The organism is Mesorhizobium sp. M7A.F.Ca.US.006.01.1.1, from assembly GCF_003997935.1.
Classification (GTDB): Bacteria; Pseudomonadota; Alphaproteobacteria; order Rhizobiales; family Rhizobiaceae; genus Mesorhizobium.
The window spans coordinates 1-40,561 of the sequence record NZ_RZQL01000029.1 but is presented as its reverse complement, the minus strand read 5'-3'; the positions used below and the strand labels follow the sequence as shown (position 1 = coordinate 40,561).

General features: G+C 62.9%; 39 protein-coding genes and 1 tRNA gene. 12 read left to right on the top strand and 28 right to left on the bottom strand.

Translation table 11 applies throughout. The annotated features are described in order from the left end of the window. Positions 1 to 1,129: reverse transcriptase domain-containing protein (locus EN943_RS08070; RefSeq protein WP_164778118.1), on the top strand; the 1,129-nt coding region annotated here is incomplete at its 5' end. 53 nt (positions 1,130 to 1,182) lie between these two features. Here the strand turns inward: EN943_RS08070 and EN943_RS08065 are convergent. Both EN943_RS08065 and EN943_RS08060 read right to left on the bottom strand, forming a co-directional pair. Continuing rightward, positions 1,183 to 1,258: transfer RNA gene (locus tag EN943_RS08065), tRNA-Lys, on the bottom strand. Between the two features lie 107 nt (positions 1,259 to 1,365). Further along, positions 1,366 to 2,274, bottom strand: a complete 909-nt coding sequence (locus tag EN943_RS08060; RefSeq protein WP_127412199.1) for a PhzF family phenazine biosynthesis protein — start codon at positions 2,272 to 2,274, stop codon at positions 1,366 to 1,368. A 101-nt stretch (positions 2,275 to 2,375) separates the two neighbouring features. Between EN943_RS08060 and EN943_RS08055 the strand changes: the two genes are divergently transcribed. The 4 genes from EN943_RS08055 to EN943_RS08040 all read left to right on the top strand — a co-directional run bounded on the left by EN943_RS08055 (position 2,376) and on the right by EN943_RS08040 (position 5,974). Continuing rightward, on the top strand, positions 2,376 to 3,668 hold the full coding sequence (locus tag EN943_RS08055; RefSeq protein WP_127412198.1) for an efflux RND transporter periplasmic adaptor subunit: 1,293 nt from the start codon (positions 2,376 to 2,378) through the stop codon (positions 3,666 to 3,668). A 4-nt stretch (positions 3,669 to 3,672) separates the two neighbouring features. After that, a complete protein-coding gene (locus EN943_RS08050; protein ID WP_013531071.1) occupies positions 3,673 to 4,386 on the top strand; it encodes an ABC transporter ATP-binding protein in 714 nt (237 codons plus the stop codon). Continuing rightward, positions 4,383 to 5,600, top strand: coding sequence for an ABC transporter permease (locus EN943_RS08045; protein WP_127412197.1), 1,218 nt, complete (start codon positions 4,383 to 4,385; stop codon positions 5,598 to 5,600). Before EN943_RS08050 ends, EN943_RS08045 begins: the two co-directional genes overlap by 4 nt. Positions 5,601 to 5,731: 131 nt before the next feature. Further along, positions 5,732 to 5,974, top strand: a complete 243-nt coding sequence (locus EN943_RS08040) for a hypothetical protein (RefSeq protein WP_127412196.1) — start codon at positions 5,732 to 5,734, stop codon at positions 5,972 to 5,974. On the opposite strand, the gene EN943_RS08035 is transcribed toward EN943_RS08040, so the two are convergent. Together EN943_RS08035 and EN943_RS08030 are read right to left on the bottom strand one after the other, a co-directional pair. Then, positions 5,971 to 6,687 (bottom strand): hypothetical protein, encoded by a 717-nt coding sequence (locus tag EN943_RS08035; protein WP_127412195.1) that lies wholly within the window; start codon positions 6,685 to 6,687, stop codon positions 5,971 to 5,973. The two genes, EN943_RS08040 and EN943_RS08035, sit on opposite strands and share 4 nt — an antisense overlap. Positions 6,688 to 6,692: 5 nt before the next feature. After that, entirely contained in the window at positions 6,693 to 7,826 is a 1,134-nt protein-coding gene (locus tag EN943_RS08030; protein WP_127412194.1) for an endonuclease/exonuclease/phosphatase family protein, read from the bottom strand. A gap of 189 nt (positions 7,827 to 8,015) precedes the next feature. Between EN943_RS08030 and EN943_RS08025 the strand changes: the two genes are divergently transcribed. Beyond that, entirely contained in the window at positions 8,016 to 8,579 is a 564-nt protein-coding gene (locus tag EN943_RS08025) for a BA14K family protein (protein WP_127412193.1), read from the top strand. A gap of 106 nt (positions 8,580 to 8,685) precedes the next feature. Here the strand turns inward: EN943_RS08025 and ilvC are convergent, their stop codons facing one another. From ilvC to EN943_RS08010, 3 genes are all read right to left on the bottom strand, one after another. Further along, a complete protein-coding gene (gene ilvC / locus EN943_RS08020; RefSeq protein WP_127412192.1) occupies positions 8,686 to 9,705 on the bottom strand; it encodes a ketol-acid reductoisomerase in 1,020 nt (339 codons plus the stop codon). A 24-nt stretch (positions 9,706 to 9,729) separates the two neighbouring features. Further along, complete coding sequence (locus EN943_RS08015) at positions 9,730 to 10,383, bottom strand: TetR/AcrR family transcriptional regulator (RefSeq protein ID WP_127412191.1); 654 nt, start codon at positions 10,381 to 10,383, stop codon at positions 9,730 to 9,732. Between the two features lie 148 nt (positions 10,384 to 10,531). Then, positions 10,532 to 10,990, bottom strand: a complete 459-nt coding sequence (locus EN943_RS08010; RefSeq protein ID WP_127412190.1) for a MarR family winged helix-turn-helix transcriptional regulator — start codon at positions 10,988 to 10,990, stop codon at positions 10,532 to 10,534. A 95-nt stretch (positions 10,991 to 11,085) separates the two neighbouring features. Here EN943_RS08010 and EN943_RS08005 point away from each other — a divergent pair, with 95 nt between their 5' ends. Then, complete coding sequence (locus tag EN943_RS08005) at positions 11,086 to 11,811, top strand: glutathione S-transferase family protein (RefSeq protein ID WP_127412189.1); 726 nt, start codon at positions 11,086 to 11,088, stop codon at positions 11,809 to 11,811. On the opposite strand, the gene EN943_RS08000 is transcribed toward EN943_RS08005, so the two are convergent. Both EN943_RS08000 and EN943_RS07995 read right to left on the bottom strand, forming a co-directional pair. Further along, positions 11,759 to 13,054 (bottom strand): NAD(P)/FAD-dependent oxidoreductase, encoded by a 1,296-nt coding sequence (locus tag EN943_RS08000; protein WP_127412188.1) that lies wholly within the window; start codon positions 13,052 to 13,054, stop codon positions 11,759 to 11,761. The genes EN943_RS08005 and EN943_RS08000 overlap by 53 nt on opposite strands. A gap of 44 nt (positions 13,055 to 13,098) precedes the next feature. Next, positions 13,099 to 13,509: a helix-turn-helix domain-containing protein gene (locus EN943_RS07995; RefSeq protein ID WP_127412187.1), complete on the bottom strand. Its 411-nt coding sequence runs from the start codon at positions 13,507 to 13,509 to the stop codon at positions 13,099 to 13,101. A 135-nt stretch (positions 13,510 to 13,644) separates the two neighbouring features. Between EN943_RS07995 and EN943_RS07990 the strand changes: the two genes are divergently transcribed. Further along, positions 13,645 to 14,538, top strand: coding sequence for an SDR family oxidoreductase (locus EN943_RS07990; protein ID WP_127412186.1), 894 nt, complete (start codon positions 13,645 to 13,647; stop codon positions 14,536 to 14,538). Between the two features lie 220 nt (positions 14,539 to 14,758). Here EN943_RS07990 and EN943_RS07985 read toward each other — a convergent pair whose 3' ends face one another. Both EN943_RS07985 and EN943_RS07980 read right to left on the bottom strand, forming a co-directional pair. Next, entirely contained in the window at positions 14,759 to 16,678 is a 1,920-nt protein-coding gene (locus EN943_RS07985) for a potassium transporter Kup (protein WP_127412185.1), read from the bottom strand. A 103-nt stretch (positions 16,679 to 16,781) separates the two neighbouring features. Continuing rightward, the gene (locus EN943_RS07980) at positions 16,782 to 17,522 is read right to left on the bottom strand and encodes a pyridoxine 5'-phosphate synthase (protein ID WP_127412201.1); all 741 of its coding nucleotides are present in this window, start codon (positions 17,520 to 17,522) and stop codon (positions 16,782 to 16,784) included. A 134-nt stretch (positions 17,523 to 17,656) separates the two neighbouring features. Between EN943_RS07980 and EN943_RS07975 the strand changes: the two genes are divergently transcribed. Then, positions 17,657 to 18,079, top strand: a complete 423-nt coding sequence (locus EN943_RS07975) for an STAS/SEC14 domain-containing protein (protein WP_127412184.1) — start codon at positions 17,657 to 17,659, stop codon at positions 18,077 to 18,079. Here the strand turns inward: EN943_RS07975 and EN943_RS07970 are convergent. The 10 genes from EN943_RS07970 to EN943_RS07925 all read right to left on the bottom strand — a co-directional run bounded on the left by EN943_RS07970 (position 18,072) and on the right by EN943_RS07925 (position 30,275). Continuing rightward, positions 18,072 to 19,199: an ATP-dependent RecD-like DNA helicase gene (locus tag EN943_RS07970; RefSeq protein WP_127260782.1), complete on the bottom strand. Its 1,128-nt coding sequence runs from the start codon at positions 19,197 to 19,199 to the stop codon at positions 18,072 to 18,074. The two genes, EN943_RS07975 and EN943_RS07970, sit on opposite strands and share 8 nt — an antisense overlap. Positions 19,200 to 19,345: 146 nt before the next feature. After that, the gene (locus EN943_RS07965) at positions 19,346 to 19,705 is read right to left on the bottom strand and encodes a nitrile hydratase accessory protein (RefSeq protein ID WP_127412183.1); all 360 of its coding nucleotides are present in this window, start codon (positions 19,703 to 19,705) and stop codon (positions 19,346 to 19,348) included. Then, a complete protein-coding gene (gene nthB / locus EN943_RS07960; protein WP_127412182.1) occupies positions 19,692 to 20,351 on the bottom strand; it encodes a nitrile hydratase subunit beta in 660 nt (219 codons plus the stop codon). Before nthB ends, EN943_RS07965 begins: the two co-directional genes overlap by 14 nt. Next, positions 20,348 to 20,953: a nitrile hydratase subunit alpha gene (gene nthA, locus EN943_RS07955; RefSeq protein WP_127412181.1), complete on the bottom strand. Its 606-nt coding sequence runs from the start codon at positions 20,951 to 20,953 to the stop codon at positions 20,348 to 20,350. Before nthA ends, nthB begins: the two co-directional genes overlap by 4 nt. Positions 20,954 to 21,028: 75 nt before the next feature. Next, the gene (locus EN943_RS07950; protein ID WP_127412180.1) at positions 21,029 to 24,190 is read right to left on the bottom strand and encodes an efflux RND transporter permease subunit; all 3,162 of its coding nucleotides are present in this window, start codon (positions 24,188 to 24,190) and stop codon (positions 21,029 to 21,031) included. Then, positions 24,187 to 25,443 (bottom strand): efflux RND transporter periplasmic adaptor subunit, encoded by a 1,257-nt coding sequence (locus EN943_RS07945; RefSeq protein ID WP_127412179.1) that lies wholly within the window; start codon positions 25,441 to 25,443, stop codon positions 24,187 to 24,189. Before EN943_RS07945 ends, EN943_RS07950 begins: the two co-directional genes overlap by 4 nt. Before the next feature lie 249 nt (positions 25,444 to 25,692). Further along, entirely contained in the window at positions 25,693 to 26,289 is a 597-nt protein-coding gene (locus tag EN943_RS07940; RefSeq protein WP_024501399.1) for a LysE family translocator, read from the bottom strand. A 133-nt stretch (positions 26,290 to 26,422) separates the two neighbouring features. Then, on the bottom strand, positions 26,423 to 26,995 hold the full coding sequence (gene ilvN / locus EN943_RS07935) for an acetolactate synthase small subunit (protein WP_023757090.1): 573 nt from the start codon (positions 26,993 to 26,995) through the stop codon (positions 26,423 to 26,425). Between the two features lie 86 nt (positions 26,996 to 27,081). Then, on the bottom strand, positions 27,082 to 28,863 hold the full coding sequence (locus EN943_RS07930) for an acetolactate synthase 3 large subunit (RefSeq protein WP_127412178.1): 1,782 nt from the start codon (positions 28,861 to 28,863) through the stop codon (positions 27,082 to 27,084). Between the two features lie 257 nt (positions 28,864 to 29,120). Beyond that, positions 29,121 to 30,275, bottom strand: coding sequence for a DUF6600 domain-containing protein (locus EN943_RS07925; protein ID WP_127412177.1), 1,155 nt, complete (start codon positions 30,273 to 30,275; stop codon positions 29,121 to 29,123). Positions 30,276 to 30,695: 420 nt separating this feature from the next. Between EN943_RS07925 and EN943_RS07920 the strand changes: the two genes are divergently transcribed. Then, positions 30,696 to 32,513: an NAD(P)/FAD-dependent oxidoreductase gene (locus tag EN943_RS07920; protein ID WP_127412176.1), complete on the top strand. Its 1,818-nt coding sequence runs from the start codon at positions 30,696 to 30,698 to the stop codon at positions 32,511 to 32,513. 69 nt (positions 32,514 to 32,582) lie between these two features. Here EN943_RS07920 and EN943_RS07915 read toward each other — a convergent pair whose 3' ends face one another. Next, positions 32,583 to 33,173 (bottom strand): HD domain-containing protein, encoded by a 591-nt coding sequence (locus EN943_RS07915; RefSeq protein ID WP_127412175.1) that lies wholly within the window; start codon positions 33,171 to 33,173, stop codon positions 32,583 to 32,585. Then, on the bottom strand, positions 33,170 to 34,321 hold the full coding sequence (locus tag EN943_RS07910; RefSeq protein ID WP_127412174.1) for a gamma-butyrobetaine dioxygenase: 1,152 nt from the start codon (positions 34,319 to 34,321) through the stop codon (positions 33,170 to 33,172). The genes EN943_RS07915 and EN943_RS07910 overlap by 4 nt, the downstream gene beginning before the upstream one ends. A 120-nt stretch (positions 34,322 to 34,441) precedes the next feature. Here EN943_RS07910 and EN943_RS07905 point away from each other — a divergent pair, with 120 nt between their 5' ends. Then, positions 34,442 to 35,320, top strand: a complete 879-nt coding sequence (locus EN943_RS07905; protein WP_127412173.1) for a LysR family transcriptional regulator — start codon at positions 34,442 to 34,444, stop codon at positions 35,318 to 35,320. A 4-nt stretch (positions 35,321 to 35,324) separates the two neighbouring features. Here the strand turns inward: EN943_RS07905 and EN943_RS07900 are convergent, their stop codons facing one another. From EN943_RS07900 to EN943_RS07890, 3 genes are read right to left on the bottom strand one after another with little or no spacing between them, the layout of a single operon-like run. Next, complete coding sequence (locus EN943_RS07900) at positions 35,325 to 35,852, bottom strand: N-acetyltransferase (RefSeq protein WP_127412200.1); 528 nt, start codon at positions 35,850 to 35,852, stop codon at positions 35,325 to 35,327. 44 nt (positions 35,853 to 35,896) lie between these two features. Next, the gene (locus tag EN943_RS07895; RefSeq protein ID WP_127412172.1) at positions 35,897 to 36,205 is read right to left on the bottom strand and encodes a hypothetical protein; all 309 of its coding nucleotides are present in this window, start codon (positions 36,203 to 36,205) and stop codon (positions 35,897 to 35,899) included. A gap of 4 nt (positions 36,206 to 36,209) precedes the next feature. Beyond that, a complete protein-coding gene (locus EN943_RS07890) occupies positions 36,210 to 36,773 on the bottom strand; it encodes an XRE family transcriptional regulator (RefSeq protein WP_127412171.1) in 564 nt (187 codons plus the stop codon). Positions 36,774 to 36,927: 154 nt separating this feature from the next. Between EN943_RS07890 and EN943_RS07885 the strand changes: the two genes are divergently transcribed. Beyond that, positions 36,928 to 38,760 (top strand): ATP-binding protein, encoded by a 1,833-nt coding sequence (locus EN943_RS07885; protein ID WP_127412170.1) that lies wholly within the window; start codon positions 36,928 to 36,930, stop codon positions 38,758 to 38,760. 214 nt (positions 38,761 to 38,974) lie between these two features. On the opposite strand, the gene EN943_RS07880 is transcribed toward EN943_RS07885, so the two are convergent. Both EN943_RS07880 and miaA read right to left on the bottom strand, forming a co-directional pair. Continuing rightward, positions 38,975 to 39,766, bottom strand: a complete 792-nt coding sequence (locus EN943_RS07880; protein ID WP_027034868.1) for a GGDEF domain-containing protein — start codon at positions 39,764 to 39,766, stop codon at positions 38,975 to 38,977. Between the two features lie 129 nt (positions 39,767 to 39,895). Next, a partial coding sequence (miaA, locus tag EN943_RS07875; protein ID WP_127412169.1) for a tRNA (adenosine(37)-N6)-dimethylallyltransferase MiaA occupies positions 39,896 to 40,561 on the bottom strand: 666 nt, incomplete at its 5' end.

Sequence of the window (40,561 nt, the reverse complement as noted above, 5' to 3'; positions counted from 1 at the left end):
GAAAAATGTCTTCGATGCCATTCTGGCTCTTCGAGAATTTGAAACGGACGGAAAACTTTTTGCCGTACAAATTGATTTTGAGAAGTATTTCGATAATATCCCATCTTGGTATCTGAAGAAAAAAATTAATGACGCCGAAAAGATAAGCTTAACCCCACATGAGCGTTATATTTTTGAGAAATTTCTACACCATCGCTATTCCCCGTATGATACCTATCAGATGGGAAATCACACGCGTCGAATTCACGGAACTCCGCAAGGGTCTTCAGTTTCTCTTATTTTAGCAAACCTAGCGAATCACGATTTGGATACAGCCCTATCCGCGTCTTCTGGCAGATTTGTGCGTTTCGCCGATGATGTTGTGGCCCTCTGCAGCGACTACTCTCAGGCGCAAGAATTAGAGCGTTGCTTTGTCGAACATTGCAGAATTAGCGGATTGAAATTGAACGCGGATAAGTCACCAGGGATTGCGGTAATTTCAAACTATAGTCAGGAAATGAGAACGTACCCTCATTTTGATTATTTAGGATACCGATTCACAGTTAGCGGCCTTACGGTTCCCGAAAAAACTGTCAAACGATTAAAGACTAGGGTGTCACGCCTAGTGAATATATACCTGAGCTACTACCTAAAAGATGGATACAATAAATCTAGATCGTCTACCGCAAAACCGAATTACGATTGGGATCTTTTGGGGCTTATATACGAACTTAGAAATTCACTTTATGGAGGACTTGCCGAGGGAGACCTGGCGGATTTCATAAATTTGGGACGCAGGCTTAAGGCAATGAAGGGGCTGATGGGCTTCTATTGCTTAATTGACGATCCCGCACCCCTTCGTAATCTAGATGGCTGGATGCTCAGCATTGTTCGTAGGGCTATGGTGAACCGTAATGCAATACTGAGCGCAAACTACGGCCACAGCTGCATAACTCCGACGAATGCTGAATTGGCAACGGGCAAGTGGCTGGATCCTGCAGCTTGGAAAGGGGGTGTCTTACCGGACGCCCGTATGCCGAGTCTGGTCAGAGGTTGGCGAGCCGCAAGGAAACACTTCTTTACCTTCGGATTAGAGCAGGTCGAAGCGCCCGGATACGATGTTTATGCCGACATCACCAAACTGTTCTAGGCTCGCTGCGGGAGGCGACCAAGTCAAAGTACCACCATCTCTTGGGAAAGATTTGGTGGGTGCGCACAGGATTGAACTGTGGACCCGCTGATTAAGAGTCAGCTGCTCTACCAACTGAGCTACGCACCCACTCGGCCGGCAAAAACCGGCGTTGGCGGGCATATAGCCGCCACCATCGGTCCTGTCCAGCCCTGCCGGAATCATTTCCCGACAAATCGCTTAAGTGCCGCACATGGTCAGACGAACAGTCTGCCTTCCGCAACCTTGACCGCGTTGCCGCCAATGCGCGCCGAGGCCAGTTTTCCGCCTTGCACGGTCAGTTCGAGGCGGATGCGCGAAGGCCGGCCCATCTCCAGCCCCTGCTCGATCCACAGCTGCGAAATGCCGTCGGTCGGTGCGTCGAAATGCATGATGGCACCGGCAAAGGCCGCAGCCGCCGAGCCGGTCGCCGGATCCTCGTAGGAAGGCGTGCCGGGCACGATCATGCGCACATGGAAGCCGCTCTCGTGGTTCACCGTCTCGCGGCAATAGACATAGGGACTGGCGAAGGCCCACTCGCTCTTGCGCGGCGCCAGTTCCGACCAGGCCTGGTTGTCCAGCCGGATCCGGCCCGCCGCCTCGAGATTGGCAACCGGGATCGTCACATAGGGCACGCCGGCCGACCAGAACGCGACACGGTGATTCTCGAAGCCGATCTCGTGCGGCGTCAGCCCAAGGGCGGCACCGATCGCCTCCGGATCGGCCTCGAGCTTCAGCGCCGCCGGCAGCTTCGCCAGGTCGAACTCGGCAAAAGTGTTGCCGTCATGCTTGCTGACGGCGCACCGCACCGGGCCGATGTTTTCCTCCAGCACGAAGATGCCGGCGCCGCCCTCCTCCGCAAGTTCGGCCAGCGCGATCGCGGCGCCGACCGTCGGATGGCCGGCGAACGGCATTTCATAGTCGGGGGTGAAGATGCGGATGCGGTTTTTGTGCTTGGGATTGTCCGGCGGCAGGACGAACACCGATTCGGACAGGTTGAATTCGCGCGCGATGGCCTGCATCGCGGCCGTGTCCAATCCCTTGCTATCGAGCACGACGGCCAAAGGATTGCCGGCCAGTCGCTCGGTCGTAAACACATCGTAAAGCAAGTAATTCCGGGTTTTCATTCCTGCCTCAATCCCAACATGGGCGAAATTTAATTTGATATTTGAACCAGTAAGCCTGATCTGTGCACAGATAGGGACATTGCGCATTATAGGGGTCCAGCGTGGACCAGATTGTCAATCTGCCAAAGACGGAATCGGATTCCGCCATCGAGACGGCGCTCGGGCTCGACATGACGGGTCGGCGCAAGTCGCGCCGTCGCGGCTGGCTCTATGCGCTGCTGGCGCTGATCGTGCTCGTCGCCGGGCTTGGCGTCTATCAGTGGTATGCCGGCTCACCGGCCAGGATTGACTACACCACCGTGCCTGCCGCCAAGGCCGACCTCACCGTCGCGGTGTCGGCGACCGGCACGCTGCAGCCCCTCACCCAGGTCGACATTTCAAGCGAACTGTCCGGCATCATCCGCTCGGTCTCAGCCGAGGAGAACCAGCAGGTCAAGAAGGGTGACGTGCTGGCGACACTCGACACGGTGAAACTCGAAGTCCAGATCGAGCGCGCCGAAGCTTCGGCCAAGGCCGCCGCCGCCAATGTCGAGGACGCCACGGTTACGCTGGCCGAAAACGAGAAGGCGCTTGTCCGCGCAGCAGCGCTGACCAAGCGCGGCATGGCGACAGACCAGTCGCTTGAAGCAGCAACCGCCACGCGCGACCGTTCCAAGGCAGCGCTCGACAGTGCGCAGGCCAACCTCGCCATCGCCCAGGCCGACCTCAAGGCGCAGCAGACCGACCTTGCCAAGAGCACCATCTATGCGCCGATCGACGGCATCGTGCTGACGCGATCGGTCGATCCCGGCCAGACGGTTGCCTCCTCGCTGCAGGCGCCGGTGCTGTTCATCATCGCCGCCGATCTCAGGAACATGGAACTGGTGGCGGCGGTCGACGAAGCCGACATCGGCGCGGTCAAGTCAGGCCAGCATGCCCGCTTCACCGTCGATGCCTTCCCCGAGCGGCCGTTCGATGCCGAGATCCGAGACATCTCCTATGCCTCGGTCACCACTGACGGCGTCGTCACCTACAATGCGCGACTCGAGGTCGACAACAACGAGCTGCTGCTGCGGCCCGGCATGACCGCCACCGTTTCGGTCGTCACCAAACAGGCCAAGGACGTGCTCACCGTACCGGCCACCGCCTTCCGCTATCGTCCTGCCCAGCAGGCCGCCCGCGGCTGGAGCCTCAGCGACCTGTTCACCGGCCGCATGGGCCGCCCCGGCGGCAACCGCCAGCGCCAGGCCGCCACAGTGCCCACCGACGGCTCGCGCACGCTCTATGTGCTGGAGAACGGGCGTCCGCACCCGGTCAACGTCAAGATCGGCTCCACCGACGGCGAACTGACCGAGATCATTTCTGGCCTCGACGAAGGCGCACAGGTCATCACCGCGTCGCAGCAGCGGAGCTGATGTCGTGGCCGCCGGTGCTGCCCTCATCACCTTCGACAAGGTCTGGAAGAGCTATGGCCAGGGCGAGGCCAAGGTGCATGCGCTGGCCGGCGTCGATCTTGCCATCCGGCGTGGCGAATTCGTCGCCATCATGGGGCCGTCCGGTTCCGGCAAATCGACGGCGATGAACATCATCGGCTGCCTCGACACGCCGACGGCCGGAACCTATTCCTTCATGGGCATCGACGCCGGCCGCCTCGACCGCAACCGCCGCGCCATGCTGCGCAACCTCTATGTCGGCTTCGTCTTCCAGGGCTACAATCTGCTGGCCCGCACCACGGCGGCCGAAAATGTCGAACTGCCGCTGATCTATCGCGGCGTGGCCGCCCGCGAGCGCCGCGACCTTGCCATGCAGGCCCTGGCGGAGGTCGGCCTTGTCGGCCGCGAGCACCACACGCCGGCCGAACTGTCCGGCGGCCAGCAGCAGCGCGTGGCGATCGCGCGCGCCATCGTCACGCGGCCGACGCTGCTCGTCGCCGACGAGCCGACCGGCAACCTCGACACCGCCCGCACGCACGAGATCATGGAGTTGCTGACGCGGCTCAACAAGGAGCTTGGCCTAACCATCGCCATGGTCACCCACGAGGCCGATGTCGCCGACTATGCCGAACGCACCATCCGCTTCCTCGACGGCCATGTCGCTTCGGATTCCAGGAAGCTGGAGATCGCACAGCCATGATCTGGGAAACCGTCCGCCTGTCGCTGCGCTCGATCCGCCGCAACGTGCTGCGCTCGTTCCTGACCTTGCTCGGCATCGTCATCGGCGTTGCCGCCGTCATTGCCATGCTCACCATCGGCTCGGGCACCACGCAGAAGGTCAAGGCCGACATCTCCAAGCTCGGCAGCAATCTTTTGGTCGTCCGCTCCGGTCGCCCGGCCGGTCCCGGCGGCCCGGGCGGGCTCGACCAGGTGGTGCGTCCGCTGGCCGAAAAGGACCTGGCGGCGCTGGTTGCGCATCTGACTGGCGCCCGCGCCATTTCGCCGGCTTCGCAAAAGCAGGTCCGGGTCATCTTCGGCACCGAGAGCCTGACCTCGGGCGTCACCGGCACCGACAGCGCCTATCTCGATGCGCGCGACTGGAAACTGGTGTCGGGCCGCCCGTTCAGCGATTCCGAAACCCGCTCGGGCACCGGCGTGTGCCTGATCGGCGAGACGGTGCGCCAACAATTCTTCGGCGCTGGCGATCCCGAGGGCGAGATCATCCGCGTCAACCGCACCTCCTGCAAGATCATCGGCCTGCTCGAGCCCAAGGGCTATACCGGCTTCGGTCAGGACCAGGACAATGTCGTGCTGATGCCGCTGCACGCCTACCAGCGCCGTATCGCCGGCAACCGCGACATCGACAACATCTACATCGCCGCCGACGACCGCACGCCGACCAGCGAGTTGCAGCCGCGCGTCGAGGACATTCTGCGCGACGCCAGACGCATCACGCCCGATCGTGAAAGCGATTTCGCCATTCGCGACATGACGCAGATCGCCGACGCCATGGCCAGCGCCACCACCACCATGACCGGCATGCTGGGCGCGGTCGCCGGCGTCAGCCTTTTGGTCGGCGGCATCGGCATCATGAACATCATGCTGGTGTCGGTCACCGAACGCACCCGCGAGATCGGCATCAGGCTCGCCATCGGCGCGCATGAAAAGCACATCCTCATCCAGTTCCTGGTCGAAGCGACGGTGCTGTCACTGCTCGGCGGCATCATAGGCATCCTGATCGGCCTGGCGCTGGCCGGCCTCGCCGCGGTGACGCTGACCATTCCCTTCGCGCCGAGCCCGGCGGTCATCCTGCTCGCCGTCGGCTTTTCCGCGCTCATCGGCATGGTGTTCGGCTTCTTCCCGGCGCTGCGCGGCGCCAGGCTCGACCCGATCGACGCGCTTAGGCACGAATAGGGCAACCCGGCCGGAACGCGGCCAGCGCTCCAACCGGTTTTGCACAGCCTTCGGTGTTTCCACCCTGCCCGCCACTGTCGCCGCGCCGTTCGCGATGCTAGGGCAATTCACCCTGGGTGGAGGAATCGCGGATGAGCAAGAAGGCGCGACTGATCCTGGCAATGGTCATCATCGAGGCTTTCCTTGCAGGCATCTGGTGGTATCTCGCCCGCTACGGCCTCGCCAATCCCAATCGCGTCACCGCTGACTTCCAGGCAGTCGTCGGCCAGACGATGGGAATGGCGATGGGCGGCTTGCTGGGCATCGGCTTTATCCTGTTCCTCGTCGCCGCCCGCAACGATCGCAACGCGGCGCAGAACAAGACGCGCCCTTAATTCCCGTTTGCGAAATGCCACTCGATCAGCGGCTTCATGTGCGGCGAGAGCCCATCCGGCAAGTCGGCGGCGTGGCGGATGATCACCGGCTCCTCGATCTCCGGCTCGGTCTCGGTGGCGACGAAAGCACTGATGCGCCTGGCGATCTCGTCGGCGGGTGCCGTCTCGTGATAGCGGCGGAAGATCACTGTGCCGCTGTTGGTCGACATGGCGTGGTAGCGCTTGCCGCGTTCCGCGCCTGACAGGTCGAGACCGGTTTCCTCGCGCACCTCGCGGATCATGTTGAAATCGACATCGACCAGCCCATCGCGAAAATCGACAGGCTCGAACGAGCCGGCGGCGAAATAGACGCGGCCGGCGTTGACCGTATGCGGCCCCATGCGGATCGCCACCAGCGCATTGTCGGCGGCCACCAGCATGGCATGCGCATAGGCATGCTCGGCGCCCGAATTCTCGCGCCGTTTCCGCCACAGCATGAAAGTCGAGTAGTTGACCGCATGGCAGCGGCCGACGAGACGGCTGTCGCGGTAGGCGAGTTGTGACAGCAGCACCACCATGCCGTCGAACAGCGCCGGATTGGCAGCGATTTCGTGCTGCCAGTTTTCGGCAATCGCCTCTGCATTGTCCCTTGCGAAGGGATGCGGGCCAGGATCGAGCCGGACGTCGATGTCGTCGACCGGCAGGATGACGTTGCGCGGCAGGTCGAAACTCATGCGTATCAGGCCCCGATATTGCTTACCGGGACAACGTCCAAGGTAATGGCCACCGGACAATGGTCCGACGCCTTCGGCCGGTCCCAGCCGGCGCGCGGAAACCGCTCCACTTCCTGCCCCGGCGGAAAGATGGTGCGCCACGGCTGGCCATTGCGAATGATGTCGGGAACAGCCGTCGCGTTGCTGGCGGCGAGCCCCTTCGACAGCAGGATGTAGTCGAGCTGGCACAGATGCCGCTCTTCCGGTCCGCGCGTGTGGTAGAAACTCCAGCGGTTCATCTCCGGCCGTCGCTCGACGACGTTTTCGCAAAAGCCGCCTGCCGTCAGCACGTTGATGCAGGACAGGGCTTCGTCGACCACCTCGAAGCGGTAACCGTCGATCGCATCGCCGGCTACCTTCACGCGCTGGCGATAATCATTCATGTCGCCGCAGATCGCCCAGCGTTTGTCGGCGGCATGCTCTCCACCGAAACGCTCCTCGATGATCCGTCGCACCGCTTGTGCCTCGGCGATGCGCACCGGCATCGTCGCTTCGCGCCCGTCGAGCCCGTTGCGCGGCGAGCCCATCGACTTGAAATGCACGAGGTAGAGCGTCAGCGGAACGCCACCCACGGTGACGTCGATCTCCAGGCAGTCGCGCCGGAAAATGCGCTCATTGGCCTGATTGCCGAGTGCCTCCAGCTCCGGCGTGTGCAGCCCGAACTGCTCGTAGGTGACATAGGCGTGGCTGGTCATGCGCACGAATTCGATCGGCTGGCCCTGCGCGGTCTCATTGCGCATCATCACGGCCACGTCGATGCCGCGTGAATCATTACCCGATGTGGTGTATTTCTGCCGGTAGCCCTGCCCCACCATCTTGAACAGATAGCCATATTCGAAGGCCTTCAGCGCCTCGATGTTGTCGACCTCCTGCATGCAAATGATGTCGGCACGGGTGGCAGCGATTGCCAGCGCCGTCAGCTGACGCGTGTCGTCGGACTGGGCGATGGCGCGGGCCTGCTCCAGAATCCTGTATTCCGCCTCGCTCTGGATATCGAACAGCGCCAGCGTTCGATCCTCGTTGAGCTGGTTGCGATAGCCGGAATAATCGAACCTGTTCATCAGGTTCTCGACATTGAAGGTGGCAAGGCGCAGCGACATGCCATGAGCTTTGCCCGCAAGTGCTTCGGAAAACAAGCGCACAGGACCACCATCTGAGATCGATTGGTCCTGGGCGCGTTCGCGTCATGGTTGACGGAACCTTTCCGTTCATCCGCCGTTCAGATGCAAACATCCATTGTCGCCCCATTCCTCGGGTGGGCGTGGGGCCTGTAACTCTTGGAGAGTGCAATGAATTCGCTCTTTTCTTCCACGGTCAAATCGGGGCTGATAGCCTTGGGTATCCTCTCCGGCGTCACGGCACCGTCCGCCGCCGGGCCGCTCATGCAGCCAGACCTGTCGATTCCCAGCAGCACGGCGGCGCCGAATGTCACGCCGGTCCGGGATAGCTGGGCGGGCGGCAACAACAACCACCAGTACAATGACAATTGGAGATGGCGCCGGTCGGGCAATTGGGACGGCGGCCGTCGGCACTGGCACGGCGGCGGCAGTAACTGGAATGGTGGAGACAACTGGCGTTGGCGCCATGGTCGCCATCACTATCGCGGCGGTCGTTACTATGATGATGGCGCGAGTGCCGCGATCCTTGGCCTTGGCCTGGGGCTGGGCCTCGGCAGCATGTACAACAATTACGACTACTACGACCGGCCGGCGCCGCGCCGCTACTACCGCGCGGGACGGCTTTCGAGCGCCCATGTCCAATGGTGCTACAACCGCTACCGGTCGTACCGGGCCTATGACAACACGTTCCAGCCCTACAACGGCCCGCGCCAGCAGTGCTACTCACCCTATTGATGCGCTGGCCCTGTAGCTGAGCTGACCGACAGAATGAAAAACGGCGCCGCGTGGCGCCGTTTCTTGTTCATGGAAGCTGCTGTTTTCGAGGGCTTGTGGATTTCGCTCAGTTCTTCGCCTTGTCGACCAGCTTGTTCTTGGAAATCCACGGCATCATCGCGCGCAGCTTGGCACCGACTTCCTCGATCTGGTGGCTGTCGTTGTTGCGGCGGATGCCCTTGAAGCGGGACATGCCGGCGCGGTATTCCTGCATCCATTCCGAGGTAAACTTGCCGGTCTGGATGTCCTTCAGCACGCGCTTCATCTCGGCCTTGGTCTCGGCGGTGATGATGCGCGGGCCCGAGACATATTCGCCCCATTCGGCGGTGTTCGAGATCGAGTAGTTCATGTTGGCGATGCCGCCTTCATAGATCAGGTCGACGATCAACTTGACCTCGTGCAGGCACTCGAAATAGGCCATCTCAGGCGCGTAGCCGGCTTCCACCAGCGTCTCGAAGCCGGCACGGATCAGTTCGACCAGACCGCCGCACAGCACGACCTGCTCGCCGAACAGATCGGTCTCGCATTCCTCGCGGAAATTGGTCTCGATGATGCCCGAACGGCCGCCGCCGACGCCACAGGCATAAGATAGCGCCAGGTCGAGCGCATTGCCCGAGGCGTCCTGGTTGACGGCGACCAGGCACGGCACGCCGCCGCCCTTCTGGTATTCACCGCGCACCGTGTGGCCGGGACCCTTCGGCGCGATCATGACGACGTCGACCGTCGACTTCGGCTCGATCAGGCCGAAATGCACGTTGAGGCCGTGCGCGAAGGCGATAGCAGCACCATCGCGGATATTCGGCGCGATCTCGTTCTTGTAGATGTCGGCCTGCAGTTCGTCGGGCGTTGCCATCATCATCAGGTCGGCCCATTTGGCGGCGTCCGCCACGCTCATCACCTTGAGCCCATCGGCTTCGACCTTCTTGGCGGTCGCCGAGCCGGCCTTGAGGCCGATGGCGATCTCCTTGGCGCCGGAATCCTTGAGGTTGAGCGCATGCGCCCTGCCCTGGCTGCCGTAGCCGATGATGGCGAGCTTCTTGCCCTTGATCAGATTGAGATCGGCATCACGATCGTAATAGACGCGCATTTTGTCTTCCTTCCCGTTTATAAATCAGAGACCTTGCGGCCCGGTTTTTGCTCCGAAAAGAGCGAGAAACTGCTGCGTCGCGCGCGCGGCATCGCCGCCGATCGCCGCCTCAGTCAATTCCAGCCGGTCGCCGAGCAGCAGACGGATCTGCACATCGCGGGCGACCAGCCCGAAAAAGGTGCGGAACGCCGTCTCGGCATCCGCGAAATCCAAAAGCCCGGTCCGTCGGCCGGCCTCAAGCACCGGCTTCAGCCGTTTGGCGAGCGCAAAACGGCCATTCTCCAGCACCACGGCGCCAAGATTGTCCTTGCCTGAACCGGCATGACCGACCGCCACGCGGTTGAGCGCGATCGAGGTATCACTGGAGATCACCTGGAGCCAGTCCGAGGCGAAACGTTCGAGGCTTGCCGTCAGCGAGGCAAGGTCCAGGCCCTTGCCGTCGACCTGCGCCACCCGCACTTTCGAAGCCTGCCATTGCACCGTCGCCGTCAGTAGCCCGTCGCGGTCGCCGAACCATTTGTAGAGCGTTTCCTTGGAGCAGCTGGCGCGGCGCGCCACGGCGGTCATGGTCAACTGATCGCCCTCCTCGACCAGCAGCCGCAACGCTGCGTCGAGCACGGCCTTCTGCCGCTCCGTCAGCGCTTCGCTGGTGTCGATGTCGGGCACGATGTGCAACACGCTCTTCTCTCGAAAGGCAGGGCCACCGGTCACTCCGATAAACCGTACCGTACGTTACGGTTCGGCTTATCGCGCAATCCGAGACCATGCGCAAGAGGACGAGCGCAAAATATCTGCAAGTGGCGTTGCCGCGCGCGACAAGCCCCGCTTAGTCGCTGGTTGGCGGATGGCGCAGCCGACCGAGCAATGCCGAGACCATGGTCAGCTCATCCGCCGACAATTTGGCGCCAACCAGTTCGGCGATCGAGCGTCCGTAGACAGCCCACATCTGGCGGCGTGTCTCGCGGCCCTTGGCGGTGATGCGGATGGTCTGGCCACGGCCGTCATCGGCCACAGGCAGTTTCTCGACGAGCCCATCGGCCTCGAGCCGGGCCAGCAGGCGCGAAATGTTGTATTGCGCAAACAGCGTGCGCTCGATCAGCTGGAACGGCCGCAGCCCGCCCTCGCCCGCCCCGGCAAGTTCATGCAGCACGTCGTACCAGGCAAGCGGCGGCAGGCCGGCGGCCTTCAACGCCTCTTCGGCGCTCTCCATCAGTTGGCGCGAAACGCGCATCAGGCGAGCCCAGGCCTTGATGGCTTCGGGCGAAGGCGTGGCTTTCTCAGTCATGACCAAGCATAGGCAGTAGATGCAAATGCATCAAGCTTGACGATCGATGCATATGCATTCATATAGATGCAAATGCATCAACTTAGGAAAATCTCATGAAACACAAGCTCATTCTCGTCAGCCATTATCTCTGCCCCTATGTGCAGCGCGCCGCGATTTCACTGGCCGAAAAGGGCGTGCCGTTCGAGCGCGTCGATATCGACCTCGCCAACAAGCCGGACTGGTTCAAGGCGATCTCGCCGCTCGGCAAGGTGCCGCTGCTGCGCGTGCAGCGAAATGGCGAGGAAACGGTGATCTTCGAATCGGCCGTCATCCTGGAATTCCTCGAAGAGACGCAGGCCAATCCACTCCACCCTGCCGATCCCTATGCCCGCGCGCGGCATCGCGCCTGGGTCGAGTTCGGTTCGGCAACACTCAACGCCATCGGCCGGTTCTATTCGGCCTCGACCGAGGCCGGCTTCCTTGACGAATCCAGCGCGCTTTCCGCCATGTTCGACCGTCTCGAAGCCGAATTGGCGGACGAGCCTGGCGGCCCCTGGTTCGCCAGCAAGCACTTTTCGCTGGTCGACGCGGTTTACGGTCCGGTCTTCCGCTATCTCGATGCCTTCGACCGGATCGGTGATTTCGGCATTCTTGACCGTAAGCCCCTCGTCCGAGCCTGGCGCAAGGCGTTGAGTGAACGTCCGTCGATCAAACAAGCCGTGGCGCCGGACTACCCGCAGCGCCTGCATACCTTCCTGCGAGCAAAGGGATCGTACCTTTCGAGCCTCATTGGCCGAAGCGATCCGGCCACCGCGCCTCGATCAGTCCAATCCGCTTGAACGGGTCGATCACTGTTCCCGCCACCATCGAGGCGAGAAACTGCGGCGCCGGCGGGATTTTTGCCACCGTCGCCACCAGCCTGTCACGGATGAAGGGCAGCGCCACCGAATCCGACTGGTAGAACGGCGTGAATGCCAGCGACAGCGCCTGGAAGATGCGGACATGCCAGCGGCGCGCCCTCGCATAGGCTTCCAGTGCGGCCTCGACGTTTGGCGCCCGCGCCAGCGCATGGCTGAGCGCCGCGGCGTCGAGCAGCGCCATGTTGGCCCCTTGCCCAAGCTGCGGGCTGGTCGAGTGCGCCGCGTCACCGATGATGGCCAGCCGCCGCTCTACGGGCCGCTTCATCGTGTGGTGGCCATAGCGCGCCAGCGAGAACTGGTCGAAACTGTCGATCTGGCTGGTATACGTTTCGCTCTGCGGCCACAGCCGGATCACTCTCTCCTTCCAGGCATCAAGGCCCCGGATGCGCATCGCATCCGCATCCGACGGCTTCAGGCTCCAGAAGAATGCCGCCATCCTTTCAGCGCCCGGCTGCGGCCGGCCGATCGGCAGCACGCCGATCATCACGCTCGCTTTGTCGTAGCGTTGCAGCAGCGCATGCTCATCGAAACCGTCGCCGCGCCAGCCAAGCGAGGCCCAGAACGCGCCATAGGTGAGTGACCGCGGCTCGCCCGGAGCGCTTGCGCGGCGCAGTTTCGAGCGCGAACCGCTGGCGTCGATAACGAGGTCGAACGGCCCTGCCCTTCGTCCGTTGCCGCAGATCAGCGTCGCCCGTTCGCCAGTCTCCAGGGCCTCGATCTCGACGCCGGTCTCGATGGCGATCGCTTCGCGTTGGGCGGCGCGGAAGAGCACGCCGAACAAGGCCGCCCGGTGCACCGCCAGCCCGAAGCGGCCACCGCGTTGCGCATCGTAGCGGACATCGAGCACGGTACGGCCTGTCGTGACATCGGCGCCATGCAGGCGGTCGATGCGGCTGCCCAGCGCCAGTATGTCGTCGAGCAGGCCAAGATCGGCCAGGACCGTCAGCCCTGTCGGCTGCAGGATCAGCCCGGAGCCGACCGGCTTCGGCTCATCGAAGCGCTCGAAGACCGTGACCCGATGCCCGGCACGCTTGAGATAGAGCGCCATGGCCAGTCCCGCCGGCCCGGCGCCTGCAATTGCGATGTCGTAGGAAATGCCAATGCCCCCAAAGCCGAACTGGCCGGGACAATCCTTCAGCAGCCCGACGAAATCAAGCCGCACCCTGGGGCTTTAGCGGTCGTTCAAGCCTGGGCCTTGGCGGCCGTTCAAGCCTGGGACGCATCAAAATCGGCGCGCGCTGCGCGCACCGCATCATGGTTGAGTTCGGCCCACAGAATCAATTGATGAAAGGCGCCGAACATAGAGCGCCCGAGATCGGTCAGGCTGTATTCGACGCTCGGTGGTTTGGTCGGGAACACCTCACGATGCACATAGCCATCGCGCTGAAGATCGTACAGCGTCTGGGTCAGCATGCGCTGTGAAATGTCCGGCACCAGGCGCCGCAACTCGCCGAAGCGGTAGGGTTTTTCAGCCAGCGCCATCATCAGCAGCGATCTCCATTTGCCGCTGACCCCCTGGATGACCTCGCGAACCGGACAATTGGCAATATTGCCACCGCCGGAGATGGCCTTGTAGACCTCCAACTTCGATCTCAGATTGATGACCTTGCCATCCATGGCTGGTTCCCTGCGCGTGCCTACCTCCCGAAAAACTGCCTTCTTTACGGCACCAGGTCAATTCCTATTTTAGTGCTGGTCTCTTTTTGAGACCACACCTCGAACCGCCCTAGCGGCGCAACGTCAGGATCTTCCATGACCGAAACCCTTCTCGTCACCGGCGCTTCCGGCCAGCTCGGCCGCGGCGTCATCCACTATCTCCTGGACACGCACAAAGTTCCGCCAGCAAAGATCATCGCCACCACACGCAATCCGGAAAACGTGGCCGATCTGGCGCTGCGCGGCGTCGTTGTCAGGGCCGCCGACTTCAACGACGCGGCCTCGCTGGAAAGCGCATTCGAGGGCGCCGACAAGGTGCTGATCATTTCGACAGGGGATCTCGATCTCAAAAGCGGCAGGCGCCTGAAGCAGCACGAAAATGCCGTTGCCGCAGCCAAAAACACCGGCATTTCGCATCTGCTTTACACCTCGATGCCCAATCCGGAGCCGGTGTCGCCGGTCCTGTTTGCCGATGACCACTACAGCACCGAGCAGGCCATCAAGGCGAGCGGCATTCCCTACACGATCTTCCGCAACGGCTGGTACCAGGAGAACCTGTTCCTGGGGCTGCCACACGCCATCGCCTCGGGACACTGGTATACGTCCGCCGGCGACGGCCGCGTTGCGCCTGGTGCGCGCGACGACATGGCAGCGGCGATCGCCGCCGGTCTCGCTGCCGTTTCCAACGAAAGCAAGACCTACACCTTGACCGGCCCGCAGGCCTACACCACGGCCGAGATTGCAGCCTTGGTAAGCGAGGTCACCGGCAAGCCGCTCGATGTCGTCCAGGTTTCGGATGAAGCCTTGACCGAAGGCGTGAAGGCATCAGGCGTTCCCGAGGATTTCGCTGAGGTCATCGTGTCCTTCGACGCCAACACGCGCGCCGGCCGTATCGCCATGGTGACCGACGCGATCGAGACGCTTTCGGGCCGCAAGTCAAAAACGCTGAAGCAGTTCCTTGAGGCGAACAAGGCCGCCCTGGCCGGTTGAAGCGGAGTGACATGGACTGTGCCGTGAAGCACAGTCCATTCGCCGATCCATCCGGACATGTCGAGATTCAGGTCAGGCCGAGTCGAGAATGGCGGGTTCCGAGAACCGGAACGGAGCGGACATTTGGGTCCGTGAGTACAGTTCTACCGCGATGCGGTAGAACGGGGAAGCGCAGGAACCTGCTGTTCGAAGGCCGGCCTCACCTGAATATCGGTATGTCCTAGATCGCCACCTGCGTGCCGATCTCGACCACGCGCCCGGTCGGGATCTGGAAGTACTCTGTCGCATCGGCCGCCGTACGCGCCAGGCCGATGAACAGCCGGTCCTGCCACACCGGCATGCCGGAATTGGGCGAGGCCTTGAGCGAACGCCGCGACAGGAAGAACGAAGTCGTCATGATGTCGAACTTCCAGCCCTGCTTGCGGCAGATCGCCAGCGCGCGCGGGATGTTGGGCTGCTCCATGTAGCCGAAGGTCAGCGTTACCCGCATGAACAGCTCGTTGACCGTCTCCATCTTGACCCGGTCGCTGTCCGGCACCACCGGCTGCGGCGCGGTCACCACCGAGAGGATGACGTTCTGCTCATGCAGCACCTTGTAGTGCTTCAGGCTATGCATCAGCGCGGTTGGCGCGCTGAGCGGATCGCTGGTGAGGAAGACGGCGGTGCCGGAGACCAGCTGCGGTTTCTTCTTCAACAGATTGCCGGCCAGGAAATCGAGCGGGATCTCGTTGCGGCGGGTCTTGTCGAACAGATAGCGGCTGCCGCGCACCCAGGTCCACATGGCCAGCACGATGGTGAAGGCAACGGCCAGTGATGCCCAGCCGCCCTCGAACACCTTGACGATGTTGGAGGCAAAGAAGCCGACGTCGATGAAGCCGAACAGCGCCGTCAGGGAGACTGCCACCCACAGCCGCCATTTCCAGATGCGCGTCATCACGACAAACAACAGCACCGTGGTCACCAGCATGTTGCCGGTTACCGAGATGCCGTAGGCCGATGCCAGCCTGCTGGACTCGCCGAAGCCGACGACCAGCATCATCACCACCAGCGCCAGCAGGAGATTGACGCGCGGCATATAGATCTGGCCGGACTGTTTCTCCGACGTGTGCAGGATTTCCAGGCGCGGCAGCATGTTGAGCTGCACCGCCTGCCTGGTCAGCGAGAAGGCGCCTGATATGACCGCCTGGCTGGCGATCACCGTGGCGGCGGTCGCCAACACGACCATCGGGATCAGCGTCCAGCCTTCGTTCATCTCGAAGAAAGGATGGCCGACGACGCCGTTCTTGGCCAACACGAAAGCGCCCTGCCCGGCATAGTTGAGCAGCAGGCACGGAAACACGACCCACAGCCAGGCGAGCACGATCGGCTTGCGGCCGAAATGGCCGAGATCGGCATAGAGCGCTTCGGCGCCGGTCACGGCGAGGAAGATGGCGCCGATGGTGACGAAGGCGACATCGGGCGAATTGATCAGGAAGGCGACGATGTAGTGCGGGCTCACCGCCCACAGGATTTCCGGATCGGCGACTATGTGATTGAGACCGGAAAGGCCAATGGCCAGGAACCATACCGCGGTCACCGGGCCGAAGACCAGTCCCACACCGCCCGTGCCGAAACGTTGCACCGCGAACACCATTGCGAGAATGACCAGCGTCAGCGGCACGACATAGGGCTGGAAGGTCGGCGTGACGACATTCATGCCCTCGACCGCCGACAGCACAGAAATCGCCGGCGTGATGACGGCGTCGCCGAAGAAAAGTGATGCCCCGACGATGCCGATGCCGAGCATCAGCGCCGAGCGCTTGGGGAAACTGCCGCGCGCCAGCGCCATCAGCGACAGCACGCCGCCCTCGCCGCGATTGTTCGCCCGCAGCACGAACATGATGTATTTGATGGTGACGATGATCGTCAGCGACCAGATGATCAACGACAAAACGCCGAGGATGTCACCGCGGTCGGCCACTTCTCCGCCGGAAGATGCCACCAGCGCCTCGCGAAAAGCATAGATCGGACTGGTGCCGATATCCCCGTAGACGACACCGAGCGCGCCCAGCATCAGAACCTTGGTGCTGTGCTGTTCGACTTCCGAATGGCTCGATTGTTCGACGGGTTCTGCCTCACTACCATTATTGGTAAGGGCCATGGACGACACTCCGATAAGCGCGCGGTGCTCTACGCTTGCTGCAATGCAATATCAAGTGCCGTCGCGTAATGGCAGCCATGCCTGCCACGCGAGGCTGCCATCGCTACCATCCGCAGGCCTTGAGGAACCGACCCACCGTGCCGGCCATGCCATACTCCAACGCGTCAGCTGTCAACCCATGTCCGATCGACACTTCGGCCAATGCCGGAATGCGCCTGGCAAGTGCCGGCAGATTGCTGACCACCAGATCGTGCCCGGCATTGACCTGAAGCCCGGCGGCAAGCGCGGCGTCGGCGGTTTTTCCCAGTCTTTCCAGCTCCTTGGCCGCTTTGGCGGAATCTGTGTGATAGCTGCCATACGGACCCGTATAGAGCTCGATGCGGTCGGCGCCGGTGTCGCGTGCGGCCGCCACCCAATCGGGATCCGGATCGGAAAACAGCGACACGCGAAAGCCCCCCTTTTTCAGACGCCTGACGATCGGTGTGAGGAACGCGGCCTGGGTGGCGAAGTTCCAGCCATGGTCCGATGTCGCCTGGGCCGGATCGTCCGGCACCAAAGTCACCTGTTCGGGCTGATGCTTTTCCACAAGCAACAGGAAATCCTCGGTCGGATAGCCCTCGATGTTGAACTCCGCGCGCGGAAACTCGTCGTCGATCAGCGAGCGGATCTCGGGCAGATCGGAGTGTCTTGTGTGCCGCTCGTCGGGGCGTGGGTGCACCGTCAGCCCATGCGCTCCGGCCGCCAGCGCAATGCGGCCGAGGCCGGTGACGCTTGGCCACGGCAGGTCGCGCCGGTTGCGCAGCATGGCGATGGCATTGAGGTTGACAGAGAGCTTTGCAGGCATGCGGGTGGCCTCGGAAATCATTCGACGCGCCCACCTATAGTGCCTTTGACGGGAACAGTAATGGCTTTGGTGGGAACAGACTGGGGGTTTCGGGTGTTCCAACCCTGATGAACGAGCCGGGAAAGGAAGCGCCGATGAATTTTCTCGATGAGGTGCCGGCAATCCGCCGTCTCGAGACCAGCCGCGACGACCTTTTCGCCATCGATGTCGTCGGGCACGTTTCCGCGGCCGACGGTGAAAATCTTTTCGGGCTGCTGGAGGCGGCCTATGCCCTGCATCCGCGCATCGATGTGCTGGTGCGCCTCGTCGACCATGATGGCGTCGACTGGGCCGACATCGCGGACGAGACCCTCAAGCAGGGCGCCATCCATGCGTTGGAACATGTCGGCCGTTGCGCAACCATCGGCGAACCGGACTGGATAGCGGACGCACAACGCTTTCTGCCGTCCTCACCGCCCATCGAAATCAGGCATTTCAAGGCGGAGGACGAGGCTGCCGCCTGGCAGTGGCTTGCCGCACAACCTATCGGGGCAACAGCATCCGGCGCCCCTACCTGACGATCGTCAGCCGCTCGGCCGCCCGCGTGATGGCAGTGTAGAGCCATCGCTGGCGGGTTTCCTTGAAGGCCCAGCTTTCATCGAACAGCACGATCTCGTTCCACTGCGAGCCCTGCGCCTTGTGCACGGTCAGCGCGTAGCCATAGTCGAAATCGTCGAAGCGCTTCTTCTGCTGCCAGGGGATGTCGGCATCGGGATCCTCGAACGCCGCCTTGAGCAGCTTGATCTTGGCAACGCCGCGATCCGGATCGTCCTCTTCCGGCGACACCAGAAGGTTGATGCCGGGCTTCACCGTCTCGCGCGACGAGGTCATCACCTTCCACAGCGAACCGTTGAGCAGGCCCTTTGCCGGATCGTTGCGCAGGCAGACCAGCTTGTCGCCGGCTTGCGGATAATCGGCGTTGAAGCCCTTGAGCTCGCGCAGCCGCTGATTGTAGCGGCGCCGCGTGCGGTTGGTGCCGACCAGCACCTGGTCCGCCTTCAGAACCAGTTCCTGGGTAACGTCTTCCTTGCCGATGACCTGCGCCGTGCCATAGTCGCCACGCATGAATTCACGGCCCTCGCGCACATCGAGCGCCAGCCGCAGGATCGGGTTGTCGCGCGCCTGCCGGTGGATTTCGGTGAGCAGAAAATCCGGCTCGTGGTCGGTGAAAAAACCGCCACCCGAGATCGGCGGCAACTGGCCGGGGTCGCCAAGCACCAGGATCGGCGTGCCGAAACTCATCAGGTCGCGGCCAAGCTGCTCGTCAACCATCGAACATTCGTCGATGACGACCAGCTTGGCGCGCGAGATCGGGCTCTGCCGGTTGAGTGAAAAGGTCGGCGACATCGAGGTCTTGCCGGTGACCTCGTCCGACACCGATTCCTCGCCCTTCGGCCGATAGATCAGCGAATGGATGGTGCGGGCATTGACCGCGCCCTTGGAGCGCAGCACTTGCGCCGCTTTGCCGGTGAAGGCGGCGAACTGCACCTGGCCGTCGACATGTTCGGCGAAATAGCGCGCCAGCGTCGTCTTGCCGGTGCCGGCATAGCCGAACAGCCGGAACAGCTGCGGCTGGCCGGTCTTCAGCCAGCGGGCAACCGCTTGCAGCGCCTCGTCCTGTTGGGGAGAGAATTCCATCAGCGCGAGAGACCGGATTCGCAAGGGAAAGACAAGACAGCCGCCATCATCATCGATGCGTTGGCAGCGCCTCTGCGCCGCCGACAGGTCAGGCTATCAGGCACAGACAAGAACGTAAAGGGAACAGAAAAGCTCACCACACACCTTTATCGGACCTGCCGGGGATCGTTCTCCAGCAGGATCGGCTTGCCGTGCGGGGTGGCGTGTGCGGCGCGCTCCCAGGCTTCAGCCATCGCGTCGACATCGGCTCTGGCTGCCAGCCCTTTTGAAGCAAGCAGGCTTTCCAGCGCCGCCAGCCAATGTTCGTAATAGTCATGGCCGTCAGTGGCAGCGCCTAGCTTCTTCACCTGCGCCGACAGCGCATCCGCCCACTCGCTCCACGCAAACACACCCTTGTCGTGCAGCGCCACCGTCATGGCGAAGGCTTCGGCCTGCCATGGTTCGGCGAAAACAGGGGCATCGACGCCCGGCGGCAAATCGGCCGTGTCCGAGTCACGCCGGCTCAAGATAGCTCTCCCAAGCATCGATCGAGACGCTCAGCGTCGGATCGGCGCCCTCGCCCCAGATTTCCGATCCTTCGAAAACCACGGTGTAGACCCATTGCGGGTTTTCGCCGTGGCCATGCGCATTGCTGTCGGGGAACACGAAGCCGTCGCGCACGGCCTCGATTGTACCTTGCTTGCCGCGTGCGTAGCGCGGCAGCCGCGTGTGGCCGGTCGGGTTGAAGTTCTTGGTCCGCACGGGATCGCCGGCCTTGAACCGCGCCCCTTGCGCCACCGGCCGGTCGCAAGGGCTGCCCTTGGCCAGCACTGCGGGCACGTTCTCCGCCTTCAGCAGCCTCTTGGGCGTCGCTGCCGGATCGACTGCCTTGCCCGCTTCGAGATCGCGCTCGCTGACGAAGCCGTGGCGCTTGAGCAGCACCTCCAGCGCCTTGATCCAAATCTGGTAGTAGCTCGATGAATAGTAGACAGCCGGATGCAGTGATTCCCGTGCGTGCCGGCTCTCGTCGATGTTCCACGCGCCCATGGCGCCGGCAGTCAGCGTCACGCCGAGCGCCCGCCTTTCCCAAGCGGCATGGAAATAGGGTTCGTCCTGTTCGGGTGCGACCGGGCCGAAGCCCATCTGCCCGCCAAGATCGTGCGGCCCGTTCATGCCGGCTGCCTCGCAAGACCGGTGCCGATCATCGCGTCACGGCTGACCAGCTCCGCCAGCCGCTCCTCGCTCCAGCCCTCGGTGCCCTCAGGCCGCATCGGCACGACGAGATAGCGCAGCTCGGCAGTGGAATCCCAGACGCGAATTTTCTTGTCCGCCGGCAGCGTCAGCCCGAATTCCTCCAGCACCCCACGCGGATCGATCACGGCGCGTGAACGATAGGGCGGCGCCTTGTACCAGACCGGCGGCAGGCCGAGCACCGACCACGGATAGCAGGAGCACAGCGTGCAGACGACGAGGTTGTGCGTATCCTGCGTGTTGAACACCGCCTGCATGTGCTCGCCCTGGCGACCGGTGTAGCTCAGCGAGCCGATCGCCGCAGTCGCATCGCGCTTCAGCCATTCGGCATAGGCGGGATCGCTCCAGGCTTTCGCCACCACCCTGGCGCCGTTGCGCGGCCCGATCTTCGTCTCATAGGTATCGACGATGACGTCGATCGCGGCCGGATCGACCAGGCCCTTGCGAGTGAGGATAGTTTCCAATGCGCGCACGCGGGCGGCAAACGGATCGAGTTCGTTGTCGTGGTCATGATCGTGTGACATGACGGCAAAATACGTTTCCGATCATGCCGCTGCAAGCATGACGGCTTGGGCCAACGGCATATGGCGTGGCCGCCTCTATTCGGCGGCCGCCCGCTGCGGTTCGGGCAGCATTTCTTCCCTGGGCTTGAACAGCGAGGGCTGGTCGACATCTTCGACCGGGCCCGGCTCGCCCTTGCGCTTCGACCAAAGCCCGACCAGCCAGCCCGAGAAATTCTCCATGTAGACATAGATCACCGGCGTCACGAACAGGGTCAGCGCCTGCGAGGCAAGCAGACCGCCGACAACGGCAACGCCGAGCGGCTGGCGTAGTTCGGCGCTGGCACCGGTGCCGAGCGCGATCGGGAATGTGCCCATCAGTGCGGCCAGCGTCGTCATCATGATCGGCCTGAACCGCATCAGGCAGGCCTTGTGGATAGACTCGGTCGCCGACATGCCTTCTCGTCGCAGTTCGAGCGCGACATCGACCATCATGATGCCGTTCTTCTTGACGATGCCGATCAGCATCAGGATGCCGATCACGGCGATGACCGAGAGGTCCATGCCGGCGAAGCGCAAGGCAACAACCGCCCCGAGTACAGCCGACGGCAGGCCGGTGAGGATTGTGAGCGGGTGGATGAAGCTCTCGTACAGGATGCCGAGCACGATATAGATGGTCAGGATCGCGCCGCCGACCAGAAGCCCCTGGTTAGCCAGAGAGTCCTGGAAGGTCTTGGCCGTGCCGGCAAAGGTCGTCGAGATCGCCGTCGGCATGCCGATCTGCTCTTTGAGCGCGTTGATGCGCGTTACGCTGTCACCCAGCGCCACGCCCTGCGGCAGGTTGTAGGAGATCGTCACCGCCGGAAGCTGGCCAAGCTGGTTGACGGTCAGGGCGCCTGCCGTGCGATCGACTCGGGCGAAGGCGCCAAGCGGAACCAGGCTGCCGCTCGCCGTCCTCATCTGGATGGCCAGCATCCGCTCGGGCGACCACTCGATCTTGGGGTCGAGCTCGGTGATGACTTCGTAGCTGTCGGCCGAACCGAAGATGGTCGAAACCTGGTGGGTGCCGACCCCGCCATAGAGGGCGGAGCGCAGCGTGTCGGTATCGATGCCGAGTTGGGCGGCCTTGTCGCGATCCACCACCAGCGTCGCCTGCAGCGCATTGTTCTGCAGGTCGCTGGTGACGTCGGTGAAGTTCGCATGGTCGGCCGCCATCGCGTCATTCAGTTTCTGCGCCCAAATGTCGGTCAGGCCGGTGTCGAGGCCCTGAACCACGAGCTGATAGGCGCTGGCCGACGAGCGCGAGCCCAGTCTCAAATTCTGTACCGGCTGCATGTAGGTCTCGATACCCGCAACGCCGGCCAGTTGCTTGCGCAGGTCCGAAAGCACCTTCTCGATATCGGGACGCTGGTCCTTGCCCTTGAGCTGGACGAAGAGCTGCCCCTGGTTGAGCGCATTGTTGCCGCTGCCCGCCGACCACGCCACATGGTCGACATAGGGCGAATGCGAGAAGACGCTGGCGACCTGCCCTTGCAGCCTGGACATGGCGTCGAACGAGATGTCCTGGCGCGCGATGGTGGTCACTGATATCTGGCCGATGTCCTCCTGCGGGAAGAAACCCTTCGGCGAGATCTGGATCAGCCACACCGACGCTGCCGCGGTTCCGACGAAGACGAGGAACACCAGGAAGGTGTGCCGCAGGCAGAAACTCAAGACCCGGTCGTAGCCGCGTGTGCCGAGGTCCTGCTTATGGCCGGGGCCATGCTTGTCGCGGTCGGCTTTGGTCACCGACAGCAGCCGCGAGCACAGCATCGGCGTCAGCGTCAGCGACACGAACATCGACGCCAGGATAGCGACCGTCACCACGACGGCGAACTCGTTGAAGATACGCCCGATGACGCCGCCCATCAAAAGCACGGGGATGAACACCGCGACCAGCGAGATCGAGATCGAGATGATGGTGAAGCCGATTTCGCGCGCGCCCTTCAGCGAGGCATCGAAGGCCGACAATCCATCCTCCTCCATATGGCGGAAGATGTTTTCAAGCATCACGATGGCATCGTCGACGACGAGGCCGACCGCCAGCGTCAGGCCCATCAGCGATATGTTGTCGATGGAAAAGCCGAACAGGAACATCGCGCCGAGCGTGGCGATCAGCGAGATCGGCACCGCCACGGCCGGAATGATCGTCGCCGTCACCCGGCGCAGGAACACGAAGATCACCATGATCACCAGGGCAATGGTGAGCAGCAGCGTGAACTGCACGTCGCTGACCGCCTGCCGGATCGAACTGGAGCGGTCGTTGAGCAGCTTGATGTCGGCGGCGGCCGGCATCTGGTCCTTGAAGGACGGCAGCATCGCCTTGACCTTGTCGACGACGTCGACAGTGTTGGCATCGGGCTGGCGCTGCACGGCCATGATGATCGCGCGGGTGCCATCGTACCAACTCGCGGTCGTCGTCGTCTGCACCGAATCGACCACACGGGTCACCTCGCCCAGCCGCACCGGGTGACCGTTTTTGGTGGCGATGATGATGTTGGAGAAACCGGCGGCGTCGGTCAGCTGCGTGTTGGCGGTGATGGTGAGCTGCTGCTTGTCGTTCTGCAGCACGCCGAGCGGCGTGTTGCTGTTGGCTGAGGCAACCGCCGCCTGCAGCTGATCGATCGAGATGCCGCGCGCCGCAAGCGCGGTCGGGTCGATCTGGATGCGCACCGCGTATTTCTGCTGGCCGAAGATCGAGACCTGCGCCACGCCGTCGATGGTCGACAGCGACGGCGAGATGACATTTTCCGCGAAAGCATCGAGATCGGTCAGCGGAACCGTGTCGCTGACCAGCGACATCAGAAGGATCGGCGCGTCGGCCGGATTGACCTTGCGATAGCTCGGCGGCGCCGTCATCTGCGGCGGCAGTGATTTCTGCGTGCGCGCGATCGCCGCCTGCACATCGGCCGCCGCCGCGTCGATGTCGCGGTTGAGCACGAACTGGATGGCGATCGAGGTCTGGCCAAGCGAGTTCGTCGTCGAAATGGAATCGATGCCGGCGATGGTGGCGAACTGCTTGATCAGCGGCGTCGCCACCGATGTCGCCATGGTTTCCGGCGAGGCGCCGGGCAGCGAAGCCGAGACGTTGACCACCGGGAATTCGGCGCTGGGCAGTGCGGCCACCGGCAGGAACTTGTAGGCGAACAGTCCGCCCAGCACGAGGGCGAACGACATCAGAAGGGTGGCGACAGGTCGGCGTATGCAGAATTCGGAAATCATTGGGCCGCCTCGCCGGCGTTGGTCGCCTCGGCCACCTTGGGAGCAGCATTCGCCGTGGCCTTGCCCTCATGCACCGCCGCGCCGTCCTTCAGCCTCGTCTGGCCTTCGGTGACGACCTTCTCACCGCTTTTCAGCCCCTGGCTGATGGCGCTGTTGTCGCCTTCGGTCAGCGCCACTTGCACCGGCCGCATCTCGACCGTGTTGTCCGGCTTGACCACATAGACGAACGGCCCTTTCTGGCTTGGCTGGACCGCGACAGTGGGAACCGATGTCATCTGCGGCATGATGCCGGCGTCGAGCACGACATTCACATACTGGCCGGGCCACAGCGAAAGGTCGGCATTGGGAATGCTTGCACGCGTGGCAATCGTGCCCGACGCGGTGTCGACGCTGGAGTCGACGAAATCGAGCGTGCCCTTGCCGATCGGCGTCGGGTCACCGTCCTTGGTCAGCGTTACCGCGCCCTGCTGCGGGTTGGCGAGCGCCTTGTGCAGCAGGGCCAAATTGCTCTCGGGAAGATTGAAGTTGACCTGCAGCGGGTCCATCTGGGTGATGGTCACCAGCGGAGTCGCCGTGCTGCTGTTGCCATTGCTGACGGTGACGAGATCGCCGACGGCGACGCTGACCGCACCCAGCCTGCCGGAAATCGGCGCCGTGATCGTGGCGAAGCCAAGCTGGACGTTGTCGGCGTCGATCGTCGCCTTGTCGGCATCGACGGTCGCTGCGGCAGCCTTCTGCGCGGCGACGGCCTGGTCGTAGGTCTGCTGCGTGCCGGCCTGCTTGGCGACCAGATCCTTGGCGCGCTGGAGATCGGACTGCGAGCTGGCGAGCATCGCCTGATCCTTGGCGAGCGCCGCCTGATCCTTGGCAAGCTGCGCCTTCAGCGCCCGGTCGTCGAGCGAAAACAGAACGTCGCCGACCCTGACCATCTGCCCGTCCCTGACGTCGATGGAGACGATCTGGCTGGACACCCGCGCGTTGATGTTGACGACGGCGGGAGAGGAGACGAAGCCGATGGCATAGCGACGGATCGGGAAATCGGCTGTCGAGGCGACGGCCGAGAGGATGGAGGCCGAGCGCCCCGCATTGTCGGCCTTCTTGTCCGAAGCCGCAGCGTGTTTGTCCGGCGCGGCAACCTGCTTTGCGCCGATGACCTGCTGGACCCTGCCAAGCGCGTCAGGCGAAAGATAGAGCCACCCGATTGCACCCAGGCAGGCTACGGCCAGCAACGAAAGAACGACTTTTCCACGCATGGTCAAAGGCCCTCTCCACCCGACACGTCGTGGTCCGATGGTTCTACTCTAGCGCAAATCACGGCCGTTGCCGCGATTTCGCCGAATAGATAGGACACGCCTTTGTCGGAAAAGGGCCAAAAGGCGGCATTACGAAGATTTAATGTGCACTGCACAATGAGTGTGCAACACGGGGCGGCTCCCGATCCGGATGGTACGCCGAGATTCCGGATTCTGTCTCTCGATGATCAGAGGGGTACGCCCCAAGGTCTATTTGAGCATCGGCCAAAGCGTCGCCGCCAGCAGCACACCCATGGCGATGTTGAACCATTTCAGCCGCACCGGGTCCGACAGGAAACCGCGCAGTGCGGTGCCGAAACCCGCCCACACCGAGACGCTCGGCAAATTGACGATGGTAAAGGCCACGGCGATCAACACCACCGACAGGAACGGGTGCTCGGCATTGGCATAGACGGCCATGGCGGTGATCGCCATCACCCACGCCTTAGGATTGACCCACTGGAATGCGGCCGCCTCGATGAAGCGCATCGGCCGCGCCTTCGTCTCGCCCTTGCCGGTCAGCGTGCGCGACATGGCGATCTTCCAGGCGAGGTACAAAAGATAGGCGCCGCCGGCGATCTTGAGCGCGGTATGCAGCGCCGGAAACGCCGTCAACACTGCGCCAAGGCCAAGACCGACGGCAAGCAGCAGCACGAGGAAACCCATGCTGATGCCAAGCATGTGCGGAACGGTTCTGACGATGCCGAAATTCACGCCCGATGCCAGAAGCATGAGATTGTTCGGCCCCGGCGTGATCGAGGTCACCAAGGCGTAGACAAGCAGGGCAAGGAAAGCGTCAAGCGACATGGATATCCTCCCCGACAAGTCAGGTCATTGTCTCTTCTCGGCAACCCGCAAAGGCCCACGGACGGCCCACAGCGGGGCCAGAAGCCTCGCTATGGAAGCTGCTTGCGCGCCCGGCGCCAGCACCGAAGGCGGCCTACATCGCCTGCGGGCCGCGGTTCAACGCCGCCACGCCGGTGCGGCAGATTTCGACCAGGCCGAGCGGCTTCATGATGGCGATGAACTGGTCGATCTTGGAGCCCTTGCCGGTGATCTCGAAGATGAAATGCTCGGTGTTGGCGTCGATGACGCTGGCGCGGAACGCATCGGCCAGCCGCAGCGCCTCGACGCGGGCCTCGCCGGTGCCGGCGACCTTGACCAGCGCCAGTTCGCGCTCCAGCGGCCGCTCCTGGCCGGATTCATGCGAGCGCACGGTCAGGTCGACCACGCGGTGAACCGGCACGATGCGCTCGAGCTGGTGCTTGATCTGCTCCAGCACATGCGGCGTGCCGCGCGTCACGATGGTGATGCGCGACAGGTGTTTTTCATGCTCGGTCTCGGAGACGGTCAGGCTCTCGATGTTGTAGCCGCGCCCGGAAAACAGGCCGATGACCCGGGCAAGCACGCCCGGCTCATTGTCGACCAGCACGGAGAGCGTGTGGTTTTCCGGCTTTTCCGTTTCCTTGGCGATGAAATAGGCGGAGCCGGTCGGTTGTAGCTGTGCGTTCATGACATGAATCTCGATTTCAAGCTCTTGAGCTAATTCTCTGTTTGGGCAGGGCTTTCTCGCGATAGCCCTGCCCTGGTTCTGCCGGCTTAAACCAGTTCCCTGCCCTTGGCGTCGATGGCGTTGGCCACCGCCTCGTCGGTCGCCTCGTCGGGCAACAACATCTCGTTGTGCGCCTTGCCCGACGGGATCATCGGGAAGCAGTTGGCGAGCGTCGCCACGCGGCAGTCGAACAGCACCGGCTTCCTGACCGAGATCATCTCCTTGATCGCGTCGTCCAGTTCGTCCGGCTTCTCGCAGCGAATGCCGTGGCCGCCATAGGCCTCGGCCAGCTTGACGAAGTCCGGCATCGCCTCGGTATAGGAATGCGACAGCCGGTTGCCGTGCAGCAATTGCTGCCACTGCCGCACCATGCCCATATACTGGTTGTTGAGGATGAAGATCTTGATCGGCGCATCGTGCTGCACGGCAGCGCTCATCTCCTGCATCGTCATCTGCACCGAAGCGTCGCCGGCGATGTCGATGACCAGCGCGTCCGGATGCGCGATCTGCACGCCGAGTGCCGCCGGCAGGCCATAGCCCATCGTGCCCAGCCCGCCCGACGTCATCCAGCGGTTCGGCTTCTCGAAATGATAATGCTGCGCCGCCCACATCTGGTGCTGGCCGACCTCGGTGGTGATGTAGGTGTCCATGCCCTTGGTCAGTTCGTAGAGCCGCTCGATGGCGTATTGCGGCATGATCACGTCGTTGTTCATCTTGTAGGCGAGCGAGTCGCGCGCACGCCATTTGGCGATCTGCTCCCACCAGGGGTAGAGCGCCTTCTTGTCGGCCTTGGCGCTCGCGCGCCACAGCCGCACCATATCCTCCAGCACCCGGCCGACATCGCCGATGATCGGCACCTCGGTGTGGACGTTCTTGTTGATCGACGACGGATCGATGTCGATGTGGATCTTCTTCGAGTTCGGCGAGAAGGCGGTCAGCCGGCCGGTGATGCGGTCGTCGAAACGCGCGCCGATGCAGATCATCACATCGCAGTCATGCATGGCCATGTTGGCTTCATAGGTGCCGTGCATGCCGAGCATACCCATCCAGTTCTTGCCCGATGCCGGATAGGCACCGAGGCCCATCAGCGTCGAGGTGATCGGGAAACCGGTGAGATCGACCAGTTCGCGCAGCAGATGGCTCGCTTCCGGGCCGGAATTGATGACGCCGCCGCCGCTGTAGATGATCGGCTTCTTGGCTCCCGCCATCAGCTCGACCGCCGCCTTGATCTTCTCCAGGTCGCCCTGGACCTTGGGCTGGTAGCTGGTGCGTGGCGCGATCTGCGGCGGGACATAGAACCCCTTGGCGAACTGCACGTCCTTCGGGATGTCCACGACGACCGGACCCGGACGGCCGGTGGTCGCGACATGGAAAGCTTCGTGGATGGTGGCGGCGAGCTCGTTGACGTCCTTCACCAGCCAGTTGTGCTTGGTGCAGGGGCGCGTGATGCCGACCGTGTCGCATTCCTGAAAAGCGTCCGAGCCGATCAGCGAGGTCGGCACCTGCCCTGTCAGGCAGACCAGCGGGATCGAATCCATCAAGGCGTCCTGCAGCGGCGTCACCGCATTGGTGGCGCCGGGGCCGGAGGTCACCAGCATGACACCGGCCCTGCCGGTGGAGCGCGCATAGCCTTCGGCCGCATGGCCGGCGCCCTGCTCGTGGCGCACCAGTATGTGCTCGACATCGTCCTGCTGGAAGATCTCGTCATAGATCGGAAGGACAGCGCCGCCGGGATAGCCGAAGACATGCTTGACGCCATTGTCCTTCAGCGCCTGCACCACCATTTCGGCACCTGTCATCTCGCGCCGCTCGTTCTGTCCGTTGCTCATCGGTCTGGTCCCGTACTGTCGCCATTTGGCGTTTGCTGGTCGTTTAGTCGTGTTTCAGGCAATAAAAAAGGCCCCCGAGGGAGCCTGTGTCTTGCGCATGGGGGGTTTTCGCCCGGCGGTTACACCGCCTTGCCCACGCGCTTTCCTACGAGAATGAGTGCTGTTTTCATGGTGGCGGACACTAAGGGCGGGAAAGGCGACCTGTCAACGGGAAAAATCGCGCCGGCGCGCACAGCGTGCCGGCGCGATTGAGGCGATCAGCCCGGCGCCTTGCAGCGGGAAACATGCGGATCGCATTTGGACACCTTCCTGGCCTGCATCTTCGCTGGCGGATGGTGAGGTGCCACCCTTGCCGGGCCATGGTGCTGGGGCGCGTGCATTGCCAACGCCTGCTGATGCGGCTTTTGTTGCCCGGCACCGCGTGCAGGACGCTGCCCCGAAACCGGCTTGGCCGAACCCGGTTTGGCCGACGATTTGACAACGATACGTCCATCGCCCGCGGTCCTGTCGGCATGCAGCTTGAGCGCATCGGCCTTCGCGCCATTGCCGGCGGCCATCCGCTTGCGCACGGTGTCGCCAGGCTTCATGACGGCCGGATTGCCGGCAGCCACCGCGCCCGGGGAAATGGCCTTGCCGCCGATCGCAGTCTTGGGGCCCGCCACGATTTGCCCCTTCTCCGTTGCATTGCCGGCAAGCTTCTTGATCTCCGCGCCCCTGGAAGCATCGAGTCGTGCACTGGCAAACACGCCTTTGGGCGGAGGAACCAGTTTTGCCGCCTTGATCGATTCGATGACGGGCTTCGGGAGTTGCTGCAGCCTGGGTCCGGCATTGATGGCAACCACCTGGTTGCCAAGCCGCACATGCGGCGCATTGTTGACCACGACCGTCTGGTTGATGATCGTCGTGTTGCGCATGATGATGACGTTCTCCTGAACCGGCCGCACCACCCTGACCAGATCGACCGCGCCGATCGCCGCCACCGGCACGAAACACCACCAGGCGTCGTCGAAGGCGACACCGACGTCGGGCGGCGCCGGCGCCCAGCCGACATCATTGCCGCCCTGGCGCCAGACCACCCAGGCTGGCGCCCATTGATCGCCTGCGATCCAAACCCAGCCGAAATCGGGATCATACGCCCAGCGGCCATAGTGATAGACGACATCGCCGAATGGCTCGGTGGACTGCCAGTACCAGCCATCGTCGGTCCAGACCCACCTGCCTTCGGTGTAGGGCCGCCATTCGGTGCGGACCGAGGGAACCCAGACATCGCCGAAGCGGCTGGAGGTTCGCCATCCGCCATAGTTCGAAAGCCTTTCGCGGACGGTGACGGAAATTTCCGCCGCATACGCCTGCGTTCCGGGCAGCACCAGCGGGCCGGTCAGGGTCGCGCTCAAGGCCATGACCGCGGCCATTGCTGCAGCACGTCCACGCCGGCCGAGAGAATAACGTGAAGACGCTTGGATAAAGGGTATGATGATCATAACGGGCTCCAGAGTTCCGCATCCAGAAAATCCCGGGAGCCGCCCTGTTGCCCGCCACCGCTTCCCGGCTTCTCACCGATCGGTTGTCATCGGCCCCGGTGACCGCATTGCGGCATTTGACCATCAATTTTGCGCGACTGGCGCGGCATTCACAAATGGGACGTCCGTTTCCGGCGCCCGGGCGATTCCGAAACCGCCTGGCGATCTCATTTCGAGGATAAACCATTGAAACCGCTGGAAACTATGGTGGGGCGTGACGAGGGCCGCCATCTCTGACGATACTTGATCGTCCGGCGGCAAGCCCGGCGGAGCCACCACCATGACGATCTGGATTTCACGGGAGGAAACCTGATGCTCGACAAGCCCTCTAGCAAGAACACGGCCCGCAAGAAACTGTCCGACCTGCTCGATCAATTCGGCGCAGCGCTTGCTGCCAATGACATCGAGAAGGCGGTCGATTGCTTTCAAGAGGATTGCTACTGGCGCGACCTCGTTACCTTCACCTGGAACATCAAGACCATGGAAGGCCGCGACCAGGTCCGCGACATGCTGAAAAGCCAGTTGTCGAACACCAGGCCGTCACACTTCGCCATCGCCAAAGGCGAGGACGCGACCGAGAGCGGCGAACTGATCGAGGGCTGGATCAGCTTCGAAACGGAGGTGGCGCGCGGCTTCGGCCATATCAGGCTGAAGAACGGCAAGATCTGGACGCTGCTGACCACCATGGCCGAACTGAAAGGCCATGAGGAGCCGGCAGGCTTCGCGCGGCCGATGGGCGCCAGGCACGGCTCGGGCAAGAACCGTCCGACATGGAAAGAAGAACGCGAGAGGGAAGCCGCCGAGCTCGGCTTCAAGACGCAGCCCTATACGGTGATCATCGGTGGCGGTCAGGGCGGCATCGCGCTCGGCGCGCGGCTGCGGCAGCTTGGCGTTCCGACCATCATTATCGAGAAGAACGAGCGGGCCGGCGACAGCTGGCGCAAGCGCTACAAGTCGCTCTGCCTGCACGACCCCGTCTGGTACGACCATCTGCCCTATATCGATTTCCCCAAGAACTGGCCGGTCTTCTCGCCTAAGGACAAGATCGGCGACTGGCTGGAAATGTACACCAAGGTGATGGAGCTGAATTACTGGTCCTCGACCGAGGCCAAAAGCGCGTCCTATGACGACAAGGCCAAGGAATGGACCGTCGTCGTCCACCGCGACGGCAAGGACATCACGCTGAAGCCGAAGCAGCTGGTGCTGGCCACCGGCATGTCGGGCAGGCCCAACCTGCCGAAATTCAAGGGCATGGAGGCCTTCAAGGGCGACCAGCACCATTCCTCGAAGCATCCCGGCCCCGACAAATATGCCGGCAAGAAGGTGGTCGTCATCGGCTCGAACAATTCCGCGCACGACATTTGCGCGGCCTTGTGGGAGGCCGGCGTCGACGTCACCATGGTTCAGCGCTCCACCACCCACATCGTCAAGTCCGACACGCTGATGGATATCGGTCTTGGCGCGCTCTATTCGGAACAGGCGGTGCAGAGCGGCATGACCACGGCCAAGGCCGACCTCATCTTCGCCTCCCTGCCCTACAAGATCCTGCACGAGTTCCAGATCCCGCTTTACGAGAAGATGAAGGAACGCGACGCGGCCTTCTACAAGGGACTGGAAAAGGCCGGCTTCATGCTCGACTGGGGCGATGACGGCTCGGGGCTGTTCATGAAATATCTGAGGCGCGGTTCCGGCTACTACATCGACATCGGCGCCTCGCAACTGATCATCGATGGAGCTATCAAGCTGAAGAGCGGCGCCGACGTGGCTGAAATCAAGGAGCATTCGGTCCTGCTCACCGACGGCACAGAACTGCCCGCCGACGTCATCGTCTACGCCACCGGCTACGGCTCGATGAATGGCTGGGCGGCGGAGCTGATCTCGAAGGAAGTCGCCGACAAGGTCGGCAAATGCTGGGGCCTCGGCTCGAGCACCACCAAGGACCCCGGTCCCTGGGAAGGCGAACAGCGCAACATGTGGAAGCCGACACAGCAGGAAGCGCTGTGGTTCCACGGCGGCAATCTGCACCAGTCACGCCACTATTCGCAATTCCTGTCTCTGCAGCTGAAGGCCAGGCAGGCCGGCTTGGCGACGCCGGTCTACGGCTTGCAGCAGGTGCACCACAAGGGATAGGCGAGCGCCATTCCGGCCGGAAGAAAGAAGGAGGCACGGCTTGCACCCTGCCTCTTTCCTTTGAGGGAATTACGCCGGCGTACCCGCCGCGAACTGCGTCACGACCCGCTGCAACAGCGGCACGTAATCGCGAAACGTCCGTGTCTTCATGTTGGCGATCTTGCCGCTCTCGTCCCAGATGCGGACCCGGACCGCTTCCTCATGGAAGGGGTTCTTGCGGAACTCGGCTACCTCATCGGCGCTCATCGGCCCGCCCTGCAGCGACAGCGTGTGCACTGAGGCCTGCGAAAGCCTGCCGAAATAGGTCGGGTCGGTGGCGCAGAGATAGCGCTTGGCCGCGACATGCAGCCGGACGCATTCGACGATGACAGGCGGAAAGAACGGCGCCAGCACCTCGCCACCGGCTTCGTCATGATGCTTGTCCTCGACATCCTCGGGCGAATAGGTGCCGAACTCGCTGGTGTAGTGGCCAATGTCGTGCAGCAGCGCCGCCGCCACCAGTTCGTCCGGCGCGCCGTCCTTTTCGGCGAACCAGGCGCCCTGCAGCATGTGCTCCGACATGGTGACGGGTTCGCCGAGATAGGATTCCGCGCCCCGTCGCTCGAAGATGTCGGCGATGAACTCGACGATATTGTCCGCGTTCAAATCCTGGCCACTCATTCCGCCGCCTCCTTGAACCCGTGCTCGATTGCAGCCAGCGTCGACAGCAGGCCGTCCTTGTCGGCGTAACAGCCCTGCAGCCAGCGCTTGCCGGTGCCGGAAAACGCCTTGCGCGCATGCATGACACGGGTGTTGTCGACGATGAATGCCTGCCCCGCTTCGAGCTTGAACGTCACTTCGAAGGACGGATCCTCGATCAGTTCGGCGAACCGGCGGTAGGCGGCGTAGTACGCTTCCATGTCGGCGAACGGCACGTCGACCGTCGGCGCCAGCGAGCGGTTGTTGAAGCGGATGCAGATCAGCTCGCCATCGGGTCCGAGCTCGATCATCGGCCGCTTCGCCTGCAGCCGAACGCCGGAAGAGCCGGCATATTCGAAGCGCGCCGGGTATGAGCTCAGCAGCCGGAAGCCTTCCGGGTTCTCAACCTGCAGCGCGGCCGCGACGGCAAACCCGTCGACGACGCTGGATTCGCCGCCCTCAACCGTATTCTCGATGCAGGACAGGATCTGCAGCGTCGGCACAGGGTCGCGATAGGGATTGTCGGTGTGCGCCTGAAGGCCGAGATTGGTGTAGGCGAGATTGTTCGGATTGACCTCGGCGCGCACTTCGAACCAGCGGCCGTAATTGGTCTCCCTGATATAGCCGAAAAGATCGGACACTTTGCACAGCGCCCCGGATTCGGCCGGCAGATCGTCCATCACCGCAAAACCATAGGCTTTCACCGCCGACAGCCATTGCCCCAGCACGGCGCGATCGCGGCTGGCTGCGACATAGCCGGCGCGTGGCACCGAATTCTGCATGGTGGCCTTGGTCCATCGCACGGTGTCCTCGCCTGTCCAGCCAGCCTGGCGCGCCTCACCGCGATCATAGGCGTTGGCGCGCAGCCATGCCGCCGGGAAACTCACCGTTTTTTGCTCGGGCACGAAACTGATTTCCAGGGCGCCACCCTTGACCGATGCAGCACCGATCCTGGTGCCGGCGGGAATGTCGAGGATGGTGATCAGCCGTTGGCCATTACCGGCGCTGCGCGTCTTGTCGTCCAGCGCATTGTCGCGCAGCCACATGGCGTGAAAGCGGCTGCGCGTCCCATCCTGCCAGCCAAGTTCGATTGTTCTGCCTTCGTCGCCGATCAGCGCGTGGGTAAGCATTGAGATCCGTTCCTGTCGGTTGCGTCCCGCGGCCCGATCCGCAGGGTTTCGATTGCATGTTGATCGCGGCAAAGGCATAACTCAAATTATCATTTTTTGGCCAATGATCGCGGAATACTAATGGCTCGGACAAACACGCCCTTACCGCCGCTCGACTGGCTGCGCAGTTTCGAGGCCGCGGCGCGGCTGTCGAATTTCACCGCGGCGGCAGCCGAGCTTGGCCTCACCCAGGCGGCCGTCAGCCAGCACATCCGGTTTCTCGAGGAGCGGCTGAAGACACGTTTGTTTTCGCGGCTGGCGCGCGGCGTCGCGCTGTCGCCGGAGGGTGCGGCCTACCTGCCGCACATCCAGTCGGCCTTCGCCACCATCGGCAACAGCACCGCGGAACTGTTCGAGCCGCGCGCCGTCCAGACCGTGACCATTCGGGCGCCGATCTCCTTTGCCTTGCTGATGCTGGTTCCAGCAATGCCCGATCTCGCAAAGGCACTGCCGCGCATCCAGCTCGATCTGGTGACGATCCATCGCCCTGCTGACTACGACCTGCCGGGCTCAGTGCTCGACATCCGTTTCGGCAACGGATCCTTCCCCGGCCGCGAAGCCGACAGGCTGACGGCCGAGCGGCTCGTGCCGGTGGCGGCGCCGGGCCTGGTCGGCGACGCGGACTGGACATCCTTGCCGCTGCTTCTGGTTGCCGGCGCACGCGAGATGTGGGCGGAATGGTTCGCCGCCGCCGGGTTGGCCGGCCACCCCAGGCGATCGCACCGTTTCGACAGCTTCGTTGCCGCCATGGAAGCGGCGAGCGCCGGCGCCGGTGTGCTGCTTGGCTCGCGGCCGCTGGTCGATGCGGCGCTCGACAGCAAGACGCTGGTCAGGCTTTCCGACTTCGAACTCTCCAGCACATCGGGGCATTTCCTGACCAAGGCGTCGACAGCGCGCCTGACCGGCGCCGAGCAGGATTTCCGCCAGTGGTTGCTGTCGCGCCTCTCCGCGCCGGCATGACTGGTTACGAGATTGGCCCAATCCGCTTCCAGTAAATCAGCGTGCCGGTCAGCCCGCCACGCGGCTTCAGGGCATAGTCCGGTATCTCACCGGCCAGTGTGAAGCCCAACCGCTCATAGAGGCCTGAGGCGCCCTCCTCGGTTGCCGTGTCCAGCACCAGCAGCGTGCGCCCTTTCTCCACCGCGAGGCTCTCGGCAGCCCGCATAAGGCGCGTTCCCACACCCCTGCCCCGGTAGCCGACTGATGTCATCAGCTTGGCGATCTCGGCCCGGTGCGGCTGGTTGGGCGGGAAGTCGAGCAGCAAGGTCACGGTACCGACCAGGTTTTTGCCGTCCCAGGCGCCAAGCACCGCTCGTTCGCCCCTTGCCGCCGCGGCCAGTGATTTCTCCCAGAACGCCCTTGCCGCCTGCGGCGCCAACGGATGCATGAAGCTGACCGATCCGCCGGCCGCCACCGTTGCGACCAGCAATTCGGCCAGCATGTCCTGCGTCTCGGCAGCCGGGTCAAGGGTTGCGATCTCGATCGAGTTCATGTGCAGGATATCCTGTGATTGCGATAGAAGCGGGCGCATTGCTGTCACTCCAGATGGCGCACGCGGCGTCGCTTTCGCGCCGCCTTGATGGCGCTGATGCGTTCGGTGTCTTCGTGCCCGAGATGCCGCCCACGCTCGAGAATCTCGAGCGTGTACTCCTCGTAGGTCAGGCCAAGCCGCTCGGCTCTGTCCATTCGCAGCAGCATGACCTCGTGGCTCGGCGCCTTCCACGCCTTGGCGTGCGCTGCCTGCCAGGCCAAGAAGATGTAGGGATCGCCCTTGCCCCATGGCGGGCCTTTGTACTCATCGAGAGGCGGCCCCCCATTGTGGGAGCGCTTTGGTCTTCTTGCCATTGTGTCAGCCCCTGACCAGCGCGACCAGATAGTCGGCGCCGGGCTCCAGGGCATGGAAGGTGCAGTCCGACGGCGCCCCAAGCGCCAGGCAGTCGCCAGGCTCCAGCATGTGCGCCGTATCGCCTTCGACGAATTCGAGCCGCCCGGAAATCAGCCATATCTGCTGCTTGATAAAGGCGTAGGAGGCGGCCGGGAAGCTGACTTTGGCGCCCGCCGGCAGATGCACCTTGATCAGCTCCAGCGGCATGTCGGAAGCCGGCGAAAGATGCCGCCTGACATAGCCGGTATCGGGATCGCGCCACACCGGCTGGTCGGCCTCGCGCAACAGCCCGCCGCCCTGCAACTCCGCGCGCGCGATCAAGGTCGACAGCGTCATGCCGAAGGCCGACGCGATGCGCACCAGAAGCGCCGCCGTCGGGCTGGTCTTGCCCCGCTCGATCGTGCTGAGCATCGCCTTCGAGACGCCGGAACGCTCCGCGAGTTCGGCCAGGGACCAGTCGCGCGCGATTCTTTCGGCGTGTATCCTGCGGCCGATCGTCGAGGAAATGTCGTTCGCTATATCATCCATACGTCTATTATAGCGAAATATAGACGCCAGAGAAGAGCCGTCTTGCGACAATTTTCATGGGCCCCTTAATGCTCTCTACACCATCCGACCTCATCGGGCCTTAACCCCATTCGGGTAGGATCGATGCTCCAGGGAAATGGGGATTGGCCTGTCCATGTATGTCGAACGCGAAGCCTCCGTCGGGGAACCGACCTCGCAGGAGCGCCGCCAGGCCGAGCAGAACGACAAGCGCATCCTCGGCAATGTCGTGCAATGCGATGGCGCGCGCGCCACCATCAGCGCCTATGCGGACGATGCCGACGGCGCGGTGACCGGCCTGTGGACGGTCGGCAAGATGATTTCCATCAATCTCGGATCGACGCGAACCGTCGGCCTTGTCTACGCAATTGGCAAGTCGGACCGCGCCTGGAGCAATGAGGGCCAGAACGCCATCGAGGTCAGCATCGAGCTGATCGGCGAAGTCCGTGACGGAGCAGAGCCGGGCGCCAAACCGGTCTTCGACCGCGGCATCACCACCTATCCGCATATCGGCGCCGTTGCGCATCGCATCCGCACCCGCGACCTGCAGGCGGTCTATGATCTCGCCGGGCGTCATTCGATCACGATCGGCACGCTCGCGCAGGACGAGACGATCGCCGCCAACATCGCCATCGACGATACGCTGGCGCGTCACTTCGCCATTGTCGGCACAACCGGCGTCGGCAAATCCACCGCCGTCTCGCTGCTGCTGCGCAAGTCGATCGCGGCAAGGCCGGATCTGCGCATCCTGATCCTCGACCCGCACAACGAGTTCGCGGCGTCGCTGCCCGAATACTGCGTCAGGGTCGATTCCAAGACCCTGGATCTTCCGTTCTGGATGTTCACGCTGGAGGAATTCGCCGAGGTGCTGTTCCGGGGCCGCGAGACCGAGCCGGAAGAAATCGACGCCTTGCGCGACCTCATCCCGGCCGCCAAGAATCTCTACCGCAACCCGAATTCGGGCTCCTATATCAGGCGAGGCAGCGATGCGCTGACCGCCGATACGCCGGTGCCTTACCGCATCGCCGACCTGCTCAAGCAGATCGATGAGCGCATGGGCATGCTCGAAAGCAAGACCGATCGCCCGACGCTCAAATCGCTGAAGACGCGCATCGAATCGGCGGCGGCCGATCCACGCTACCGCTTCATGTTCAACTCGCGCCTGATCGAGGACACCATCCACGAGACGATCGGCAACATCTTCCGCGTGCCGCATCATGGCCGCCCGGTAACCTGCTTCGAGATGGCCGGCATGCCGTCCGAAGTGGTCAATTCGGTCTGCTCGGTGCTGGCGCGCCTGGCCTTCGACCTCGCTCTGTGGAGCGAGGGCAAGCTGCAGCTGCTGTTTTTGTGCGAAGAAGCGCACCGCTATATGCCGGCCGACCCGCGCCTCGGCTTCGCGCCGACCAGGCATGCGCTGTCGCGCATCGCCAAGGAAGGCCGCAAGTATGGCTGCTATCTCGGCGTCGTCACCCAGCGCCCCGGCGAGCTCGACCCGACCATCCTGTCGCAATGCTCGACCTTCTTCGCCATGCGGCTTGCCAATGAGCAGGACCAGGCGATCATCCGCTCGGCGATTGCCGACTCTTCCGCCTCCTCGCTTGCCTTCCTGTCCTCCATGGGCCAGCGCGAAGCCATCGCCTTCGGCGAAGGCGTGGCGACGACCATGCGGCTGAAGTTCGAAAAACTGCCGAGCCACCTGCTTCCCGGCACGGCCAAGCGCGAAGAGGCCGCCTCTTCGAAGCCGGGCGACGATGTCGATCTGGTGGCGATCGTGGAACGACTGCGCAACGTGCCGAAATCAACGCAACAGTCTATGGCCTTCGCAGAAGTCGTCGATTCAGGCCGCCAGGCCGGCGATCCCGACTACCGCAAGCCACCCGCCGCGCGCGCACCATCGGACGATGATTTCGACATGCGCTACGGTCTCAAGCCAGCAACCTTCGGCCTGCGCCCGCAAAACGATTGAGTTTGCGACCCGGCTGTTCTGCCGGCCGATTGAGAAGCCGCGCCAAGCTTGGGCCCGCCTGGACCGCTCGATAAATCCCGTCAGGGAATTCGTCAGGCTGAGTCGGGTGGTGCTGTTTTCGAGAACCGAAGCGGAGCGGACATAAAGTCCGTGAGCATCGGAAGCGCAGAAAACGGCGCCAGACGGCCAGCCTCACGAATTCAGTAATGGGATTTCAGGCGCAGACGCGGTTGCGGCCTTGCCTCTTCGCCTCGTAAAGCTGGCGGTCGGCGCGGCGATAGAACTCTTCGGCTGTTTCCTTGCGGTCCCAGACGGCAAGCCCGACGCTGGTGGTTATCTTGAGGCGGACATTGCCCGACAGCACCGACATGTTGGCGATCGCCTTGCGGATGCGCTCGGCAAATTTGCCCAGAAGCTCGGCGTCCATGTTGGGCGTGACCACGGCGAATTCCTCGCCGCCCAATCGCGCCACCACATCGTGGTAGCGTGTCATGTCCTTGAGACAGTTCGCGACGGCCTTGAGCACCTCGTCGCCGACGTCATGGCCGTGGGTATCGTTGACCTGCTTGAAATGGTCGAGATCGAGGATCATCAGCCCGACGGGCTTTTCGATGCGCCGGAACTCCTCGAGATACTCCTTCAGCGCATCATCGAAATAGCGCCGGTTCTGCATGCCGGTCAGGCCATCGGTCAGCGCCGCATGCTCGAATGTTTCCGAGCGCGCGCTGAGCGAGACCGTCATGGCGCGCAGCTTGCCTTCCTCCGTCGCCTGTTTGCGGATCAGCGGATAGATGAAGAAAATGCCGAAGAACAACGCGGTGGCCAGGAGCACGCCGGTCGCAAACAAGAGCTTGTTGAGATAGATGACCTTGTCCAGACCCGAAGCCGTATGCAACTCGTCGGCGAAGGATTGCAGAAGTCCATAAGCATGCAGCGTCACCAGGCCGGCGGCCAGGATCACGAATATAAAGACGAAAAATGCTGATTCCGCCTTGTGGAAACGCATCTGCTCCCCGTTGGAAAAGTGCCCACCGACCTTATGGCACGGGCGGGCTTACGGAGGGTTAATTTGGACAACCACAACGGGAACCTTTCCTTGCAGGTAAACTTTTCAGGTTGCATCGGAAGCAAGCGTTTAGATCGTGGTTTCCAGATCATGACCGGGGCGCAACCTCAGCCATTCCGGCCCCAATTGATGCCTGAACCAGGTGGTTTGCCGCTTGGAATATTGCCTGGTCGCGATCTTGGCGCGTTCGATTGCCTCGGGAAAGCCAATCTCTCCGGCCATCGCCGCCTGCAGTTCGCGAACGCCGATCGCTTTCATCGCCGGCAATTCGGGATCGAGGCCAAGTGCCGCAAGCCGCTTGACCTCGTCCAGCCCGCCCTTGTCCAGCATTTGGTCGAAGCGTTTGTCGATGCGTCCGACCAACGCCGCCCGATCCGGCTCGATCACCAGGAAACGCGCGCTTTCCCTGTCGATGAGCGGCTGGCCGCGCTCTGCCTGCCATTCCAGGATCGAACGGCCCGACGCATCGAGAACCTCCAATGCGCGCACGATGCGCTGGCTGTCGGTTGGCTTGAGCATCGTGGCGGCCGCCGAATCCTCGCGCAGCAGCAGGCTGTGCAGCTTGACGGCGCCCTGCTCCTTCAATTCGTAGCGCCAGCGGTCGCGGACCCGCTGCGGAATGTCGGGCATTTCCGAAATGCCCTCGGCCAGCGCGCGAAAGTAGAGCCCGGTGCCGCCGACAAAAATCACTGGCCGTTCGGAGAGCGTGCCGTCAGGCCGTTCGGAGAACGTGCC

Excerpts from the sequence above, each read along its gene's own strand:
- EN943_RS08060 (WP_127412199.1), bottom strand. The coding sequence starts at position 2,274 with ATGAAAACCCGGAATTACTTGCTTTACGATGTGTTTACGACCGAGCGA.
- EN943_RS08045 (WP_127412197.1), top strand. The coding sequence starts at position 4,383 with ATGATCTGGGAAACCGTCCGCCTGTCGCTGCGCTCGATCCGCCGCAAC.
- EN943_RS08040 (WP_127412196.1), top strand. The coding sequence starts at position 5,732 with ATGAGCAAGAAGGCGCGACTGATCCTGGCAATGGTCATCATCGAGGCT.
- EN943_RS08035 (WP_127412195.1), bottom strand. The coding sequence starts at position 6,687 with ATGAGTTTCGACCTGCCGCGCAACGTCATCCTGCCGGTCGACGACATC.
- EN943_RS08030 (WP_127412194.1), bottom strand. The coding sequence starts at position 7,826 with ATGTCGCTGCGCCTTGCCACCTTCAATGTCGAGAACCTGATGAACAGG.
- EN943_RS08025 (WP_127412193.1), top strand. The coding sequence starts at position 8,016 with ATGAATTCGCTCTTTTCTTCCACGGTCAAATCGGGGCTGATAGCCTTG.
- ilvC (WP_127412192.1), bottom strand. The coding sequence starts at position 9,705 with ATGCGCGTCTATTACGATCGTGATGCCGATCTCAATCTGATCAAGGGC.
- EN943_RS08010 (WP_127412190.1), bottom strand. The coding sequence starts at position 10,990 with ATGACTGAGAAAGCCACGCCTTCGCCCGAAGCCATCAAGGCCTGGGCT.
- EN943_RS08005 (WP_127412189.1), top strand. The coding sequence starts at position 11,086 with ATGAAACACAAGCTCATTCTCGTCAGCCATTATCTCTGCCCCTATGTG.
- EN943_RS07995 (WP_127412187.1), bottom strand. The coding sequence starts at position 13,509 with ATGGATGGCAAGGTCATCAATCTGAGATCGAAGTTGGAGGTCTACAAG.
- EN943_RS07990 (WP_127412186.1), top strand. The coding sequence starts at position 13,645 with ATGACCGAAACCCTTCTCGTCACCGGCGCTTCCGGCCAGCTCGGCCGC.
- EN943_RS07985 (WP_127412185.1), bottom strand. The coding sequence starts at position 16,678 with ATGGCCCTTACCAATAATGGTAGTGAGGCAGAACCCGTCGAACAATCG.
- EN943_RS07980 (WP_127412201.1), bottom strand. The coding sequence starts at position 17,522 with ATGCCTGCAAAGCTCTCTGTCAACCTCAATGCCATCGCCATGCTGCGC.
- EN943_RS07975 (WP_127412184.1), top strand. The coding sequence starts at position 17,657 with ATGAATTTTCTCGATGAGGTGCCGGCAATCCGCCGTCTCGAGACCAGC.
- EN943_RS07970 (WP_127260782.1), bottom strand. The coding sequence starts at position 19,199 with ATGGAATTCTCTCCCCAACAGGACGAGGCGCTGCAAGCGGTTGCCCGC.
- nthB (WP_127412182.1), bottom strand. The coding sequence starts at position 20,351 with ATGAACGGGCCGCACGATCTTGGCGGGCAGATGGGCTTCGGCCCGGTC.
- nthA (WP_127412181.1), bottom strand. The coding sequence starts at position 20,953 with ATGTCACACGATCATGACCACGACAACGAACTCGATCCGTTTGCCGCC.
- EN943_RS07950 (WP_127412180.1), bottom strand. The coding sequence starts at position 24,190 with ATGATTTCCGAATTCTGCATACGCCGACCTGTCGCCACCCTTCTGATG.
- EN943_RS07945 (WP_127412179.1), bottom strand. The coding sequence starts at position 25,443 with ATGCGTGGAAAAGTCGTTCTTTCGTTGCTGGCCGTAGCCTGCCTGGGT.
- EN943_RS07940 (WP_024501399.1), bottom strand. The coding sequence starts at position 26,289 with ATGTCGCTTGACGCTTTCCTTGCCCTGCTTGTCTACGCCTTGGTGACC.
- ilvN (WP_023757090.1), bottom strand. The coding sequence starts at position 26,995 with ATGAACGCACAGCTACAACCGACCGGCTCCGCCTATTTCATCGCCAAG.
- EN943_RS07930 (WP_127412178.1), bottom strand. The coding sequence starts at position 28,863 with ATGAGCAACGGACAGAACGAGCGGCGCGAGATGACAGGTGCCGAAATG.
- EN943_RS07925 (WP_127412177.1), bottom strand. The coding sequence starts at position 30,275 with ATGGCCGCGGTCATGGCCTTGAGCGCGACCCTGACCGGCCCGCTGGTG.
- EN943_RS07920 (WP_127412176.1), top strand. The coding sequence starts at position 30,696 with ATGCTCGACAAGCCCTCTAGCAAGAACACGGCCCGCAAGAAACTGTCC.
- EN943_RS07915 (WP_127412175.1), bottom strand. The coding sequence starts at position 33,173 with ATGAGTGGCCAGGATTTGAACGCGGACAATATCGTCGAGTTCATCGCC.
- EN943_RS07910 (WP_127412174.1), bottom strand. The coding sequence starts at position 34,321 with ATGCTTACCCACGCGCTGATCGGCGACGAAGGCAGAACAATCGAACTT.
- EN943_RS07905 (WP_127412173.1), top strand. The coding sequence starts at position 34,442 with ATGGCTCGGACAAACACGCCCTTACCGCCGCTCGACTGGCTGCGCAGT.
- EN943_RS07900 (WP_127412200.1), bottom strand. The coding sequence starts at position 35,852 with ATGAACTCGATCGAGATCGCAACCCTTGACCCGGCTGCCGAGACGCAG.
- EN943_RS07895 (WP_127412172.1), bottom strand. The coding sequence starts at position 36,205 with ATGGCAAGAAGACCAAAGCGCTCCCACAATGGGGGGCCGCCTCTCGAT.
- EN943_RS07890 (WP_127412171.1), bottom strand. The coding sequence starts at position 36,773 with ATGGATGATATAGCGAACGACATTTCCTCGACGATCGGCCGCAGGATA.
- EN943_RS07885 (WP_127412170.1), top strand. The coding sequence starts at position 36,928 with ATGTATGTCGAACGCGAAGCCTCCGTCGGGGAACCGACCTCGCAGGAG.
- EN943_RS07880 (WP_027034868.1), bottom strand. The coding sequence starts at position 39,766 with ATGCGTTTCCACAAGGCGGAATCAGCATTTTTCGTCTTTATATTCGTG.